Annotated in this window: 52 protein-coding genes, 1 tRNA gene and 1 riboswitch; of the genes, 29 read left to right on the top strand and 24 right to left on the bottom strand. The window is 73.7% G+C overall.

The window, feature by feature from the left end:
• The first annotated feature begins 423 nt into the window (after window positions 1–423).
• The 5 genes from ACFV4N_RS04930 to ACFV4N_RS04950 all read left to right on the top strand — a co-directional run bounded on the left by ACFV4N_RS04930 (window position 424) and on the right by ACFV4N_RS04950 (window position 4425).
• Window positions 424–1308, top strand: a complete 885-nt coding sequence (locus ACFV4N_RS04930; RefSeq protein ID WP_499671175.1) for a TIGR01777 family oxidoreductase — start codon at window positions 424–426, stop codon at window positions 1306–1308.
• A 104-nt stretch (window positions 1309–1412) separates the two neighbouring features.
• Window positions 1413–2024: a phosphatase PAP2 family protein gene (locus ACFV4N_RS04935; protein ID WP_499671176.1), complete on the top strand. Its 612-nt coding sequence runs from the start codon at window positions 1413–1415 to the stop codon at window positions 2022–2024.
• Window positions 2011–2754, top strand: coding sequence for a lipoyl(octanoyl) transferase LipB (lipB, locus tag ACFV4N_RS04940; protein WP_499671177.1), 744 nt, complete (start codon window positions 2011–2013; stop codon window positions 2752–2754). Before ACFV4N_RS04935 ends, lipB begins: the two co-directional genes overlap by 14 nt.
• Before the next feature lie 110 nt (window positions 2755–2864).
• Window positions 2865–3902: a serine hydrolase gene (locus ACFV4N_RS04945; protein WP_499671178.1), complete on the top strand. Its 1038-nt coding sequence runs from the start codon at window positions 2865–2867 to the stop codon at window positions 3900–3902.
• 1 nt (window position 3903) lies between these two features.
• Window positions 3904–4425: an ArsR/SmtB family transcription factor gene (locus tag ACFV4N_RS04950; RefSeq protein WP_499671179.1), complete on the top strand. Its 522-nt coding sequence runs from the start codon at window positions 3904–3906 to the stop codon at window positions 4423–4425.
• A gap of 192 nt (window positions 4426–4617) precedes the next feature.
• On the opposite strand, the gene ACFV4N_RS04955 is transcribed toward ACFV4N_RS04950, so the two are convergent.
• Both ACFV4N_RS04955 and ACFV4N_RS04960 read right to left on the bottom strand, forming a co-directional pair.
• Window positions 4618–5547, bottom strand: coding sequence for an LLM class F420-dependent oxidoreductase (locus ACFV4N_RS04955; RefSeq protein ID WP_499671180.1), 930 nt, complete (start codon window positions 5545–5547; stop codon window positions 4618–4620).
• A gap of 87 nt (window positions 5548–5634) precedes the next feature.
• Window positions 5635–6282 carry a TetR/AcrR family transcriptional regulator gene (locus ACFV4N_RS04960; RefSeq protein ID WP_499671262.1) on the bottom strand — a complete coding sequence of 216 codons (648 nt, stop codon included), beginning with the start codon at window positions 6280–6282 and terminating at the stop codon, window positions 5635–5637.
• 130 nt (window positions 6283–6412) lie between these two features.
• On the opposite strand from ACFV4N_RS04960, the gene ACFV4N_RS04965 reads away from it, so the two are divergent.
• From ACFV4N_RS04965 to lipA, 3 genes are read left to right on the top strand one after another with little or no spacing between them, the layout of a single operon-like run.
• Window positions 6413–6910, top strand: coding sequence for a hypothetical protein (locus ACFV4N_RS04965; RefSeq protein ID WP_499671181.1), 498 nt, complete (start codon window positions 6413–6415; stop codon window positions 6908–6910).
• A gap of 18 nt (window positions 6911–6928) precedes the next feature.
• Window positions 6929–7855 carry an oxidoreductase gene (locus ACFV4N_RS04970; protein ID WP_499671182.1) on the top strand — a complete coding sequence of 309 codons (927 nt, stop codon included), beginning with the start codon at window positions 6929–6931 and terminating at the stop codon, window positions 7853–7855.
• Between the two features lie 15 nt (window positions 7856–7870).
• Window positions 7871–8875, top strand: a complete 1005-nt coding sequence (gene lipA / locus ACFV4N_RS04975) for a lipoyl synthase (RefSeq protein ID WP_499671183.1) — start codon at window positions 7871–7873, stop codon at window positions 8873–8875.
• A gap of 7 nt (window positions 8876–8882) precedes the next feature.
• On the opposite strand, the gene ACFV4N_RS04980 is transcribed toward lipA, so the two are convergent.
• Together ACFV4N_RS04980 and ACFV4N_RS04985 are read right to left on the bottom strand one after the other, a co-directional pair.
• Window positions 8883–9905, bottom strand: a complete 1023-nt coding sequence (locus ACFV4N_RS04980; protein WP_499671263.1) for a saccharopine dehydrogenase family protein — start codon at window positions 9903–9905, stop codon at window positions 8883–8885.
• A gap of 47 nt (window positions 9906–9952) precedes the next feature.
• A complete protein-coding gene (locus tag ACFV4N_RS04985; protein WP_499671184.1) occupies window positions 9953–10243 on the bottom strand; it encodes a hypothetical protein in 291 nt (96 codons plus the stop codon).
• A 174-nt stretch (window positions 10244–10417) separates the two neighbouring features.
• Between ACFV4N_RS04985 and ACFV4N_RS04990 the strand changes: the two genes are divergently transcribed.
• Window positions 10418–10804 (top strand): hypothetical protein, encoded by a 387-nt coding sequence (locus ACFV4N_RS04990; RefSeq protein ID WP_499671185.1) that lies wholly within the window; start codon window positions 10418–10420, stop codon window positions 10802–10804.
• Here the strand turns inward: ACFV4N_RS04990 and ACFV4N_RS04995 are convergent.
• Complete coding sequence (locus ACFV4N_RS04995) at window positions 10761–11615, bottom strand: toll/interleukin-1 receptor domain-containing protein (protein ID WP_499671186.1); 855 nt, start codon at window positions 11613–11615, stop codon at window positions 10761–10763. The two genes, ACFV4N_RS04990 and ACFV4N_RS04995, sit on opposite strands and share 44 nt — an antisense overlap.
• 118 nt (window positions 11616–11733) lie before the next feature.
• Complete coding sequence (locus ACFV4N_RS05000) at window positions 11734–12111, bottom strand: DUF4267 domain-containing protein (RefSeq protein WP_499671187.1); 378 nt, start codon at window positions 12109–12111, stop codon at window positions 11734–11736.
• A 111-nt stretch (window positions 12112–12222) separates the two neighbouring features.
• Here ACFV4N_RS05000 and ACFV4N_RS05005 point away from each other — a divergent pair, with 111 nt between their 5' ends.
• Window positions 12223–12801, top strand: coding sequence for a TetR/AcrR family transcriptional regulator (locus ACFV4N_RS05005; RefSeq protein WP_499671188.1), 579 nt, complete (start codon window positions 12223–12225; stop codon window positions 12799–12801).
• A gap of 380 nt (window positions 12802–13181) precedes the next feature.
• Here ACFV4N_RS05005 and ACFV4N_RS05010 read toward each other — a convergent pair.
• The 3 genes from ACFV4N_RS05010 to ACFV4N_RS05020 all read right to left on the bottom strand — a co-directional run bounded on the left by ACFV4N_RS05010 (window position 13182) and on the right by ACFV4N_RS05020 (window position 14229).
• A tRNA-Val gene (locus tag ACFV4N_RS05010) sits at window positions 13182–13253 on the bottom strand.
• Window positions 13254–13266: 13 nt separating this feature from the next.
• Window positions 13267–13725 carry a peroxiredoxin gene (locus tag ACFV4N_RS05015; RefSeq protein WP_499671189.1) on the bottom strand — a complete coding sequence of 153 codons (459 nt, stop codon included), beginning with the start codon at window positions 13723–13725 and terminating at the stop codon, window positions 13267–13269.
• A gap of 72 nt (window positions 13726–13797) precedes the next feature.
• Window positions 13798–14229: a DUF3052 domain-containing protein gene (locus ACFV4N_RS05020; protein WP_499671190.1), complete on the bottom strand. Its 432-nt coding sequence runs from the start codon at window positions 14227–14229 to the stop codon at window positions 13798–13800.
• 261 nt (window positions 14230–14490) lie between these two features.
• Here ACFV4N_RS05020 and aceE point away from each other — a divergent pair, with 261 nt between their 5' ends.
• The 3 genes from aceE to ACFV4N_RS05035 all read left to right on the top strand — a co-directional run bounded on the left by aceE (window position 14491) and on the right by ACFV4N_RS05035 (window position 20668).
• Window positions 14491–17277, top strand: a complete 2787-nt coding sequence (gene aceE, locus ACFV4N_RS05025) for a pyruvate dehydrogenase (acetyl-transferring), homodimeric type (protein WP_499671191.1) — start codon at window positions 14491–14493, stop codon at window positions 17275–17277.
• 161 nt (window positions 17278–17438) lie between these two features.
• A complete protein-coding gene (locus ACFV4N_RS05030; RefSeq protein WP_499671192.1) occupies window positions 17439–19424 on the top strand; it encodes a substrate-binding domain-containing protein in 1986 nt (661 codons plus the stop codon).
• Window positions 19424–20668, top strand: a complete 1245-nt coding sequence (locus tag ACFV4N_RS05035) for an extracellular solute-binding protein (protein ID WP_499671193.1) — start codon at window positions 19424–19426, stop codon at window positions 20666–20668. Before ACFV4N_RS05030 ends, ACFV4N_RS05035 begins: the two co-directional genes overlap by 1 nt.
• Here ACFV4N_RS05035 and pnuC read toward each other — a convergent pair.
• On the bottom strand, window positions 20665–21294 hold the full coding sequence (gene pnuC, locus ACFV4N_RS05040) for a nicotinamide riboside transporter PnuC (RefSeq protein WP_499671264.1): 630 nt from the start codon (window positions 21292–21294) through the stop codon (window positions 20665–20667). The genes ACFV4N_RS05035 and pnuC overlap by 4 nt on opposite strands.
• A 62-nt stretch (window positions 21295–21356) precedes the next feature.
• A riboswitch (FMN riboswitch) is annotated at window positions 21357–21480 on the bottom strand.
• Window positions 21481–21590: 110 nt separating this feature from the next.
• On the opposite strand from pnuC, the gene ACFV4N_RS05045 reads away from it, so the two are divergent.
• Window positions 21591–22838, top strand: coding sequence for a phytase (locus ACFV4N_RS05045; protein WP_499671194.1), 1248 nt, complete (start codon window positions 21591–21593; stop codon window positions 22836–22838).
• A 467-nt stretch (window positions 22839–23305) separates the two neighbouring features.
• Here the strand turns inward: ACFV4N_RS05045 and ACFV4N_RS05050 are convergent, their stop codons facing one another.
• Window positions 23306–24823, bottom strand: a complete 1518-nt coding sequence (locus ACFV4N_RS05050; protein WP_499671195.1) for an alpha/beta hydrolase — start codon at window positions 24821–24823, stop codon at window positions 23306–23308.
• A gap of 118 nt (window positions 24824–24941) precedes the next feature.
• Here ACFV4N_RS05050 and ACFV4N_RS05055 point away from each other — a divergent pair, with 118 nt between their 5' ends.
• The 6 genes from ACFV4N_RS05055 (at window position 24942) to ACFV4N_RS05080 (ending at window position 31333) form a co-directional block, all read left to right on the top strand.
• Complete coding sequence (locus ACFV4N_RS05055) at window positions 24942–26237, top strand: PucR family transcriptional regulator (protein ID WP_499671196.1); 1296 nt, start codon at window positions 24942–24944, stop codon at window positions 26235–26237.
• 189 nt (window positions 26238–26426) lie between these two features.
• Entirely contained in the window at window positions 26427–27371 is a 945-nt protein-coding gene (locus ACFV4N_RS05060; RefSeq protein ID WP_499671197.1) for an ACP S-malonyltransferase, read from the top strand.
• Window positions 27368–28345 carry a beta-ketoacyl-ACP synthase III gene (locus ACFV4N_RS05065; protein WP_499671198.1) on the top strand — a complete coding sequence of 326 codons (978 nt, stop codon included), beginning with the start codon at window positions 27368–27370 and terminating at the stop codon, window positions 28343–28345. The genes ACFV4N_RS05060 and ACFV4N_RS05065 overlap by 4 nt, the downstream gene beginning before the upstream one ends.
• 61 nt (window positions 28346–28406) lie before the next feature.
• Window positions 28407–28646: an acyl carrier protein gene (locus ACFV4N_RS05070; RefSeq protein WP_499671199.1), complete on the top strand. Its 240-nt coding sequence runs from the start codon at window positions 28407–28409 to the stop codon at window positions 28644–28646.
• Window positions 28643–29878, top strand: coding sequence for a beta-ketoacyl-[acyl-carrier-protein] synthase family protein (locus ACFV4N_RS05075; RefSeq protein ID WP_499671200.1), 1236 nt, complete (start codon window positions 28643–28645; stop codon window positions 29876–29878). The genes ACFV4N_RS05070 and ACFV4N_RS05075 overlap by 4 nt, the downstream gene beginning before the upstream one ends.
• Window positions 29879–29902: 24 nt before the next feature.
• Window positions 29903–31333: an acyl-CoA carboxylase subunit beta gene (locus ACFV4N_RS05080; protein WP_499671201.1), complete on the top strand. Its 1431-nt coding sequence runs from the start codon at window positions 29903–29905 to the stop codon at window positions 31331–31333.
• 301 nt (window positions 31334–31634) lie between these two features.
• On the opposite strand, the gene ACFV4N_RS05085 is transcribed toward ACFV4N_RS05080, so the two are convergent.
• Window positions 31635–32213 carry a hypothetical protein gene (locus tag ACFV4N_RS05085; protein WP_499671202.1) on the bottom strand — a complete coding sequence of 193 codons (579 nt, stop codon included), beginning with the start codon at window positions 32211–32213 and terminating at the stop codon, window positions 31635–31637.
• Window positions 32214–32712: 499 nt separating this feature from the next.
• On the opposite strand from ACFV4N_RS05085, the gene lanKC reads away from it, so the two are divergent.
• The 4 genes from lanKC (at window position 32713) to ACFV4N_RS05105 (ending at window position 38895) form a co-directional block, all read left to right on the top strand.
• On the top strand, window positions 32713–35274 hold the full coding sequence (lanKC, locus tag ACFV4N_RS05090) for a class III lanthionine synthetase LanKC (RefSeq protein WP_499671203.1): 2562 nt from the start codon (window positions 32713–32715) through the stop codon (window positions 35272–35274).
• 39 nt (window positions 35275–35313) lie between these two features.
• Complete coding sequence (locus tag ACFV4N_RS05095; RefSeq protein WP_499671204.1) at window positions 35314–35478, top strand: SapB/AmfS family lanthipeptide; 165 nt, start codon at window positions 35314–35316, stop codon at window positions 35476–35478.
• 127 nt (window positions 35479–35605) lie between these two features.
• Window positions 35606–37198: an ABC transporter ATP-binding protein gene (locus ACFV4N_RS05100; protein ID WP_499671205.1), complete on the top strand. Its 1593-nt coding sequence runs from the start codon at window positions 35606–35608 to the stop codon at window positions 37196–37198.
• The gene (locus ACFV4N_RS05105) at window positions 37198–38895 is read left to right on the top strand and encodes an ABC transporter ATP-binding protein (protein ID WP_499671206.1); all 1698 of its coding nucleotides are present in this window, start codon (window positions 37198–37200) and stop codon (window positions 38893–38895) included. The genes ACFV4N_RS05100 and ACFV4N_RS05105 overlap by 1 nt, the downstream gene beginning before the upstream one ends.
• A gap of 17 nt (window positions 38896–38912) precedes the next feature.
• On the opposite strand, the gene ACFV4N_RS05110 is transcribed toward ACFV4N_RS05105, so the two are convergent.
• Window positions 38913–39416 (bottom strand): DUF3145 domain-containing protein, encoded by a 504-nt coding sequence (locus ACFV4N_RS05110; RefSeq protein WP_499671207.1) that lies wholly within the window; start codon window positions 39414–39416, stop codon window positions 38913–38915.
• A gap of 434 nt (window positions 39417–39850) precedes the next feature.
• On the opposite strand from ACFV4N_RS05110, the gene ACFV4N_RS05115 reads away from it, so the two are divergent.
• Window positions 39851–41095: a hypothetical protein gene (locus ACFV4N_RS05115; protein ID WP_499671208.1), complete on the top strand. Its 1245-nt coding sequence runs from the start codon at window positions 39851–39853 to the stop codon at window positions 41093–41095.
• Between the two features lie 16 nt (window positions 41096–41111).
• Here the strand turns inward: ACFV4N_RS05115 and ACFV4N_RS05120 are convergent, their stop codons facing one another.
• The 4 genes from ACFV4N_RS05120 to ACFV4N_RS05135 all read right to left on the bottom strand — a co-directional run bounded on the left by ACFV4N_RS05120 (window position 41112) and on the right by ACFV4N_RS05135 (window position 44491).
• On the bottom strand, window positions 41112–41483 hold the full coding sequence (locus ACFV4N_RS05120; protein WP_499671209.1) for a hypothetical protein: 372 nt from the start codon (window positions 41481–41483) through the stop codon (window positions 41112–41114).
• Window positions 41484–41601: 118 nt separating this feature from the next.
• The gene (locus tag ACFV4N_RS05125; protein ID WP_499671265.1) at window positions 41602–42963 is read right to left on the bottom strand and encodes a dihydrolipoyl dehydrogenase family protein; all 1362 of its coding nucleotides are present in this window, start codon (window positions 42961–42963) and stop codon (window positions 41602–41604) included.
• A gap of 54 nt (window positions 42964–43017) precedes the next feature.
• On the bottom strand, window positions 43018–43698 hold the full coding sequence (locus ACFV4N_RS05130) for a TetR/AcrR family transcriptional regulator (protein ID WP_499671210.1): 681 nt from the start codon (window positions 43696–43698) through the stop codon (window positions 43018–43020).
• 112 nt (window positions 43699–43810) lie between these two features.
• The gene (locus ACFV4N_RS05135) at window positions 43811–44491 is read right to left on the bottom strand and encodes a hypothetical protein (RefSeq protein WP_499671211.1); all 681 of its coding nucleotides are present in this window, start codon (window positions 44489–44491) and stop codon (window positions 43811–43813) included.
• A gap of 495 nt (window positions 44492–44986) precedes the next feature.
• On the opposite strand from ACFV4N_RS05135, the gene ACFV4N_RS05140 reads away from it, so the two are divergent.
• Window positions 44987–47281, top strand: a complete 2295-nt coding sequence (locus ACFV4N_RS05140; RefSeq protein ID WP_499671212.1) for a HelD family protein — start codon at window positions 44987–44989, stop codon at window positions 47279–47281.
• A gap of 189 nt (window positions 47282–47470) precedes the next feature.
• On the opposite strand, the gene crcB is transcribed toward ACFV4N_RS05140, so the two are convergent.
• The 3 genes from crcB to ACFV4N_RS05155 are packed head-to-tail and all read right to left on the bottom strand — an operon-like array spanning window position 47471 to window position 48589.
• A complete protein-coding gene (gene crcB, locus ACFV4N_RS05145; RefSeq protein ID WP_499671213.1) occupies window positions 47471–47803 on the bottom strand; it encodes a fluoride efflux transporter CrcB in 333 nt (110 codons plus the stop codon).
• Window positions 47800–48162, bottom strand: coding sequence for a fluoride efflux transporter FluC (locus ACFV4N_RS05150; RefSeq protein WP_499671214.1), 363 nt, complete (start codon window positions 48160–48162; stop codon window positions 47800–47802). Before ACFV4N_RS05150 ends, crcB begins: the two co-directional genes overlap by 4 nt.
• Window positions 48152–48589, bottom strand: a complete 438-nt coding sequence (locus tag ACFV4N_RS05155; RefSeq protein WP_499671215.1) for a MarR family winged helix-turn-helix transcriptional regulator — start codon at window positions 48587–48589, stop codon at window positions 48152–48154. Before ACFV4N_RS05155 ends, ACFV4N_RS05150 begins: the two co-directional genes overlap by 11 nt.
• Window positions 48590–48841: 252 nt before the next feature.
• Between ACFV4N_RS05155 and ACFV4N_RS05160 the strand changes: the two genes are divergently transcribed.
• Genes ACFV4N_RS05160 through ACFV4N_RS05170 form a run of 3 tightly spaced genes read left to right on the top strand, consistent with a single transcriptional unit; the run spans window position 48842 to window position 52119 of the window.
• Window positions 48842–49648, top strand: a complete 807-nt coding sequence (locus tag ACFV4N_RS05160) for an SAM-dependent methyltransferase (protein WP_499671216.1) — start codon at window positions 48842–48844, stop codon at window positions 49646–49648.
• A gap of 6 nt (window positions 49649–49654) precedes the next feature.
• The gene (locus ACFV4N_RS05165) at window positions 49655–51700 is read left to right on the top strand and encodes an EAL domain-containing protein (protein ID WP_499671217.1); all 2046 of its coding nucleotides are present in this window, start codon (window positions 49655–49657) and stop codon (window positions 51698–51700) included.
• Window positions 51701–51714: 14 nt separating this feature from the next.
• Window positions 51715–52119 (top strand): VOC family protein, encoded by a 405-nt coding sequence (locus ACFV4N_RS05170; RefSeq protein ID WP_499671218.1) that lies wholly within the window; start codon window positions 51715–51717, stop codon window positions 52117–52119.
• Window positions 52120–52173: 54 nt separating this feature from the next.
• Here the strand turns inward: ACFV4N_RS05170 and ACFV4N_RS05175 are convergent, their stop codons facing one another.
• The 4 genes from ACFV4N_RS05175 to ACFV4N_RS05190 form a co-directional block, all read right to left on the bottom strand.
• Complete coding sequence (locus tag ACFV4N_RS05175; RefSeq protein ID WP_499671219.1) at window positions 52174–53541, bottom strand: NAD(P)(+) transhydrogenase (Re/Si-specific) subunit beta; 1368 nt, start codon at window positions 53539–53541, stop codon at window positions 52174–52176.
• The gene (locus ACFV4N_RS05180) at window positions 53538–53813 is read right to left on the bottom strand and encodes an NAD(P) transhydrogenase subunit alpha part 2 (RefSeq protein ID WP_499671220.1); all 276 of its coding nucleotides are present in this window, start codon (window positions 53811–53813) and stop codon (window positions 53538–53540) included. The genes ACFV4N_RS05175 and ACFV4N_RS05180 overlap by 4 nt, the downstream gene beginning before the upstream one ends.
• Complete coding sequence (locus ACFV4N_RS05185; RefSeq protein ID WP_499671221.1) at window positions 53810–54907, bottom strand: Re/Si-specific NAD(P)(+) transhydrogenase subunit alpha; 1098 nt, start codon at window positions 54905–54907, stop codon at window positions 53810–53812. The genes ACFV4N_RS05180 and ACFV4N_RS05185 overlap by 4 nt, the downstream gene beginning before the upstream one ends.
• A 95-nt stretch (window positions 54908–55002) precedes the next feature.
• Window positions 55003–56154 (bottom strand): nitric oxide synthase oxygenase, encoded by a 1152-nt coding sequence (locus ACFV4N_RS05190; RefSeq protein WP_499671222.1) that lies wholly within the window; start codon window positions 56152–56154, stop codon window positions 55003–55005.
• Window positions 56155–56345 lie beyond the last annotated feature (191 nt).

Below are 56345 nucleotides of genomic sequence, written 5' to 3' on the forward strand. Positions count from 1 at the left end.
GCTTGTCAAGGGGTCCACGCCCTTCGGACCCCTTGACGAGTGTGGTTGCCTCAGGCAGGCCATACGGGGAGACCACGAGCAAACGCCCTTCCCCCCGGCGGCCTGCCCAGCGGCGAGCGACCGCTCTTGATCTTTTCCGCTTTCCGGGGTTCCCGAACGTACGACTCGCGCGCCCCGAACGTACGACTCACCCGACCGGAACGTACGACTCGCGCGTCCTGAACGTACGACTCGCGCGTCCTGAACGTACGACTCGCGATGCCCGAGCGGACGACACGCGGGGTGTGAACGCATAACTCGCCCGACCTGAACGCATGACTCGCCCGGCTTGAGCGCATGACTCGCCGGGGAAGCCGTGGGGCGTGGTGTGGGTGACAGCGGACCCGCTGTGCAACCCGGCGGGTGCTGAGAGACGATCAACCCATGCGCGTCGTGGTCGCGGGTTCCTCGGGTTTGATCGGCACCAGCCTGGTGGCCGCCTTGCGCGGTGCCGAGCACGAGGTCCTGCGGCTGGTCCGCCGACGTCCCGCCGCGCCGGACGAGCGCGGCTGGGACCCACCGGCCGGGCGCATCGACCCGGGCACCCTGGACGGCGTCGACGCGGTGGTCAACCTGTGCGGCGCGGGCGTGGCCGACAAGCGCTGGAACGACGCCCGCAAGCAGGTCCTCCTGGACAGCCGCACCGTGCCCACGGAGGTCCTGGCAGGCGCGGTCGCCGAGCACGGCGTCCCCGTCCTCGTGAACGCCGGCGCCGTCGGCTACTACGGCAACACCGGCGACGAACTGGTCGACGAGACCACCCCCTCCGGCACCGGCTTCCTCGCCGACCTGTGCCGCCGCTGGGAGGCCGCCACCGCACCGGCCGAGGGCGCCGCCCGCGTGGTGAAGCTCCGCACCGGCCTGGTGATCAGCCCGTCGGGCGGCCTGTTCGGCCGCATCAGGCCGCTGTTCTCGCTGTTCCTGGGCGGTCGCCTGGGCGACGGCCGCCAGTACATGCCCTGGATCTCGCTGGACGACGCGATCTCCGCGATCAGGTTCGTCGTGGAGCACGACGTCCGGGGCCCGGTGAACGTCACCGCGCCGAGCCCGGTCACCAACGCCGAGTTCACCCGCACCCTCGGTCACGCGCTGCACCGCCCCACCCCCTGGGTGGTCCCGCCGTTCGCGCTCAAGCTGGTGCTGGGCGAACTGGCCCAGGAGGGTGTCCTGGCCGGTCAACGCGCCGTGCCCCGCGTCCTCGAACGGCACGGCTTCCGGTTCCTGCACCCCGCCCTGGGCGCCGCGGTGGCCACGGCCGTCAGCCGGTGACGGGGGGCGACCGGTGACGGGGGCAACCGGTGACAGCGGCAACCGACGAGGGCGGCAACCGATGAGGGCGGTCGACCAGTGACGAACAAGGCCCCGACCCGACCATGATCACCATCCTGGTCGGCCTCGTGCTGGCCCTCTCCTCCCTGGTCCTGGGCCTGTCGGTGCGCCGGGAGGTCCCGACCCTGGACCGGGACCTCAACCTGGCCGCCGCCGAACTGGGCCCGAACCTCACGCACGCGGCCACCGTGATCAGCTTCGTCCTCAGCCCCGGCCTGGCCACGATCGCGCTCACCAGCCTGGCCCTGCGCGCCCTCCTGGCCCGCGACGCGCTCGTGCTGCGCGCCGCCGTCCTCCTGGCCGTGTCGTGGTCCACGATCCTCGTCCGCTACGGCTACCAGCGCATCCGCCCGATCGAGTACCCGCAGTGGGCGTACCCGAGCGGGCACGTCACCGCGGTCACCGCGGTCGCCTTCACCGGCGTCGTGCTGGTCGGCCACCTCGCCCGGAGGCACCTCGGAGCCGCGATCGCCCTGGCGGTCACGGCGGTGGCGCTCACCGCGGCCAGCCGCGTGGTGCTGCACATGCACTGGTTCACCGACACGGTGGGCGCCGTGCTGGCGGTGTTGGGGGTCGGCCTGGTGACGGCCCGCGCCCTCCGGCTGGTGCCACCGGGACGACCGCTGGGCGTAGTGTCGAGGCGTGAGCAGTCCTGACCTCTCCTGCCGCGCCTCCTCCGACCAGATCGAGGTGCGCGAGCTGGGCACCATCGACTACCTGGCCGCCTGGGACCTGCAACGCGAACTCGCCGAGGCACGCGCCGCCAACACCACCGGCGACACCCTCCTCCTGCTGGAGCACCCGTCGGTCTACACGTGCGGGCGGCGCACCGAGCCCGACGAGCGCCCGAAGGGCGGCGACGTCCCGGTCGTCGACGTCGACCGCGGCGGCAAGATCACCTGGCACGGCCCCGGCCAGCTCGTCGGCTACCCGATCATCGGCCTGGCCGAGCCGCTGGACGTCGTGCAGTACGTGCGCCGGCTGGAGCAGGCCCTGATCCACGTCTGCGACCAGCTCGGCGTGCGCACGGGTCGCGTCGAGGGCCGCAGCGGCGTGTGGCTGCCCGCCGACGACCGCGGCGTGGAGCGCAAGGTCGCGGCCATCGGCATCCGGGTGCAGCGCGGCGTGACCATGCACGGGTTCGAGATCAACTGCAACGCCGACCTGGCCGCGTTCGGCGACATCATCCCGTGCGGCATCCGGGACGCGGGCGTGGCGTCGCTGTCGCACGAGCTGGACCGGGACGTCACGGTGGCCGAGGTGCTGCCGCTGGCCCGGCAGGCCGTGATCGACGCGCTGAACGGCGACCTGCCGCTGACCGACCGCACCCTGGCGCGCCAAGAGCCGGTGGCCGCCGGCGTCACCTTCGCGGTCCGCACGGCCTGATCCCGCCCGGCCCCCACCCCGGACCGACCTCGCGAAAACCGAGAGCTGACACGACGCACTCCTCCCCTCTAGTATTCCGAAATTACGGACTACCAGAGGGGAGATTCGTCGTGCTCCTGACCCGACGGCACCTGCTCTGCGCGTGCGGCCTGGCGGGCGCCTCCGCGCTCCTGCCCGCCGCACCGGCCCACGCCGAGGCGCAGACCCGGACACCGGCCCGACCGGACGACTGGCTGTCCTGGTTCCGGGCCAACCGCCGCCACGTCGCCGTGGCGCTGGACGACGGCCGGGGCGGCCGGGTCGCGCACCGGGCGTTCGAGCCCCAACCGCTGGCCTCGGCCGTGAAGGTGGTGCACCTGGCCGGGTACGCGAAGGCCGTGGCGACCGGCGCGGTGAACCCCGACGACCAGGTCCGCGTCGGCGACTGGGAGCAGTACTACCTCGGCCTCGACGGCGGCGCGCACCAGGCGTCCCTGCGCGCCCTGGGCATCCCGTTCTCCAACGGCGCCACCGCCGACGACCCGCAGCACCGCGTGTCGCTCGACGACCTGGTCACGTCGATGATCCGGTACAGCGACAACGCGGCCACCGACTTCCTGCGCCACCGGCTGGGCGTGGGCGCGCTGCGCTCGGCGGCCGCCCGCCACGGCTGGCCGGGCGCACCGGTGCCCGAGATCCTGGGCGACGTGCTGCGGCTGGTCCTGGGCCGCCCGGTGAGCGTCGAGCAGTACCTGCGGGACCCGCGGCTCCAGTTGGAGGTGATCGGCAGGTTCCCCGACGTGCCCAGCACCTACGAGGGCCAGCGGCCGTGGGCCCGGACCACGTGGGCGGGCACGGCCGCCGGGCTGAACCGGGCGCACCGGTCGCTGGCCGGGGTGGACCTGGCCCGCGGGCACCTGGAGCGGGCGCTGTCCGGCGACCTGCCGCCGGGCGTGGCCGGGATCGGCTTCAAGGGCGGGTCGCTGGCCGGCATCCTCACCGTGGGCATGAGCGTGCGCTGGGAGGACGGGCGGGTCGGCAGCGCGGCGGTGCTGACCCGGGAGGTCGACGAGCAGCAGGCGGCCACGTCCACCGAACTGGTGGTGCTGGTCCGCCAGGCCCTGCTGGAGCCGGGCGCGCTGCGGGAATTCCGGGCGGCCCTCTCCTAGGATGGCAGCGGTGGACCTGGTGCAGCGGCTGGCCGAGCTGGAGCGGCGCGTGGCCGCCCTGGAGGGCGACGAGCGCGCCTCCACCAAGCCGCCCACGCCCCCCGGCGACAACGGCGACGACCACGACGACCACGACCGCGGCAACAGCGGTGCGTTCGGCTACGGCGGCCAGGTGGCGCTGGGCGACGGGAAGGTCTCGTGGCGGATCGACGTGACGCCCGAGCACGCGCTGTCGCTGGCCGACCGCCCCCGGGTCGAGGTGCTGTCCGCGCTGGCCCACCCCGCCCGGGTGGAGATCGTGCGCACGCTGCTCGGGCAGGGCGCGCAACCGGCCGCCGCGCTCCAGGAGGCGGCCCGGCTGGGGTCGACCGGCCAGCTGTACCACCACCTGAAGGCGCTGACCGGGTCCGGCGTGGTGGAGCAGGACAAGCGCGGGAGCTACCGCCTGCGGCCCTCGGCCGCGATCCCCGTGCTCGTCCTGCTCACCGCCGCCGCGGACGTGGCCGGCCAACTGCGCTCCTGACCGCGACCGCACAGCCACCGCCGCACAGCCACCGCCGCACAGCCGCACTCCCGCACAGCCCCACAACCACAGCCGCACCACCGCACAGCCCTACCGCCGCAGCCCTACGACCACAGCCCTAACAACCGCAGCCCTACGACCGCGGCACCGTCACCTCGGCCCTACGACCGCAGCCCTACGACCGCGGCACCGTCACCGCACCTGCGGCGCCACCTCGGCCGCGATGAACTCGACGTGGTCGAGGTCGGCCAGGTCCAGCACCTGGAGGTAGACCCGGGCGACCCCGGTCCGCTCCCGCCAGGCGCCCAGCTTGTCCACGACCTCGGCGGGCGTGCCGGCCAGGCCGTTCTCCCGCAGCTCGTCCACCTCGCGGTCGATCGAGGCCGCCCGCCGGGCGACCTCCGCGTCGTCACGGCCCACGCACACCACCAGCGCGGCCGACCGGACGACCTCCTTCGGGTCCCGCCCGATGGCCTCGCACGCGGCGTCGACGCGCCCGAACTGCTCGGCCGCCTCGGCCGCGTCGACGAACGGCAGGTTGAACTCGTCGGCGTACTTCGCCGCCAGCGCGGGCGTGCGCCTGGGCCCCTTGCCGCCGATGAGCACCGGGATCCGGCCCACGGGCTTGGGCAGCGCGGGCGAGTCGGCGAGCTGGTAGTGCTCGCCCCGGAACGAGTAGGTCTCCCCCACCGGCGTGCGCCACAGGCCGGTGATGACCTCCAGCTGCTCGGCGTACCGGTCGAAGCGCTCGCGGGTCGACGGGAACGGCAGGCCGTAGGCGGTGTGCTCCTCCTCGTACCAGCCCGCGCCCAGGCCGAACTCGACCCGCCCACCGGACATCTGGTCCACCTGGGCCACGCTGATGGCCAGCGGGCCGGGGTGGCGGAAGGTGGCGGCGGTCATCAGCGTGCCCAGCCGGATGGACGAGGTGTCCCGGGCGAGGCCGGCGAGGGTGATCCAGGCGTCGGTCGGGCCGGGCAGGCCGTCGACGGAGCCCATCTTCAGGTAGTGGTCGGAGCGGAAGAACGCGTCGTAGCCCGCGGCCTCGGCGGTTCGCGCCACGGCCAGCAGGTCGTCGTAGGAAGCCCCCTGCTGGGGTTCGGTGAAGATGCGGAGTTCCACGACCCCAAGCTAATCGGCACGGGACCGCACCCGCGATTCGACCACCCCGACCAACACCCACCAGCGCCGACCAACACCCACCACGGGTCAACGCCGGCGCGAGCGCCTGCCCTCCCGCCGGGGCGGCTCCTCCACGCCCACGTCCTCCCGCACCCGCAGCCCCTCCACCACCCGGACGATGGTGCGCTCGACCTCCGCGCTGGCCTTGCGCGGGTCGGACGACCCCGCGATGGTGCTCGCCCCCGCCGACAGCGCACCGAACAGCAGCCGGGTCATGGTCTCCACCGGCAGCTGCTCCAGCTCACCGGACTCGACCAGCACCTCGATCGTGGACCGCAGCAGCCCGTAGCTGAAGTGCTCCTCGGCCTCCCGCCAGCGCTCCCAGCCCATCACCACCGGCGCCTCGTGGATGACGATCCGCTGGTAGGAGGGCTCCAGGCACACCCGCACGTACGCGCGCAGGCCCGCGATGGCGGTGTCCCACGGGTCCCCGGGCGCGCTGACGATCTCGGTGAGCTTGAGCATGAAGTCGTTCTCGACCGCGTCGAAGGCGGCCTCGAACAGCGCCTGCTTGCCGCTGAAGTGGTGGTAGAGCGCGCCCTTGGTCAGGCGTGCCCGCTTGGCCACCTCGTCCAGCGAGGTGCCCGCGTAGCCGCGCTTGGTGAACAGCTCCACGGCGGAGCCCACGAGCGCCTTCCGCGTCGACTCCGAGTACTCCAACCGCCTCGACCGCACTGTCACCACGTTCACAACCGTACGACATACCGACGGTACGTACTCGTGGTATGTTCGCTCCAGTGCCATACCGACGGTATGTGGAAAACCGGGGGTATGACCGCGATCACCACCTGAGAGGAGGCGTGAGATGAGCTGGACCGACTTCTACCGACGCCGTGACGCCCTGGACGCCGTGCTCCGCGACGCCGCGGGCGACCCCTCGGCGCCCCTGCGCTTCGACCGCGAGCTGTTCGCCACCGAGGACGACCTGCTCCTGGCCCTGCACTACCGCTGGATGCGGCAGCTCACCGGCCGCCTCGGCGTCGCGCTCGAGGACGGCTCGGCCGACCGGGTGGACACCGTCACCCGCACGTGGCGCGCGCTGGCCGCCGAGCAGCCCGTGCTGCGCGCCGTGCTCGACGCGCACCTGACCTCCGCCAAGGGCTCCACCGAGGCCGCCCAGGCCGTCGAGCGCGAGCAGCGCGTGCTGGCGCTGACCGCGGGCCTGGCCGAGCTGTCCGAGCCGGCCGACGAGATCGCCCGCGTCGGCGCGGCGTTCGAGCGCCTGATCCGCACCGCGCCCGCACCCTCGTCCCGCACCGCGATCGTCCCCGGGCGCCACCGCCGGCTCGCCAAGAGCGCCTGACACCGGTAGGTGTTACGCATGGCGAAGTGGACGGAAGCGGACATCCCCGACCAGACCGGCCGCACCGCCCTGGTGACCGGCGCGAACTCGGGCCTGGGCCTGCGCACGGCCGAGGTGCTCGGCGCGAAGGGCGCACGCGTCCTGCTGGCCTGCCGGTCCCCGGAACGCGGGCAGCGCGCGCTGGAGCGCGTGCTCGCGGCGGGCGCCAAGGCCGAGCTGGTGCGGCTGGACCTGGCCGACCTGTCCTCGGTGCGCGCGGCGGCCGCCGAGGTGCGCGAGCGCACCGGTGACGCGCTGGACGTGCTGGTCAACAACGCGGGCGTGATGGCGGTGCCGCTGGGCCGCACCGCGGACGGCTTCGAGCGCCAGTTCGGCACCAACCACCTGGGCCACGCCGCGCTGACGTGGCTGCTCGTGCCCGCGCTGCGCACGCGCCCCGGCGCCCGGGTGGTCACCGTCTCCAGCCTCGCCCACCAGGCCGGCGCCATCGACTTCGCCGACCCCGACTACGAGGTCCGCCGCTACTCCGCCTGGCGCGCGTACGCGCAGTCCAAGCTGGCGAACCTGCTGTTCAGCAGGGAGCTGGCCCGCCGCGCCGCCAAGGCGGGCCTGGACGTGACGTCCGTCGCCGCCCACCCCGGCACCACCGCCACGGAGCTGAGCGCGAACACCGCCCGCGCCCGCGGCAACCCGCTGCTGGGCCTGGGCGCGAAGGTCGTCAACGCCCTCTGCCAGTCGACCGAGCAGGGGGCGTTGCCGCAGCTCTACGCGGCGACCGCGCCCGACGTCGAACCCGGCGGCTACTACGGGCCCGACGGGTTCCGCGGCCTGCGCGGGTACCCCGCCCCGGCGCGGTCCACCGCGGCGGCCCGCGACGAGCTGGCGGCGAGCCGGCTGTGGGACCTGACGGCCGAGCTCACGGGCGTGGAACCCGATCCCGCGTGACGTAAAGTCGGTGTCGTGACCGTCGTACCTGAAGGTCGGAAGCTGTTGCGGCTGGAAGTCCGCAACAGCCAAACGCCCATCGAGAAGAAGCCCTCGTGGATCAAGACCAAGGCGAAGATGGGCCCCGAGTACCGGGAGCTCAAGGGCCTGGTCAAGCGCGAGGGCCTGCACACGGTGTGCGAGGAAGCCGGTTGTCCCAACATCTACGAGTGCTGGGAAGACCGCGAGGCCACGTTCCTGATCGGTGGCGAGCAGTGCACGCGGCGCTGCGACTTCTGCCAGATCGACACGGGCAAGCCCGCTGACCTGGACCGCGACGAACCGCGGCGGGTGGCGGAGTCGGTGCAGGCCATGGGCCTGCGGTACTCGACCGTGACGGGCGTCGCGCGCGACGACCTGCCCGACGGCGGCGCGTGGCTGTACGCGGAGACCGTCCGGCAGATCCACGCGCTGAACCCGGGCACCGGCGTCGAGCTGCTGATCCCGGACTTCAACGCGGTGCCGGAGCAGCTCGCCGAGGTCTTCGCCTCGCGCCCCGAGGTGCTGGCGCACAACCTGGAGACCGTGCCCCGGATCTTCAAGCGCATCCGCCCGGCGTTCCGCTACGAGCGGTCGCTGGAGGTCATCACCGCCGCCCGCGAGGCGGGGCTGGTGACCAAGTCCAACCTGATCCTGGGCATGGGCGAGACGCCCGACGAGGTCACCGAGGCGCTGTCGGACCTCCACGACGCGGGCTGCGAGATCATCACCATCACGCAGTACCTGCGGCCCTCGCCCCGCCACCACCCGGTGGAGCGGTGGGTCAAGCCGGAGGAGTTCGTGACGCACAAGGAGACCGCCGAGGCCATCGGCTTCTCCGGCGTCATGGCCGGCCCCCTGGTGCGCTCGTCCTACCGCGCGGGCCGGCTGTACGCGCAGGCCGTGCAGAAGCGCGGCGACGTGCTGCCGGAGGGCCTGCGCCACCTGCTGGAGGCGGGCGGCGCCGCGCAGGAGATCACCTCGCTGCTGTCGAACCGCTAGACCCCGGTCAGCGGACCTCGGTGGGCCCGCTGACCACCACGCCGTCCAGCGCCCGGACGTACTCGCTCCCGAACGCGCTGGACGGCGTGTGCGCGCCCGGCGGCACCGCGGCCAGCCGGTGGATCGCCTTCACCACCGAGTCCGCGGTCAGGTCGTAGGCGTTGGGCGCGGTGAGCGCGGCCCGGAACCGCCGCCCCGCGCCGTCCCACACCTCCCCGAACACCTCGCTGCGGGTGGTGCGGCGCGTCCGCTCGTCCGGCCCGCCGATCCGCCTGGCCAGCTCCTTGCCGACGCGCTGGGCCAGCGGCGTCCGCAACAGCGGCGCGGCCAGCGGCTGGAGCGCGCCGACCAGCTTCGGCACGGTGGTGAACGTGGTGACGTTGGGGATGCCGGTGGACCGGTAGGCGGTGCTCACGTCACCCCACGGGATGGCGCCGACGTCCCGCGCCCGGTCCCGGAAGTGGGCGACCCGCCGCCGGTGGGCCAGCGGCACGGTCCTGATCTCCCCGTCCACCCGGGCCCGCCCGCCGAACGCGGACCCCTCCACGGCGGTCTGCGCGGTGCCCGAACTGGCCCCACCGCCCACGACGAACGCGAGGTCCAGGTGCGTGGCCGTGGGCAGGGCGCGCTTCAGCATGGCCGCGACGCAGTCCGTCGGCACCACGTCGAAGCCGATGCCGGGCAGCAGCACGACCCCGGCCTCCCGGGCCTCCTCGTGCCGCCGGGCCACCGCCTCGAAGACGTCGATCTCCCCGGTGATGTCGAGGTAGTGCGCGCCCACCTCCAGGCAGGCGTCCACCACCGGCCGGGAGGTCGCCGAGAACGGCCCGGCGCAGTGGGCGACGGCGTCGATGCCGTCCAGCCCCCGCACGGCGTCCTCGAGCCCGAAGACCCGGTGCTCCAACCCGAGTTCCGCGGCGAGCGGCCGCACCTTCTCCGCGGAGCGCCCGGCGAGCACCGGCCGTTCCCCGCGCTCGACCGCGAGCCGCGCGACGAGCGCCCCGGTGAACCCGCTGACCCCGTAAACCATCCACGTCACACGCCGGAACCTACCAACGGGTAACCAAGCGCGCGACCTCAGCCGGACGAGCGCCGCCGCACCACCGCCGCGCCCACCACGAGCAGCACCCCCACCACCGCCACCGGCGCGGCCCAGGTCAACCGCTCCACGCGCAGCCGGGCGCAGATCTCGACGAACGCGGCGCCCTCCGCCTCGACCGCGACCCGGTCGAACCCGAGCCCGACCGCGTTGCCGCACGGGACCGCGACACCGGAGGGCGAGTCGGTGGACAGCGGCACCAGCAGGATCAGCAACCCGGCGAGGAAGAAGGCGACCCCCACCACCGCGGCGACCGTCCTGGGCGACATGGCGACAAGCTACGGGCCGGGGTCGCCCGGGGACAGGGGGATGTCACATAGTGGGGAACGGTTAGCAGTCCCTAATACCTCGGCTCACCGGACCGGGGAATCACGCACCGCGCGGCCCGCGCCGGGTCCCGGACCGCGTGGGCGCACCCGCCCGACCACAGGGAAAGAGGGCTCGTGAACAGGTGGCTCGCCTTGTCCGCGCTGGTCCTGGCAGCGCTCGGCGCACTGGCCGTCGTCGCGGCGGGTCGGGTGTGGGTCGGCTACTCGCGCGACTCGCACCTGGCGGTCCTCCAGCTGGCCGAGGCACGGGAGTTGCTGGCCGGCGACGCGGTGAGCGGTGAGGCGCTGACCGAGGCCCGCGGCCGGATCGGGTACGCCGAGGGGTTCGTCGCGGACGCCGAGGAGAAGGGCCGCACCGCCCCCGTCCTCCTCGCCCTGGGGCTGGCGCTCGTCCCCGCGGCCGCCCTCCTCCACCGCAGGGCGACGCGCCCCCGCCGGCGGCCCACCCCGGAGGACTTCAGAGCGTCGGCCACACCGTCGCGTAGAACAGGTAGGCGATGACGACCGCCGCGACGGCCGCCCCGGTCATCTTCAGCGGGGTCGGCCGGTTCATCAGCAGCCCGCTGCCGCCGAAGGCCAGGGACGTGATCCAGCCCGGCGCCAGCGCGAGCAGCCCGGTCTCGCTGATCTCGTCGAACGCGACACCGTAGATCAGGACGACCTGCAGGGCACCCGCGGCGATGCTCATCACGTAGAACCCCCGCACCCGACGGCGGTGCGCCACCAGGTCGACCGCTTCGCTCTCGGCCACGTAGGCGGTCTGCAGCGGGGTGATCCGCGGTTCCCGACCCGCCGCCGTGGCCAGCGACTTCCGGACCTCCTCCAACTCGCTGCCCACCAGCAGGTACGACTCGTCGCGGTCGTGGTCGCGCCACTCGCCGGCGCGCACCAGCAGCCGGGTGTGGAAGCGCACCCACCCCACGTCCACCTCGAGGGCGACCAGGAGCGAGTCGAGCGCGTCCGCGAAGTCGTCCTCCGCCCGGAACAGCACCCAGTTCAACCCGGCGACGGCGGGCGGCACGTCCTCGGCCGGCACGTCGCGGCGCAGGACGGGCACGATCCGCTTGCCCGCCTCGACCGCCAGCTCCAGCTCCGCGCGGCACACCTCCGACGCGGCGGAGTCGGGGCTGACGACGAAGACGAACACGCCCGTCGCGTCGATCGCCGCGGAGATCTCCCTCATCCAGTCCGCGGTCGGCAGGATGTCCTGCCAGTCGACCCACGACTCCCGTCCGCGCAGGGACAGCCGGCCGACCAGCTTCCGCACGAAGCCCTGGTCCTCCCGCGCGTACGAGACGAAGACGTCGGCCACGCGCCCCCCTCAACCCCCGTGGATCGACCCCCTGCTCCGACGGCGCCGGAACCCGGTCTCACCGAATCGCGTGCGGAACACCACTACCACGCGAGCGGCCCGCGGGGGCCGCGTTCGGTCATCCCAGGAGCAGGACCACGCTGATCGCCACCATCACCGCGGCGGTGGCGCCGTGGATGCCGTAAGCGGCCGCCCTGGGTCCCTTGCTGCGCAGCACGATCAGCGCGTCGCCGAAGGGGATGCCACTGGCCGCCAGCACGTACCAGCCCAGCACCTGCGGCCCCGCCGCGGCCATCAGGACGAAGACGACGACCCCCGAGGCCATGTCGCGCACGCCCTTGACGGTCAGCCAGGCATGGAAGGTGCGGTCCCCGGTGGGCGTGTCGGGGATGCCGAAACCCTCCGCACCCTGCGGCGCCCAGAAGACCCTCGCGCCGATGAAGATGATCCCCGCGCCGATCAGCCCGGCGAGCACGGTGGCGATGGTGACGAGCACGGTCGCCCTCCCCCTTTGGTTGTCAGCGCCACCTTTCCTAGCGGCGCTAGCTTCGATAGCGCCAACTTACGTTGCCAACGACAGGATGTCTAGCACTGCTAGAATCGGACCATGTCCCCCATCGGCGAGCGCCGCGAACGCGAACGGGCGCACCGCCACCAGCTGATCATCGCGGCCGCGCGCGAACTCGCGGAGACCGAGGGCTGGGAGGCGGTGACCACGCGCCGGCTGGCCGAACGCGTCGAGTACAGCCAGCCGGTGCTCTACAGCCACTTCAACGGCAAGGACGCCATCGTCGGCGCCGTCGCGCTGGACGGGTTCGCCGAACTCGCCACCCACCTGCGCCGCGCCCGGCAGGCGGCCGAACCCGGGCAGGCCCTGCGCGCCGTCTGCCGCGCCTACCTGGCGTTCGCGATCGAGCGCCCGGCGCTGTACCAGGCCATGTTCACCCTGCCGACCGACCTGAAGTTCGCGAGCGCCGAGACACCGCCCCCGATGCGGGCCTGCTTCGACGAGTTCGTCCACTGCTTCCGCTCTGACAACGAGCGGCGCGAACTGTTCGCCGAGGTCACCTGGAGCGCGTTGCACGGGATGGCCGTCCTGGCGGACAGCGGCCGCATCCCGGCGGCCGGCCAGGAGGAACGGCTGGACTTCCTCGTCACCCGGATCACCGACACCCCGACGCCGTGAGGCCCGGGGCCACCGGGGTCAGGACAGGTCGAGGGCGTCCCGCACAGGCCGACGGGAGGGGTTCGCCGCCGGCGGAGCCGAACTCCTCGCAGCCGACGTGGTGCCGCTCCAGCGGTTGTTCTCCAGGGTGATGGCGTGCCCTTGGTGCTCGATCGGCCATGAGCGCCGATCAACCGGTACACGATTCCCAACCCCCGCCAGAGCAACGGGGCAGCGGAGCGCGAGCGCGAAGCGCCGCAGCGACGCGAAGGGGCGGAGCCCCCGGTCCGGGGGCCAGGGGCGCAAGCCCCGGCGGGGGTCCAGGGGCACGAGCCCCGGCCGGGGTCCGGGGGCGGAGCCCGCCGGGCGGGGCGCGGGGGTTGCACCCCCGCACAACACAGTGGGCGCGGCAGGGTTCGAACCTGCGACCGCTCGGGTGTAAGCCGAGTGCTCTTCCGCTGAGCTACGCGCCCCGGTCGTCGGCGGTCAGGACAGGGCCGCCACGGCCTTCTTCCACGCCTCCTGGTCCCGGGGTTCCCCGGGGCCGTTCACTTCGGCGTACCGCACGAATCCCGCCCGGTCCACCAGGAACGTACCCCGGACGGCCATGCCGGACTGCTCGTTGAACACGCCGTACGCGCGGGCCACCTCGCCGTGCGGCCAGAAGTCCGACAGGAGCGGGAACTGGTAGCCCTGTTCCTTCGCCCACGCCTTCAGGCTGAACGGTGTGTCCACGGACACACCGAGCACCTGCACGCCCTCCTGCTCGTACGCCGCCAGCTCGTCCCGCACCTGGCACAGCTCGCCGGTGCAGATGCCGCTGAACGCGAACGGGTAGAAGACCAGCAGGACGTGCCTGGTCCCCCGGAACGACGACAGGCTCACCGGCTGCTTGTTGTAGTCGCTGAGGGTGAAGTCCGGGGCCTGGGCACCGACCTCGACCATGAACGGCCTCCAGTGAGCACGACTCGGGAACGGGCCCACCGCCACACCGGGGAGCCCGCCGACGAGCCTAGCTCAGCGCTTGGACTTGGCGGACTTCGGCGACACCAGCCTCGTCGCGGACCAGTCGCCGCTGATGTTGATGTTGGAGGTCTGGGCCAGACCCGCCGTGGACACGGCCTCGGCGATGTCGCTCGGCTCCACGTGCCCCGACCTGCCGGTCTTGGGCGTGAGGACCCAGATCGTGCCCTCCTCGGCCAGCGGCGTCGTGGCGTTGATCAGGGCGTCGGCCAGGTCGCCGTCCTCGTCCCGCCACCACAGCAGGACCACGTCCACGACCTCGTCGTCGTCCTCGTCGAGCAGTTCGCTCCCGATCCGCTCCTCGACCGCGGCGCGGAGGTCGTCGTCGACGTCCTCGTCCCAGCCGATCTCCTGGACAACGGCGCCCGGTTCGATCCCGAGCCTGTCGGCGACACCGATCTTGCCGGCGTCTTCCGCGGCGACCACGGCTTCCACTCCTCCAAGTACACAAGAGCGGCAGCCGGGGTACGACTGCCGCGCGATGTCACTACCAGTCGCGGCTAGGGAACACCGTCAGACGTGCCACGCGCAACCGTAAGAGCCAAGACACGCCGCATCGGGTACCCCCGGATGCGGCGGCCCGGGGCCATGAGGCACGCTCTACATACCTCCTATTCGCGCGCGCGAGGGACACGATCCAGAACTACTCACCGGTAGCGGTGTCGGGGACGTGTCCGCAAGGCAACGATGGGAGCCGAGAAGACCCCGGAACGAGGAGATCCCTTGGCCCCGCAGAACACCCCCGAGCGGGTACGCGTCATCCGTGACGGCTTGGCCGCCCACCTCCCCGACATCGACCCGGAGGAGACCGCGGAGTGGCTGGAGTCGTTCGACGCCGTGCTCAAGGGCGGCGGGCAGCAGCGTGCCCGCTACCTGATGCTGCGGCTGCTCGAGCGGGCCAGGGAGAGCCAGGTCGGCGTGCCCTCGCTGACCAGCACGGACTACGTCAACACCATCCCCACCGAGCGCGAGCCGTGGTTCCCCGGTGACGAGGAGGTCGAGCGCCGCTACCGGGCCTGGGTCCGGTGGAACGCGGCGATGCTGGTGCACCGCGCGCAGCGCCCCGGCGTGGGTGTCGGTGGTCACATCTCGACCTACGCGTCCTCCGCGAGCCTCTACGAGGTCGGTTTCAACCACTTCTTCCGCGGCAAGGACCACCCCGGCGGCGGCGACCACGTCTTCATCCAGGGCCACGCCTCCCCCGGCGTGTACGCCCGCGCGTTCCTGGAGGGCCGGCTCTCGACCCACCAGCTCGACGGCTTCCGCCAGGAGCTGTCGCACGCGGGTCCGGGCGGCGGGCTGCCGTCGTACCCGCACCCGCGGTTGATGCCCGACTTCTGGGAGTTCCCGACCGTGTCCATGGGCCTCGGCCCGATGAACGCGATCTACCAGGCGCGGTTCAACCGCTACCTGCACGACCGCGGTTTCAAGGACACGTCCGACCAGCACGTCTGGGCGTTCCTCGGCGACGGCGAGATGGACGAGCCCGAGTCGCGCGGCCTGCTCCAGATCGCCGCGAACGAGCAGCTCGACAACCTCACGTTCGTGGTCAACTGCAACCTGCAGCGCCTGGACGGCCCGGTCCGCGGCAACGGCAAGATCATCCAGGAGCTGGAGGCGTTCTTCCGCGGCGCGGGCTGGAACGTCATCAAGGTCATCTGGGGCCGCGAGTGGGACGCCCTGCTGCACGCCGACCGCGACGGCGCCCTGGTCAACCTGATGAACACCACGCCGGACGGCGACTACCAGACGTACAAGGCCAATGACGGCGCGTACGTCAAGGAGCACTTCTTCGGCCGCGACCCGCGCACCAAGGAGCTGGTCGCGCCGCTGTCCGACGACGAGGTGTGGAACCTCAAGCGCGGCGGTCACGACTACCGCAAGGTCTACGCGGCGTACAAGGCGGCGGTGGAGCACCACGGCCAGCCGACGGTCATCCTCGCCAAGACCATCAAGGGCTACGGCCTGGGCCCGCACTTCGCGGCGCGCAACGCCACGCACCAGATGAAGAAGATGACCCACGAGGACCTCAAGCTGTTCCGGGACAGCCTGCGCATCCCGATCGCCGACAAGGACCTCGACCCGTACCTGCCGCCGTACTACCACCCCGGCGAGGAGTCCCCGGAGATCCAGTACCTGCTGGAGCGCCGCAAGCAGCTCGGCGGGTTCGTGCCGGAGCGGCGCGGCAAGTCCAAGGCGCTGGTGCTGCCGGGCGACAAGGTCTACGACGTGGTGCGCCGGGGCTCGGGCAAGCAGGAGGTCGCCACCACGATGGCGTTCGTCCGGCTGGTCCGCGACCTGGCCAAGGACCCGGAGATCGGCAACCGGATCGTGCCGATCATCCCGGACGAGGCGCGCACGTTCGGCATGGACTCGATGTTCCCCGCGCAGAAGATCTACAACCCGAACGGCCAGCTCTACACCTCCGTGGACGCCCAGCTGATGCTGGCCTACAAGGAGAGCGAGCAGGGCCAGATCCTGCACGAGGGCATCAACGAGGCGGGCTCCACCGCGTCGTTCACGGCCGCCGGCACGTCCTACGCCACGCACGGCGAGCCGATGATCCCGATCTACATCTTCTACTCGATGTTCGGGTTCCAGCGGACCGGCGACGGCCTGTGGGCGGCCGCCGACCAGATGGCGCGCGGCTTCGTGCTGGGCGCCACGGCCGGTCGCACCACGCTGACCGGCGAGGGCCTCCAGCACGCGGACGGCCACTCGCTGCTGCTGGCGCACACCAACCCGGCGGTGGTGGCCTACGACCCGGCGTGGTCGTTCGAGGTGGCGCACATCGTCAAGGACGGCCTGCGGCGGATGTACGGCGAGGACGCCGAGAACGTCTTCTACTACATCACCGTCTACAACGAGCCCTACCAGCAGCCGGCCGAGCCCGAGGGCCTGGACGTGGACGGCCTGCTCAAGGGCCTGTACCGGTACAAGGTCGCCGAGGGCTCGGGCGGGCCGCGGGCCCAGATCCTGTCCTCCGGCGTGGCCGGGCCGTGGGCGGTCAAGGCCCAGGAGGTGCTGGCCGAGGAGTGGGGCGTGCACGCCGACGTGTGGTCGGCGACGTCGTACTCGGAGCTGCGCCGCGAGGCGGTCGAGGTCGACCGGCACAACCTGCTGCACCCGGACGAGGAGCCGCGCGTGCCGTACGTGACGCGGGCGCTGTCCGGCGCGGAGGGCCCCGTGGTGGCGGTGTCGGACTGGATGTCCGCGGTGCCGGACCTGATCCGCCCGTACGTGCCGACCGACATGGTCACGCTGGGCACCGACGGGTTCGGCTTCTCCGACACCCGCCCGGCGGCGCGGCGGCACTTCCTGGTGGACACCGAGTCGATCGTGGTGGCCACCCTGGCGGCGCTGGCCAAGCGCGGCGAGGTCGAGCAGTCGAAGGTGGTCGAGGCGGCGCGGCGCTACCGCATCGACGACGTCTCGGCGGCGGGCCCGTCCACGCAGGACGCCGGCCTGGCCTGACCCTGGCACGACCGCCGAGGGGCGTGGTCCGAACGGGCCACGCCCCTCGGCGTGTCCGCAGTAGTGCGGCCCGACCAGCGCGAACTCCGCCGAACCCGGGCGGCGGGTGTGATCCTCCCCATAGACTCGGGCGCACAGCCCAGCGTCCAACGAGGGGTCGGATGGGGACGCCGCAGCACGCCCTGCACCGCACGGTGCTGGCCGTCGACGTGTCCGGCTTCAGCAGGCGGACCCGCAACCGCCAGGAAGAGGTCCGCCGCGGCCTGTACGACGCGCTGGAGACCGCGTTCGCCGAGTGCGGCCTCGACTGGTCGGCGACCCACCACGAGGACCGCGGCGACGGCGCGCTGGTGCTGATCCCGCCGAGCGTGCCCAAGAGCCGGGTGGTCGGCGCCCTGCTGTACGCGCTGGCGGGCGAGCTGCGCCGCTACAACGCCACCCGCGCCGAGGACGCCCGCATCCGGCTGCGGATCTCGGTGACCGCGGGCGAGGTGCAGCACGACGCGCACGGCGTGGTGGGCGACGAGGTCAACCTGGCGTTCCGGCTGCTGGACTCGGCGCCGCTGCGGGAGGCGCTGGAGCGCGCGCCCGGCGTGTTCGCGCTGATCGTGTCGCGCCGGTTCTTCGAGGACGTCATCCGCGACGACCCGGCCGCCGACCCGGACGCCTACCGCCGCGTCGAGGTGGGGGTCAAGGAGTTCCGCGGCCAGGCGTGGCTCCGCGCGCCCGACGGCGGCCCGCCGCCCGGTCCGCCGCGACCGCGCACCCGCCACCGCCGCAAGCGCGGCAGGCCCGGCCGGCCGGCGGGGGCCCTGGTCCTGGCGCTGCTCGCGGCGACCGCCACCCACGCGTTCGCCGCCGTGCCGGTCGAGGCGCCGCCGTGCCCCACGCCGGTGCAGCTCAACGTGCTCACCTCGGCGGAGAAGGAGCGGGTGGTCACGGGTGTGGCGGTGGAGTTCGAGAAGGAGTCCCGCGAGTTCACCCCGCACGGCTGCAAGGGCGTGAGCGTGCAGGTGACCACGGGCGGCTCGGCGCGCGAGGCGGCCGACGCGCTCAGCCGGGGCTGGCAGGAGGCGGACCACGTCCCGCAGGGCACCGAGCCGCACGTGTGGCTGCCCGACGCCTCCTTCGAGGTCGCCGGCGTGCTGGGCGCCATGGAGGAGGGCGCGCGGCTGAGGCTGGACCACCGCGCGTCGATCGCCCGGTCGACCGTGGTGCTGGGCGCGTCCGCGGAGCTGGCCGAGCGGGTCGAGGAGGACGACCGGGAGTTCCTGTGGCCGTCGGTCGCGCAGGCGCGGCTGGTCGAGCCCGACGCCTCGTCCGGGGCGGGCCTGGCGGCGGTCGCGGCGCTGGCGCGCGCCGAGCTGGGCGGGGCGGCGCTGGACGCGCCCGACGCGCCGCTGCGGCTGCGCGGGGCGGCGCGGCGCACGACGGACGCGCCGCCGTGCCGGGGCGACGTGGTCCTGGTGGCGTCGGAGAAGGTCGTGGCGGACCACGAGGACTGCCGGCTGCTGTACCCGCGCGGCGCGGGCGTGGCGCTGGACCACCCGTTCGTGGTGGTGGAGCGCACGGACCTGCCGCCCAACGAGCGCCGGCGGCGCGTGGTGGAGCGGTTCGAGGAGCACCTGCGGTCCGACGAGGCGCAGGCGGCGATGCGGCGGGCGGGCTTCCGCGCCGCGAACGGCACGCCGGGGCTGGTGGGCGACCCGCGGTCGCGGGTGCCGGGCGAGGAGGTCGAGGTGCCGGACGGGGAGGCGCTGTACCGGGCCTGGGAGGCGGCGTCGCGGCCGGTGACGGTCGCGCTGGCGGTGGACGGGGCGGGCGCGGGGGTGGTGGCCGCGCTGGAGCGCCTGCTGACGCCCCGGGACCGGCTGGTGCGGCTGCCGCCGGCGGGCGGGGTGCTGGAGGACGCGGTGCGCGCGGGGGCGAAGGTGGCGGTGCTGGTGTCGGCGGGGCCGGTCCCGCCGGTCGACCCCGGCACGAGCGGGCCGGTGCGCGTGGTGGCCGTCGGGCTCGCCGAGGGCGCCTGCGCGCCCACCACGGCTCTGTACGCGGCCGCCAAGGCCCACGGCGGCGGCTGTGCGGAGACGAGCCCGCAGGACGCGCTGGAGGCCGTGGCGCGGGGTGTCTGGGGAGGGACGACGTGATGCGCCTGCTCGTGGCCCTGACGCTGCTCCTGGCGGCCTGCGCGGGCTGCTCGGGCGTCCCGGCCGACCGGGCCGACGACGAGGGCCCGATCACGTTCGTGGACGGGCTGGACACCTCGGCCGGCCGGCAGGTCCACCGACTGGTGGAGCGGTGGAACGCCGCGAACCCCCTGGAGCCGGTCAAGTTCGTGGAGATGTCGAACTCCACGGACATCCACCGGGCCCAGCTGATGACGCGGGCCCAGGACCTGGCCGGCGTGCGCGAGGGCTACGAGGACCGCTGCTACGACGTGATGAACCTGGACACCGTGTGGACGCCCGCGTTCGCCGAGTCCGGCCACCTGGTGCCCCTGCCCGCCGACGAGTTCGGCGCGGACCGGATGCTGCCCCAGGCCGTGGACCAGCTCCGGGTCCGGCACGACGAGGGGCGGCTGTGGGCCGTGCCGTGGCGGGTGGACGCCGGGTTCCTGTTCTACCGCCGGGACGTGCTCGAGGCCGAGGGCGAGGACCCGCCGCGCACCTGGGCCGAGCTGCGGCGGCTCGCGGTGGAGGTCGCGCCGAAGCACCACCTGGCCGGGTACGTCGGGCAGTTCGCCGACTACGAGGGCCTGGTGGTCAACGCCGTGGAGGCGATCTGGGCCAACGGCGGCGACCCGCTGCACCCCGATCGGCCGGAGGCCAAGGCCGGGGTGGAGTTCCTGGCGCGCGGTTTCGAGCAGGGGTGGATCCCCCCGGAGGCGACGGACTACCGCGAGGAGGAGAGCCGCAAGGTGTTCCAGGCCGGGAAGGCGCTGTTCATGCGGAACTGGCCCTACGCGCGGCCGCTGCTGGAGGAGCCGGGGTCGGCGGTGGCCGGCAGGTGGGACGTGGTGGCGCTGCCCGGTCCGAGCGCGCTGGGCGGCTGGAACCTCGCGGTGTCGCGGTGCTCGACCCACCAGCGGACCGCGCGCGAGTTCATCCGGTTCCTCGCCCGCGAGCAGACCCAGCGCGAGCTGTTCCGGGACGCCGGGTGGGCGCCGAGCCTGGCCGGGCCGTACCCGACGGGCGGCGCGGCCCTCCCCGGGCAGTCCCTGCTCGGGGAGGTGGTCCGCACCGCCCTGCCGCGACCCACCTCCGCCTACTACGACGAGCTGACCAGCGTCATGCGGGAACGCCTCCGGCTGTCGCTGGCCGAACCGTCCGCCATCGACGGGTTGATGGACGACCTGGCCGAACGGGTGCAGGAGGTGCGCGAAGGGCGTTAGGCGGGTTCCTGGGCCTGGGTCCGCGCCGTGGCCGCGGACCGCTTGGCCTCCCGGTTCCAGTCGATCCAGCCGCGGATCACCAGCACCGCGAAGACCACGTAGACGGCCGCGCTGAAGTACAGGCCGGACTGGAGCTGCAACGGCACGCCGATCGCGTCGACCACCAGCCAGACCAGCCAGAACTCCACCAGGCCCAGGCCCTGGAGGGTGAAGGCGAGCACGGTGCCGATGAAGAACGCGGCGTCCGGCCACGGCGCCCGGCTGGCGTCGAATGCCTGGAGGAGCAGCGCGAACGCGACCGTGCCGCCCGCGAAGGCGCCCAGCACGGCCAGCCGCTCCCGGGTGGTGCCCTTGCGGACCACCACGCCGAAGACGGGGTCGCGCCGGCGGGTCCACGCCCACCAGCCGTAGAGCGTGATCAGGGCGATCACCACCTGCCGCGCGGCCGTGCCGCCCAGGTGGACCGACACGTAGACGACGAACAGCAGCGTCACCGACGTCAGCTGCACCGGCCAGGTCCACAGCGAGCGGCGCTGCGCCAGCCAGACCACGACCAAGGCGAAGACCTGACCGGCGAACTCGAGCCAGGAGACCTTCTGGCCGAGCACCGTGAAGCCCTGCTCCATCAAGACGTGCACCGCGTCCTCCCTCTGCCGACAGGCCGGTCCGGGGCAGGGCACGCCAACGGCACGCGCGCCTCCCCTCCGGACTTTCACCGTCGGCCCCGGGGTTCCACCGGGTCAACCGCCCTGGCGGGCGGGTCGCGGGCTGTCACCGCCGGTTCGGACTTCCACCGAGCCCCGGAGCGCATGTCTGCTCACCGCGTCGAACACCGGCGCGCCCCCCGGTGTTCCCCCGGTGAGCAACGGCACAGAACTCGTGGTTCGACTGCCGTACACCGGGCGCGCCTAGCCTGCGCCGAATGCGAATCCTGCTGGTGGCCGCCCTGGCCCCGTTGCTGCTCGCCGCCGCCCCCGCCGAGGGGGTGGTGGTGCCGGTGGCGCAGACGCGAGCCTTCGCGGACGACGCGTCCGGCGCGCCCGCGAACGCCGACGCCGACGACCCGGCCGTGTGGGTGCACCCCCGTTCCGCTGAGCGGAGCGTGGTGCTCGGGACGCTGAAGAAGGGCGGGCTGGCGGCGTTCGACCTGTCCGGCCGCACCCTCGGCCTGTACCCGGCGCCCGCCGCGCCGTCGCCGGGCGCCGCGCCCGGCCGGTACAACAACGTGGACGTGCTCAGCCGGGTGACCGTCGGCGGGCGGGCGCGCGACCTGGCGTTCGTCAGCGACCGCGGGCGGGACAGGGTCCGGGTCTACGAGGTCGACGGGCGCGGCTCGGCGGCGGGCGCGGGCGTGCTGCGGGACGTGACCGACCCCGCCGCGCGGCCGGTGTTCTCCGGCTCCGAGGCCGAGGTCGACGACCAGCGCACGGCGTACGGGCTGGCCGCCGGGTTCGTCGGGCGCACGCCCGTGGTCGTGGCGAGCCGGCGCAACGAGACCCGGCTGGCGCTGCTGCGCGTCGTGCCGGCCGCCGGCGGCTCGGTGGGCACCTCGGTGGCGGCGACCCTGGACCTGCCCTCGTCGTTCCCGCTGCCCGGCGGCGGGGTGTGGGCGCCGTGCGGCGAGCCCGGCGAGGGCCCGCAGCTGGAGGGCATGGTCGTGGACTCCCGGCACCGGGTGCTGTACGCGGCGCAGGAGGACGTGGGCGTGTGGCGGATCCCGCTGCGGCCGTCCGGGTTCGGCGAGCCGGTGCTGGTGGACCGGGTGCGTTCCTTCGGGGTCCCGCAGACCTACGACCCGGTGACCGAGGAGTGCGCGGTGTCCGGGCCCGACCCCGGCGTCGGCGGCCGGGTGCTGGAGGCGGACGCGGAGGGGCTGACCGTGGCGGACGGCTACCTGGTCGCGTCCAGCCAGGGCGACTCGCGGTTCGCGGTCTACGAGCGGACCGGGCGCAACCGGTACGTGGGGTCGTTCGCGGTGGGCGCGGGCCGGGGCAACGACTCGGTGGAGCACTCGGACGGCGCGCACGTGGTGACCGCCGACCTGGGGCCGCGGTACCCGGAGGGGCTGCTGGTCGTGCACGACGGCGAGCGCAGGCCGGCCGTCGGGGAGGCGGACACGACCGGGTTCGCCTACGTGAGCTGGGCCGACGTGCTGGACGAGCTGGACTGAGCCGGACCTGACCTGGCCGGGTCGGGTCGGGTCGGACTGCCGGAGGCCCTGCCGGCCGGGGCCTCCGGCGCCTGCCGGCTTCGGGGCGCCGGCTTCCGAGGGGTCGGCGGGGCCGGCTCCCGGCCTGGCCCGTCGGTGGTCCCCGGGTCGTACCGCGTCGTCACGCGATACGCCCCGCGACCGGATCGTGTCGCAGTGCCCGTCACCCGGCAACCTGAAGTGCCCGCACGAAAGGGTGACTGGCATGGCGGATCCCGCGTGGACAGTCCAGAGTGGAGGTACCGGTGGGGACCGGGGAGAGGGAAACGCTCGGCGCGGTCTGACCGCGCCGAGCGTTTTCACGTCTCACCGGCTCGACCGCGGCGACGGCGGGCCGGGCAGCACGGCGAACAGCGGCCGGGCGACCTCGTGGAAGTCGCCCGGCCGCTCGCCCTCCCGGGGTCCCGCCCCGGAACCCGGGCCCCGTCTCAGAACCTCAGGCCGATGCCCAGGGCGTCCAAGTAGGACCGGAGCCTCAGCGGCGAGCCGGCGCCGCCCTCGCTCGGTCGCGGCTCACCCGGGCAGGTCGAGCTGCTGGGCGGCAGGACGCCGTCGACGAGGTAGCGGTCCACCGCCCGGTTCACGCACCTGTTCCCGGAGCCGTAGATGCCGTGCCTGCCCTCGTCGAGCACGGTGATCAGGTTGTGGCCCAGCGCGGACGCCATTGCCGGGCCGCCCTCGTACTGCGTCTGCGTGTCGCCCTCGGCCTGGACGATCACGCCGACCGGGTAGCCGTCGCGCTTGAGCTTCACCGGGGGCTCCGGCGGGGTGAACGTGCGATAGGCGCAGGTCGTGGGCGCGGCCCGCGCCACGCCGAAGCCGTACGGGTAGCGGTCGCGGAAGACCCGCATGTCCTCGTAGTAGGTCTCCGGGTCCGTCGGCCAGTCGACCTCGCAGGTCACCGTGTTGAACACGCCCGAGACCAGCTCGTCCTCGGCGGAGCGGGCCATCATCAGCGCCGTCTCGGTCGGCGAGCCGGCGCGGAGCTTGGTCACCGCGTCCGCGAGGTCCGCCCACAGTGGACGGTAGCGGGTGCCCACGCCCATCGCCGCGTCGAACTCGGTGCGGGTGTGGTCGGCGATGGGTCGCTGCGCCAGCGACGCCGCCACGCCCTCGACGTTGGCCATGACCTCCTCGACCTCGACGCCGAGGCGGAAGTGGTCGTCGCGCTGGGCCACCCACTCCGCCCAGGACTCGACGTTGCGCCGCACCGCGACGGCCTGCTGCAGGAACTGCTCGCGCCAGATCCACTCCGGGTGCACCGACGAGTCCAGCACGCTGCGGTCGAGGTGCCGCGGGAACAGGCTCCCGTAGACCGCGCCGAGGTAGGTGCCGTAGGAGTAGCCCAGGTAGTTGATCTTCTCCTCGCCCAGGACCGCGCGCACCACGTCCAGGTCGCGGGCGGTGTTCGCGGTGTTGATGAAGGGCCGGATGCCGCCCGCCGAGCGCCGGCACCCCTCCTCGGCGGCGTGGGCCTCGGCCGCCCACTTCGGGAAGTCCTCGTCCTTCGGCCGGCTCTCGGCGACGACGAGGTCCGGCACGGTGTTGCAGGTCAGCGCGGTGGAGCCGCCGACGCCGCGCGGGTCGAACCCGATCAGGTCGTAGACCTTCGCCACCCCCGACTTGGCCAGGAAAGTGGGCATCCCCAGGCCCGAGCCGCCGGGACCGCCGGGGTTGAGCACCAGCACGCCGCGCCGCCGCGCCTGGTCCTCGGCCTTGCGGCGGCTGATCAGCAGCGAGATCCTCTCCGCGGCCGGCCGGGAGTAGTCCAGCGGCAGCACCAGGTCCGCGCACTCCAGGCCGTCGCGACAGGGTTTCCAGGTGAGCTCCTGGGCGTGGAACTCGGCGAGCGGGTCGATGCGACCCTCCCCCGCCGACGTGCCGACCGCGGTCGCCAGCACCGCGGCGAGCACCAGGCCTACCGACATGAACCTGCGCACGTCCATCCTCCCGACCCGAGTCCCGACTGCTCCGAACGCCACCGAAGGTAGGGCGATCGGAGCACAGCGTCAGGTCGAGTCACTCGTTTGTGTCGTCCTGTGGAGCACGTGCGATCGTGGGGCCATGACCAGGCCATCCGGGACCAGCCCGTCCGCTGACGGCCCGCCCGGGGAGGACGCGGCGGGAGTCGACGCGGCGGGGGGTGACGCGGCGGGTGGCGGCGCGGCGGGGGGCGGCTCGTCCGGTGTCGGCCCGACCGTCCTGTCGCCGGACACGCTGCGCGCGCTGCAACGCGCGTCGGGCGACCTGGCCGCGGCGAGCGTGGCCGAGATGGAGTCGCGCCTGCCCTGGTTCCGGCGGATGCCCGCCGACCAGCGGGCCGGGGTGCAGCTGCTCATCCAGAGCGGCGTCGCCGGTTTCGTGTCCTGGCTGCACGACCCGCAGCAGGCGATCCGGCTGACCGCGGAGGCGTTCCGGTCCGCGCCCAAGGACATCTCCCGCTGGGTGAGCCTGCGGCAGACCGTGGAGCTGGTGCGGATCGCGCTGGAGCTGTTCGAGCGGCAGCTCCCGCGGCTGGCGCGCGGCGACGCCGAGCGCGCCCTGCTCAACGAGGGCGTGCTGCGGTACGGGCGGGAGATCGCGTTCTCCGCGGCCACCTCTTACGCGGCCGCCGCCGAGGCCAGGGGCGCGTGGGACGCCCGGCTGGAGGCGCTGGTCGTGGACGGGATCGTGCGCGGTGACGCCGAGGAGTCGCTGCTGTCCCGCGCCACCGCCCTGGGCTGGGACCCGGCGGCCGAGGCGACCGTGCTGGTGGGCAACCCGCCGTCGGACGACCCGCCCGCCGTGGTCTACGAGGTGCGCAGCCGGGCGGCCCGGATCGGGCGGCAGGTGCTGCTGAGCGTGCAGGGCTCGCGGCTGGTGGTGCTGCTCGGCGGCGAGACCGGGCGGGGCGACGCGCTGGCGCGCATCTCCGAGGCGTTCGGGGCGGGGCCGGTGGTGGCGGGCCCGACCGTGGACAGCCTCGCCGACGCGCACCGCAGCGCGAGCGACGCGCTGTCCGGCCTGCGCGCCGTGGTGGGGTGGCCCGCCGCGCCGCGGCCGGTGCGGTCGCTGGACCTGCTGCCGGAGCGGGCGCTGGCGGGCGACCCGGAGGCCGAGTGGCAGCTGGTGGACCGCATCGCCCGGCCGCTGGAGGAGGCGGGCGGCTCGCTGCTGGCGACCGTGGACGCCTTCCTGGAGGTCGGCGGCGTGCTGGAGGCGTGCGCGCGGGCGCTGTTCGTGCACCCCAACACGGTCCGCTACCGGCTGCGGCGCGCCACCGAGCTGACCGGGCGCAACGCCAACGACCCCCGTGACGCGCTGGTCCTGCGCGTGGCGCTGTCCGTGGGGCGGCTCGCGCGGGCCCGCGGGCTGTGGTGACCCCAGGGGTCCCGGTGTGATCCACGCCTCACGAACGACGTGAGGCGGCATGAGCCGCGATCCACAACACGCAACGTGCGTCAACGCTCATCCGCGAGTCACTTTTGTAGAGACCCTACAACTGCCGCTGCGTGGATTCGTCCGTGACGGCATCCCGGTGGAGCGAGTCGACCGTGTTCAGTTGGGGACGTGATCGCGCTCCTAGCCCCCGGACAGGGGTCCCAGACACCCGGCATGCTCGCCCCCTGGCTCGAACTCGACGGGGCCGCCGAGCAGGTCGCGGCGTGGTCCGAGGCCACCGGCCTGGACCTGGCGCGCCTGGGCACGACCGCCGACGCGGACGAGATCAAGGACACCGCGGTCACCCAGCCGCTGGTGGTCGCCCTGGCCCTGCTCGCGCACGAGGAGCTGCGGCGACGGGTCGAGCTGCCCGCGGACACCGTCGTGGCCGGGCACTCGGTCGGCGAGCTGGCCGCCGCCGCGATCGCGGGCGTGCTCGGCGCCGACGACGCGGTCGCGCTGGCCGCCGTGCGCGGCGCCGAGATGGCCGCCGCCTGCGCGCTCGCCCCCACCGGCATGGTCGCCGTGCTCGGCGGCGAGCCCGACGAGGTGCTGGCCCGGCTGGACGAGCTGGGCCTGGTCGGCGCGAACCGCAACGGCGCCGGCCAGGTCGTGGCCGCCGGCCCGTTGGAGGTCCTCGACGAGCTGGTCGCACAACCACCCGGTCGGGCGAAGGTCCGCAGGCTCCAGGTCGCGGGCGCGTTCCACACCGGGTACATGGCCCCCGCCGAGGAGGCGCTGCGGGCGCGGGCCGAGGGCATCGCGGTCTCCGACCCGGTGCTGCCGCTGCTGTCCAACGCCGACGGCGCGGTGCTCACCGACGGCGCCGAGGTGCTGGGCCGGCTGATCTCCCAGGTGACCCGCCCCGTGCGGTGGGACGCCTGCCAGGCGACCATGGCCGGGCGGGGGGTGTCCGCGGTGGTGGAGCTGCCGCCCGCGGGCGCGCTGACCGGCCTGGCGAAGCGCGAGCTGAAGGGCACCCCCACCTTGGGCCTCAAGACCCCCGAACACCTCGACCAGGTCGCGGAGCTGGTCGCCGCGGCGCAGCCCGTCGGGACGGGGGCCGCGCGATGACCGCGTTCGCCACGCCCGCCGGCGCGACCGGCAGCCGCATCACCGGCCTGGGCAGCTACCAGCCCGACACCGTGGTCAGCAACCACGACCTGGCCCTCCGCATGGAGACCTCGGACGAGTGGATCCGCGACCGGGTCGGCATCGCCAACCGGCGGGTCGCCAAGCCCGACGAGCTGCTGGTCGACATGGCCGTGGAGGCCGGCGCCAAGGCGGTGGCCGACGCGGGGCTGGCCCCGTCCGACGTCGGCGCGGTCATCGTGGCCACCTGCACCATGCCGTCGCCGATCCCGAACGCCGCGGCGCAGGTCGCGGAGCGGATCGGGGTCAGGGCCGCGCCCGCGTTCGACCTGAACGCCGCGTGCGCGGGCTTCTGCTACGCGCTGGCCACCGCCTCCGACATGGTCCGCGCGGGCACCGCCGACCACGTGCTGGTGATCGGCGCGGAGAAGCTGACCGACTGGGTCGACCCGGTGGACCGGTCCACCGCGATCATCTTCGCCGACGGCGCGGGCGCCGCCGTGGTCAGCCGGGCCGACGAGCCCGGCATCGGCCCGGTGGCGTGGGGCAGCGCGGGCGACCTGGTCGACATGATCCAGATCAAGGACCGCGACTCGTTCATCTTCCAGGAGGGCCAGTCGGTCTTCCGGTGGGCCACCACGCAGATCGCGCCGGTCGCGCTGCGGGCGGTCGAGCTGTCCGGCGTCGAGCTGTCCGACGTCGACGTGTTCGTGCCGCACCAGGCGAACCTGCGCATCGTCGAGGCCATCGCCAAGCGGTTGCGGGCGAAGGGTGCGCGTGAGGACCTCGTGGTCGCACGTGACATCGTGGACTCCGGCAACACCTCGTCCGCTTCGATCCCGCTCGCGCTGGACCACATGCGCGCGGCGGGTGAGGTTCGCAGCGGTGACGTGGCGCTGCTCGTCGGCTTCGGGGCGGGCCTGTCCTACGCCGGACAGGTCGTCCGGCTGCCGTGATCATCCAGGACTCCGGTGTGGGAACCACCAGCCGGGCGCAGCGAGAGGGAAGGGATTTTCAGTGAGCAACGAGGACATCCAGAAGGGGCTCGCCGAGATCGTCGAGGAGGTCGCCGGCGTCGAGGCGGCCGACGTGACGGCCGACAAGTCCTTTGTGGACGACCTGGACATCGACTCGCTGTCCATGGTGGAGATCGCCGTGCAGGCCGAGGACAAGTTCGGCGTGAAGATCCCGGACGACGAGCTGGCCAACCTCAAGACCGTGGGCGATGCGGTCAACTACATCGCCACCAACGCATGACGAATAGCAACGACGTCGTCGTCACCGGGCTGGGTGCCACCACCCCGCTCGGTGGCGACGTCGCCACCACCTGGGACGCCCTCCTGTCCGGCCGCAGCGGCGTGCGCACGCTCACGGCCGACTTCGTCGAGAAGTACGACCTGCCGGTGAAGATCGGCGCGCCGCTCGTGGTCGACCCGACCGAGGTGCTGCCGCGCGTCGAGGCGCGCCGGCTGGACCGCTGCGAGCAGGTCGCCGTGGTCGCCGCCCGCCAGGCGTGGGCCGACGCCGGGTTCGGCGAGGACGACGTCGACCCCGAGCGGCTCGGCGTCGTGGTCGGCACCGGCATCGGCGGCGCGATGACGCTGCTCGACCAGGACGACCTGATCGAGAACGGCGGCCTGCGCAAGGTCTCGCCGCTGACCGTGCCCATGCTCATGCCCAACGGCCCGGCCGCGCACGTCGGCCTGGACCTGAAGGCGCGGGCGGGCGTGCACGCGCCGGTGTCGGCGTGCGCGTCGGGCGCCGAGGCGCTGGCCTGGGCGTGGCGGATGCTGAAGGCTGGCGAGGCGGACGTGGTCGTGGCCGGTGGCGCGGAGGCGTGCATCACCACGATCACCATGGCGGGCTTCATCCAGGCCCGCACCATGAGCACCCGCAACGACGACCCCGAGGCCGCGTCGCGCCCGTTCGACGTGGACCGGGACGGCTTCGTGCTCGGCGAGGGCGCCGGGATCCTGGTGCTGGAGCGCGAGGAGTTCGCCAGGGCCCGCGGCGCGCGGATCTACGGCAGGCTCGCGGGCATCGGCACCAGCTCCGACGGCCACCACATCACCGCGGCCGACCCCGAGGGCATCGGCCAGTCGCGGGCCATCGCGGCGGCGCTGCGCACCGCGGGCGTCGACAAGGCGGACGTGGGCCACGTGAACTGCCACGCGACGTCCACCCCGGTGGGCGACGTGATCGAGCCGCAGGCCGTGCGCCGGGCGATCGGCGACCACCCGGTGCTGACCGCGCCGAAGGGCAACCACGGTCACCTGCTGGGCGCCTCGGGCGCGGTGGAGGCCATCACCACGCTCCTGTCGGTCCGCGACGGGGTCGTGCCGCCGACGCTCAACCTGAAGAACCAGGACCCGAGGGTGGAGCTGGAGGTCGTCACCGGGGAGCCGCGCAAGATCGACCTGGTCGCGGCGGTGAACAACTCCTTCGGTTTCGGCGGCCACAACGTCTCGCTCGTCTTCACCCAGGTCTGACCAGCCCGTTCGAGGAGTTCCACGATGACTGCCCTCGCGTCCCCACCGGCGATCCCGGGGGCGGTCGGGGAAACCGACCCGCGCGACCCCGAGGTCCGGCTCGCCCTGTTGCTGGACCCCGGTTCGGTCGCGCCGCTGCGCCCCCGCGACGGCAGCGGCGTGCACGCCGTGCGCGGGCGGATCAACGGCACCCGGGTGGTGGCCTACTGCAGCGACGCCACCCGCATGGGCGGCGCGCTCGGGTCCGAGGGCTGCCGGCACATCGTGGAGGCGATCGACACCGCGGTGCGCGAGCGCACCCCGGTGATCGGGATCTGGCACTCCGGCGGCGCGCGGCTGCCGGAGGGCGTGGAGTCGCTGGACGGCATGGGCCAGATGTTCGCGGCGATGATCCGGGCGTCCGGGCGCGTGCCGCAGGTCTCCGTGGTGGTCGGCCCGGCGGCCGGCGGCGGCGCCTACGGGCCCGCGCTGACCGACGTGGTGATCATGGCGCCGGCCGGCAAGGTCTTCGTGACCGGGCCGGACGTGGTGCGCTCGGTGACCGGCGAGCGGATCGACATGGACGGGCTGGGCGGCGTGGAGGCGCACGGGCGCAAGTCCGGCGTGGTGCACGTGGTGGCGGACGACGAGCCCGACGCGTACCTGCGGGCCCGGCGGATCACCGGCCTGTTCGCCCAGCCCGGCGTGTTCGACCTGCGCTCCGTGCCGGACGGTGACGACCTGCGGGCGTTGCTGCCGGACCGGCCGCAGCGGGCGTACGACGTGAAGCCGCTGGTGCGGGCGATCCTGGACACCGGGTCGTTCGAGGAGCTGCAGGCGAAGTGGGCGCCGAACGTCGTGGTCGGCCTGGGCCGGCTCGGCGGGCGCGCGATCGGCGTGATCGCGAACAACCCGATCCGCAAGGGCGGCTGCCTGGACTCGCTGTCGGCGGAGAAGGCGGCGCGGTTCGTGCGGATGTGCGACGCGTTCGGCGTGCCGCTGCTGGTGCTGGTGGACGTGCCGGGGTACCTGCCGGGCGTGGGCCAGGAGTGGGACGGCGTGGTGCGGCGGGGCGCGAAGCTGCTGCACGCGTTCGGCGAGGCGGTCGTGCCGCGGGTCACCCTGGTCACCCGGAAGTCCTACGGCGGCGCCTACATCGCCATGAACTCCCGTTCCCTCGGCGCCACGGCGGTGTTCGCCTGGCCCACGGCCGAGGTCGCGGTCATGGGGGCGAAGGCGGCGGTCGGCATCCTGCACCGCAAGAAGCTGGCCGCGGTGGAGGACCCGACCGAGCGCGAGGCCCTGCACGCCGATCTCGTCGAGGAGCACGAGCGCATCGCGGGCGGCGTGGACCGGGCGCTGGCCATCGGCGTGGTGGACGAGGTCGTGGAGCCCACCCGAACCCGCCGCAAGCTGGCCGAGGCCCTGGCCGCGGCCCCCGCCGGCCGGGGCGCCCACAACAACATCCCCCTGTAACACCGCCGGCAGCACCGCCCTGCGCGCCACCCGGTGGCGCAGTGGCGCAACACCGCTTCGCGATGGGGTCGCTCATGTCGGGGGGCGGCCCCATCGCGACGTCTCCCCGCGCCTCCAGGCGTCCTGAACACGCAACTCGCGCGCTCCGAACGTACGACTCACCGGTCCTGGACGTACGACTCGCGATGCCTGAGTGGAGGACACGCGGTGTCGGAGTGGAGGACACGCCGGGGGTTGCGCGTGTCCTCCGGTCCGGTGTCGCGTGTCCTCCGGTCCGGCACGGTGAGGTGCGCGGTGGGGGTCAGCAGGCGGTGAACTGGGAGGTTGAGCCCTCGGTGCCCAGGTCCACGCGGAGGGCGCCGTCCTCGGCTTGGAGCGGGTAGACGACCCGCCAGTGGATGCAGTCGGCCTGGAGCTCGGCCGGGGCCTTGGCCACGTCCTGGGTGCTGGTGAAGGTCATGAGGACCCGCAGGCGGTCGGGGTCCACCGACTCGACTCGGTGGACGAGGATCGTGCCGTCGCGCGAGCTCTCGTAGTCGGACAGCCAGCGGGACCTGGGGGTCTCGTTCACGCGGCGCGCGGTGACGGTCGTGGTCCACAGGTCGTAGTCGAGGCTGTTGATCGCGTCGAAGAACTGCTGGAGCACCTCGCGCACGCGCGGGCCGTCCGGGTGCATCGAGGCGTCGATGCTCAGCTGCACGACCCCGCCGCCCGGCTGCTCGTCGCGCGGCACGGAGGCGGACGACCCGGTGCTCGGCACGGCGATCTGGTCGCCCTGCGCCGGCGCGGGCCGCCGGTACACGTCGCGGGCGAGCACGCCGGCGCCGGCGGTGGCGGCGACGACCACCAGCACGAGGGGCAGCAGCAGGCGCGGTTGCACGTCCCGAGCGTGCCACAGGCCCCGCCGCGACCCACAATCACCCGGAAGTCGCAGCACCTTCCCCGAACTTTGCGGTTTGAAGGCGCGCGGCGGACACGCCGAATGCCCCGGATGCGCAAATTTTCAACCCATTCACACCCCATCGGGGCATTACCGTAGTTATTGCGCCCGCCGTCCCCCGATGGGAGCAACCGGACACCGTCCGTACACCAAACCGCAATATAGCGGAGACGGCAGCGAAACCCCTGGTTAACCAGCCGGCCGAACAGAACCTCACGGTTCCGTTTAGCGGCAACCGGGTGACCTTCTCCGCTTTCAGGTGAGATGAAACCTGGCATCCGGGTGAACCGCATGGGCCAATGACCACCTGTCGTGCCTAACTACGCAGGATGGTGTCGCACGGATGGACGCGCCAACTCCCCGATCTGGTGGATTGTTGGCCGCCAGCCGACATGCGGGAATATGCCGGTCGCAAAAAATCGCAGGGAGGCGAATTCCCGTGGATCTCCGCTATGAGGCTTACTGCTTCGCGGACCGCCTCTTCTACGACGTGCAAAGCCAGGACGAAACCGTCCCGGACGATTTCTCCCAGGTGCTGCCGCCGGTGCCCGAGGGCTGGACGCAGGCCGACCGGAACATCTGGCGCCACGTCCACCCCAACGGCGTGGTGCTGCCGAAACAGGGTTGGAAGATCCACGTTTCGGCGACCGTCGTGAACGCGGGCGAGGTGCTGCTCGCCTCCTTCGCGTACCTGGTCGAGCGCCGGATCCCGTTCAAGTACCTGCGCACGCGGTCGATCGTCCTGGCCCGCAACTCCAAGTACGCCCCGCGCGAGGCCAGCGGCAAGCTCATCACGATCTACCCGGCCGACGAAAGCGAGCTGGAGCGCGTCCTCACCGAGCTGTCGGAAATCCTCAAGGGCCAAGCGGGCGCCTACATCCTCAGCGATCTCCGCTACGGCGCCGGCCCGCTGTTCGTCCGCTACGGCGGGTTCGTCGAGCAGTGGTTGGAAAAGGACGGCAAGCGCGTGCTGGCCATCGAGGGCCCGGACGGCGCGCTCGTGCCCGACCAGCGCAAGCCCGTGTTCTGGGTGCCCGACTGGGTGAAGGTGCCCGCTTTCCTGGAGGAGCACCTGGCCGCCCGCCGCGCGGGCGGCGCCGAGGAGTTCCCCTACCGGGTGCTCCGCTCGCTGCACTTCTCCAACGGCGGCGGCGTGTACGAGGCGGTGCGCAAGTCCGACGACCTGAAAGTGGTGCTCAAGGAGGCCCGGCCGCACGCCGGCCTGGACCGGGAGAACACCGACGCGGTCGCCCGGCTCCGCCGCGAGCACGACGTCCTGACCAGGCTCGCAGGCGTCCCCGGCGTGCCGCAGGTGTTCGAGCGCTTCACCGCGTGGGAGCACGAGTTCGTGGCCATGTCCGAGGTGCCCGGCCGCCCGCTGGGCCAGTGGCTCGGCCACAACTACCCGCTCACCCACCACGAGGTCTCGGACGAGGCGGTCACCGCCTACACCGAGCGCGCGCTCGAGCTGGTCGCCGAGGTCGAGCGGATCCTCGACCAGGTGCACGAGCGCGGCGTGGTGTTCTGCGACCTGCACCCGCTCAACGTCCTGGTGGACGACGACGACTCCGTCTCGCTGATCGACTTCGAGCTGGCGTTCGGCGTCGAGGAGGACCGCAAGCCCACGCTCGGCTCGCCGGGCTTCCAGGCGCCGCCGGACCGCAGCGGCTTCGAGATCGACGAGCACGCCCTGGCCGCGCTGCGCCTCTACCTGTTCCTGCCGCTCAACGCGGTGGTCGAGCTGGCGCCGGTGAAGCTGCGGGCGCACGTGGACTTCATCCGGGACCGGTTCGGCCTGTCCGACGAGTACTGCGACCGCATCCTCGCCGGCCTGACCCGCCGCACCGCGGAGCCGACCGACCGCATGTCGACCGCGACGGCCAGGGCGATGGCGTCGATGACGGCGGACGTGGCGTGGCCCGACCTGCCGGTGCTGCTCAAGATGGTCGCCACGGCCGTCCTGGCCAGCGCCACCCCGCACCGCGCCGACCGCCTGTTCCCCGGCGACGTGGAGCAGTTCGAGACCGGCGGCACGACCTTCGGCTACGGCGCGGCCGGCGTGCTGCACGCGCTGGACACCGCCGGCCAGGGCCGGTTCCCCGACCACGAGCGGTGGCTGCTGGACGCGGTGCGCCGCGAGCCGCCCAAGGAGCCCGGTTTCGTCACCGGCGCGCACGGCGTCGCGCACGTGCTGGAGAACTTCGGCCACCACGACCTGGCCGAGGAGGTCGTGCGGAGCTACGCGCCGATGGTCCCCGACACCGAGGACCACGGCTACAGCTCCGGCCTGTCCGGCATCGGCCTCAACCTGCTCCACTTCGCCAAGACCCGCGGCGACGAGGGGTACGCCGCGCAGGCGGTGGAGCTGGGCGAACGCCTGGCCGCCGCGCTGGCGACCGTCGAACCGCCCGGTGACAAGGCCCGCGCGGGCCTGGAGCACGGCTGGTCCGGCCCCGCGCTGCTGTTCCTGCGCCTGTTCGAGCACACCGGCGACCGGCGCTGGCTGGACACCGGCGTCACGGCGCTGGAGCGGGACCTGGCCGAGACGATGATCGCGCTGGACGGCTCGACGCAGGTCCGGGACGGCAACTTCCGCTCCCTGCCCTACGTCGGCATCGGCAGCGCGGGCATCGCCCTGGTGCTCAACGAGTTCCGCCTCGTCGCGCCGGACCTGCCGGTCGTGGCGAAGCTGCCGGAGCTGGTCGGGAGCGCCACCGGCGAGTTCGTCGTCCAGCCCGGCCTGATGCTGGGCCGGTCGGGCCTGCTCGCCACCCTCGCCCACGCGGACGGGCCGCGGCGCGCCATCGACCGGCACGTGGCGTCGCTGGCCTGGCACGCCATCCCCTACCAGGACGGACTGGCCTTCCCCGGCATCCAGCTCCGGCGGTTGTCGATGGACCTGAGCACCGGCGGCGCGGGCGTGCTGCTGGCGCTGGCCACCGTCGCGAACGGCACCCCCGTGCTGCCGTTCCTCACAGCCCCGACCCTCCCGGGTCGGTAGCAGTAACCCTTTCCGAAATCCCCCGAAAGAGGAGTCATCATGGACTTCATCCTCGACCTGCAGGACCTGGAGACCCCCGAGGCCCAGTCGCACGCGATGGCGTCGGGCGGCAGCGGCGGCGGTGGCGGCGGCAGCACCACGGCCTCCAACCTCTCCGTGCTGGGCGTCTGCAGCCACTCCACCCTGAGCCTGCTGGCCTGCTGAACCAGTTCTGCGGCGATGCCGCACGCGGGTGAGCGGCGCAGGCGAAGTGCGCCGCTCACCCGGTCACCGCGGGGGCTCGACGGCATGCCGTCGGGCCCCCGCACACATGATGCGCCGAGGAGCCGAGATGACGCTTCCCCCGGTCGTGCGCCGCGACCCGCGCTGGCTGCTGCTGGCGGTCAACGCGCTGCTCGCGACCACCGCGGGGCTGCTGCTGCCGTCCGCGCTGGCCGCGGCCGTGGACGCGGCGCTGGCCGGTCGGCCGGCGGGCGCCGCCGTGCTGTGGCTGGTCGGGCTGGCCGTGGTGGAGCTGGTCGGCGACGCGGTCGGCGTCGTGCTGGCCGCCTCGATCACCGCGCGCGGCGCGGCGTGGCTGCGGCGTCGGCTGACCGCGCACCTGCTGGCGCTGGGCCACCCGGCGCGGTTCGAGGCCGGTGACGCGGTGAGCAGGCTGACCGGCGACAGCGCCTTGGCGGGCGGGATCGCGGTGCCCGCGGTGAACGTGGGCGTGTCGGTGCTGACCGCGGCGGGCGCGGTGGTGGCGCTGGCGCTGATGGACTGGCGGCTCGCGGCGGTGTTCCTGCTCAGCGTGCCGCTGGCGACCCTGCTGGTGCGCTCCCACCTGCGGCTCACCGCCTCCGACGTGGCGACCTACCAGGAGGTGTCCGGCGAGCTGTCCGCGCGGCTGGTGGACGCCGTCGGCGGCCTGCGCACGATCGCCGCCTCCGGTCGCGCCGACCAGGAGGCCGAGCGGGTGCTGCGGCCGCTGCCCCGGCTGGCGACCGCCGGCGCGGGCATGTGGCGCACCCAGGCCCGGATGATCTGGCGCGCGGGCCTGCTGCTGCCCGCGGTGGAGCTGGCCGTGCTGACCGCCGCCGGGTTCGGCGTGGTCGCGGGCCGGCTGAGCGTCGGCGACGTGCTGGCGGCGCTGGGGTACGCGGCGCTGGGCATGGCGGTGGTCGGCCAGGCCACCGTGCTGACGAGCCTGCAACGCGCCCGCGCTTCCGCGGCGCGCCTCCAGGAGGTCTTCGACGCGCCCGTGCCCGAGGCCCCGTCGCCCGGGTCGGCCGCCACCGGCGAGGTGCGGCTGAGCGGCGTGTGCGTGCCGGACGCGCTCCACGACGTGGACCTGACCGTGCCCGCGGGCGCGTTCGTGGCCGTGGTGGGCCGGTCCGGCGCGGGCAAGTCCGCGCTGGCCGCGGTGATCGGCGGGCTGACCAGGCCGACGTCGGGGCAGGTGCGGCGCGGCGGGTCCGTCGGGTACGCGTTCGAGCGGCCCGCCCTGGTGGGCGCCACGGTCCGGGACGCGGTCCGGTACGGCACGCCGTCCGGTGACGACGAGGTGCGGGCGGCCTGCCTGGCCGCGCAGGTGCACGACGTGGTGGTGCGGCTGCCGCGCGGGTACGACACGCCGATGTCGGCGGCGCCCCTGTCCGGCGGCGAGGCGCAGCGGCTCGGCTTGGCGCGGGCGTTCGTGCGCGACCCGGACGTGCTGGTGCTCGACGACGCGACCGCGAGCCTGGACATGGTGACCGAGTCCACTGTGGAGCGCGCGGTGGAGTCGGCGCTGCCGGGGCGGACGCGGGTGGTGGTGACGCACCGGGCGGCGACCGCGCGGCGGGCGGACGCGGTGGTGTGGCTGGACGGCGGCCGGGTGCGCGCGGTCGCGCCGCACCGCGAGCTGTGGGACGACGAGGAGTACCGGGCGGTGTTCGGCTGATGGCCTACCTGCGGGCGTTGCGGGAACAGCGGCGCGGCGTCGCGGTGCTGCTCGGCTGGTCGGTGCTGGAGGGCGTGCCCGCGCTGCTGTCCGGGCGGCTGGTCGCCCTGGCCGTGGACCGGGGCTTCGCGGCCGGCCGGCCGTGGGTCGGGGTGGGCTGGCTGCTGGCGTTCGCGCTCGTCGCGGTGCTCGGCGGGTTCGGGCTGCGGCAGGTGTTCGCGCGACTGGGCGCGGTGGTCGAACCGCTGCGGGACGCGCTGGTGCGCGAGGTCGTGCGCGGCGTGCTGCGCGGCGGCTCGCACACCCGGCAGCCCGACGCGAGCGCGGTCGCCCGGATCACCCGGCACGTCGAGGTGGTGCGCGATGCGACCGCCGGCGTGCTGGTGCAGGCGCGGGCGCTGCTGGTGACCACGACCGCCGCGCTGGTGGGGCTGGCCGCGACGGTGTCGTCGCTGGCCTGGCTGGTGGTGCTGCCGGTGCTGGCGGCGCTGGTGCTGTTCGGGCTGCTGCTGCCGTCGCTGGCGCGCGGGCAGCGGCGGCTGGTGCTGGCCGACGAGGACGCCGCGGCCGTGGCCGGGACGGTGTTCCTCGGCGTGCGGGACGTGGTGGCCGTCGGCGGGGCCGGGCACGCGCTGGACGACGTGTCGGCGCAGGTCGACCGGCAGGCGTCGGCGACCGTGCGGATGGCGTGGGCGACCTCGCTGCGCGGGGTGGTGATCGCGCTGGGCGGGTTCGCGCCGCTGGCCCTGCTGCTGGTGGCGGCGCCCGCGATGGTGCGGTCCGGCGAGCTGAGCGCGGGCGAGGTGCTGGGCGCGGTGGTGTACCTGAGCACGAGCGTGCAGCCCGCGCTGCGCCGGTTGGCCGACACGGCGAGCACGGTGGTGCTGCGGCTGGTGGTGGCGCTGCGCCGGTTGGCGGAGGCCGCGCCGCCGGTCGACGAGCCCACCGGCGACGCGGTGCCCGCCGGGCACGCGGTGGAGCTGCGCGGGGTGACCTTCGGGTGGGGCGCGGGCGCCGAGCCGGTGGTGCGGTCGCTGGACCTGGTGCTGCCCGAGGGCGCGCACCTGGCCGTGGTCGGGCCGAGCGGCATCGGCAAGTCGACGCTGGCCGGGCTGGTCACCGGGCTGGTGGCGCCGCAGGAGGGCGAGGTGCTGCTCGGCGGCGCGCCGGTGCGGTCGGTGGCGCCGGCGCTGCGGCACCGGAGGATCGCGCTGGTGCCGCAGGAGACCTACCTGTTCACCGGCACCGTGCGGGAGAACCTGGCGCTGCTGGCGCCCGACGCGTCGGACGCCCGGCTGCTGGCGTCCGCGGCGGCGGTGGGCGCGTCGGGCGTGCTGGCTCGGCTGGGCGGCCTGGCCGGCGCGATCGGGCACGCGGGCGGCGGGCTGTCGGCGGGCGAGGCGCAGTTGCTGGCCGCGGCGCGGGTGCACGCCTGCGACGCGGACGTGGTGATCCTGGACGAGGCCACGTCGTCGCTGGACCCGGCGGCGGAGGCCGTGGTGGAGCAGGCGTTCGCGGCGCGCGGCGGCACGCTGGTGGTGATCGCGCACCGGCTGTCCTCGGCGCTGCGCGCGGACCTGGTGCTGGTGATGGACGGCGGCCCGCCGCTGCTGGGCCGCCACGACGAGCTGATGGCGGCCTCCGCGGCCTACCGGGACCTGATGGCCGCCTGGCAACCGGCGCCGACCGTCCACTGAGGACGGCCGGCGGCCGGTCAGCCCACGCGGTGCAGCCAGGTGACGGGAGCGCCGTCCCCGGCGCGCCGGAACGGCTCCAGCGCGTCGTCCCACGCCGCGCCCAGGATCTCGTCCACGCCGTGCGCGAACGACTCCCCGCCGCGGCTGCGCGCCGCCAAGGCCCGGAGCTGGTCCTCGGACACCACGATGTCGCCGTTGGCGCTGGTGCGCGCGTGCCACAGGCCGAGCACGGGCGCGAAGCAGTACCGCACGCCGTCCACGCCCGGACTCGGCTCCTCCGTCACCTCGAACCTGAGCATCGGCCACGCCCTGAGGGCGGACGCGAGTCGGGCCCCGGTACCGGCCTCACCGGTCCAGTTGCACTCGGCGCGCAACTGCCCTGGCGCAGCGGGCTGCGCCGCCCACTTGAGGTCCGCTCGCTCACCGAGGGTGCCCGAGATCGCCCACTCGACGTGCGGACAGACCGCAGACGGCGACGAGTGGACGTAGACCACGCCACTGGTCCTGCCACGGGTGCTCACAGCTGACCTCCGCTACTCGACGAGGGACGTCTTCCCCTACGACCTGCCGAGTCCCGCGGCGATCTTGTGAAATCCCGACTTGGTCATTCTGCCCGCTCAGGCACCGGTCCGCCAGAAGAACCAGCCCGTTCCTCACCCGGGCGGGTCAGATACAGGACTTTCGACCCGAATTCGCGACGCCCCCGTCACACCCGGGGGTTCCCCGGCTCACTTTCCGAGATCATCCGGACACGGTCACGTGATCGACTCGGCGGCCGGTTCCCGGCCGGTGGGGCGCGACCGCGCGGCCACCCGGAAGAGGTGCGCGCGTTCGGAGCAATGATCCACGTCCGATCAGGTGATACCAGTCACGCATCGTCAACACTCCCCCTGGGGAACGCCGCCCCGCACCCGACGGCGCTACCGTGTCTGCCCGTGTGGAACGGTGGAATGTCGTGCGGTTGATCCGGCTCGGGGCGGAACCCTCCAAGGTCGGCGCGGACGTGCGCGCCGCGCTGAGCACGTGGGGCAACGGCGACGCGGTCCTGGGCGGCATCGCGCTGCTCGGCGTGCGCCCGCCGGACTGCCCGCGCGACCTGGACGCCGTGGTCGTGCTGCCGCGCGGCGTGCTCGTCGTGGTCGGCGTCGACCTGCCCGACCCGGCGATGCGGCTGGAGGCGCCGCTGAACGGCCAGTGGCGCATCGACGGCTGGCCGCTGACCCGCCCGGACGGCGCGACGAGCCCCGCCGCCGAGGCGCTGGAGGCGAGCACCGCCGTCGCCCGGCGCATCCAGGACATGCGCGGCGAACCGCTGCCGGTGACCACGGTGGTGGCCGTCGGCCCGTACGTCGGCCAGGTCGTGCAGCCCACCGTCGACCTCAACCGGGGCGTGCGCGTGCTGCACCCCAAGCCGACCACGCTGCTCGCCGCCGCGCGCGAGCTGGCCACCAGCGACCGGCCCTGCTCGGCCGAGCACGCCGCCAAGCTCGTCGCCGTGCTCGCGCCGACCGGCCCGCCGCCGCCCCGGCAGCACCTGCTGGCCGAGGGCTTCTCCGACGCCGCCGCCGACCTGGCGTCGGCCAGCACGATGCTGCTGCCGAAGGTCGCCGCGCCGACGCGCCGCCGGACCCTGCCCTACCTGATCGCGGCGGTGGTGGGCGTGCTACTGGTCGTCGCGCTGATCGTGGCGCTGACCCCGGACGGCTCGTCGGAGGACTCGTCCGCGACCACCTCGACCTCGCCGCCGGCCTCGGTCGTCGTGGACGGCCGCACCTTCGCGCCGCGCGGCGCGGACCGGACCGAGGACTGCGCCGCGCACGCGTTCGGCGACGTGCGGGGGTGGCTGTCGGAGCACATGTGCATGCAGTTGCGGCGCGCCCAGTACGAGACCGCCGTGGACGGCCGCAAGGTGGGCGTCGCGGTCGCCGAGCTGAGCCTGCCCGACGCCAAGCGCGCCGGCGAGCTGCACGCGGTGGCGTCGACGGCGGGCGCGGGCGGGGTGGTGCCGCTGGTCCGGGAGGGCCGGAGCTGGCCGGGCGGACCGGCCTCGTTCGACCGGTCGTCGATCCGCTCGACGACCAAGGGCGGGCAGGTGCTCATCGCGCAGGCGGTGTGGGCGGAGGGCGAGTCCGACGCGGCCGACCCCGCGCTGGGGCAGGTCGCCGAGCAGGCGCTGCGGCTGCCCGCCGCGCAGCAGTAGCCGGGGCGGCGGGCGGTCAGCGGCCGGTGCGCACCATGCCGACCGCGATCAGGCCGAACGCCACGTGCAGCACGATCACCAGGCCCGCGATCGCGCTGAGCGATTCGGTGCCCGGTTGGCCCGCCACCAGTCCCCACGCGAACAGCCACCCGCCCAGCGCCGCGACGACGCCCGGCACCAGCACCGGCACCGGCACGTGGGCCAGGCAGAACAGCGCCGCCGACCGGGCGCGGAGCAGGGTGTGCAGGAACACCGGCAGCACCAGGAAACCCGGCAGGTCCACCGCGAGCGGCGTCCACCGGGGACCGTCGGGCAGGAACGTGGTCGCGATGACGAACGCGCACCACAGCACGGCGGCGGTCGTCAGGAACACGGTCCCTCTGCTCACGGCCGCAGTCTAATGAGACGCAGAGTGGTTTTACCTGTTCAGACGACCGATGGGGTGAGGGCGCTACGGCACTCGGACCACGGCGGACACGGTCCGCCGACCGGTGCCGCACGGTGCGTCAGAGGCCGTACGCCTCCAGCAGCCTCAGCCACACCTCGCTGATCGTCGGGTAGGCGGGCACCGCGTGCCACAGCCGGTCCACCGTGACCTCGCCGACCACCGCGATGGTGGCCGCGTGGAGCAGCTCGGCCACGTCGGGGCCGACGAACGTGACGCCGACCAGGGTGCGCGCGCGCTCGTCGACCACCATGCGCGCCTTGCCGCGGTAGCCGTCGGCGTGCAGGGACGAACCGGCGACCGCGATGTCCAGGTCCACCACGCGGACGTCCAGCCCCGCCTCGCGGGCCTCCGCCGCGGTGCGGCCGACCGACGCCACCTCCGGGTCGGTGAACACGACCTGCGGCACGGCGGTGTGGTCCGCCGTGGACACCGGCGCCGTCCACGGCTCGGGGTCCACCGCACCGGTGACGATGGCCGTGCCGACCGCGCGGGCCTGGTACTTGCCCTGGTGCGTGAGCAGCGCGCGCCCGGTGACGTCGCCCGCCGCGTACAGCCAGTCCACTCCGGACACCCGGCCGGTGTCGTCGACCGGCAGCGGCGCGCCCGCCTCGAAGCCGTACCGCTCCACGCCGAGGTCGGCCGTCGCCGGTCGGCGACCCGTGGCCACCAGCAGGTGGGAACCCTCCACCGACGAGCCGTCCGAGAGCGCGAGCGAGATCCCGGCGTCCGCTGTGGACGCACCGGTGGCCCTGACGCCGGTGACGAGGCGGACGCCGTCCTCGCGCAGGCCCTCGGCCACCAGGTCGCCCGCGAAGTCCTCGGCCTTGGGCAGCGGGCGCTCGCCGGACACGACCAGCGTGACCCGCGAACCCAGCCTCGCCCACGCCTGCGCCATCTCGACGCCGACCACGCCACCGCCCAGCACCACCAGCGAGGCGGGCGCCTCCTGCGCCGAGGTCGCCTCGCGGGAGGTCCAGTACGGCACGTCGGACAGGCCGGGCAGGGACGGGATCCGGGGCACGCTGCCGGTGCACACGACCACGGCGCGCGACGCGGTGAGCACCCGGCCGTCCACGTCGACCTGCCGCTCGCCCGCCAGCCGGCCACGACCGCGCACCACGGTCAGGCCCGCGCCCTCGGCCCACTCCACCTGACCGGAGTCGTCCCAGTCGGAGGTGAAACCGTTGCGCCGCTTCAGCACCGCCGCGACGTCGAGGCGGTCGCCGACGGGCACGCCCGGCAGGCGACGAGCGGCGGCGAGCGCGTGACCCGGGCGCAGCAGGGCCTTGCTCGGCATGCACGCCCAGTACGAGCACTCGCCGCCGACCCGCTCGAACTCCACCAACGCGGTCCGCAGACCGCCCGCGGCGGTCCGGGCGGCGGCGTTCTCTCCCACGGGTCCGCCGCCGATCACGATCACGTCGAAGTCGTCGCTCACCGGTCCAGCCCACACCACCCGGACCGATGCGGCAAGTCACGCGGGGTCGAACACTCCCGACAGCATCTCCAGGATCACGTCGTCCGCGGTGCGCAGCACCACCGGGCGTTCCTCCTCGCCCACCCTCTCGGCCAGCTTGAACATCGCGTCGGCCGTCTGCGCGGCCATCCGGAAGGTCAGGGTGACCGGAGCCCCACCCCGCACCTCGAAGCGGCGGACGAACAGGTCGCGCAACCGTTCGGCCATCAGCTCGTACTGGTCGACGGACGAGTCGAGCCGGTGCCCGTCGAGCAGGTCGCTGAACCGCACCCGGCCGAAACCCGGCAGGTCGGACAGCATCTTCAGGTAGACCGCGACCACCTGCTGGACGGCTTCCCGCCAGTCCTCGGCGAGGCGGTCCTCTGTGAACAGGGTTTCCACCCGACCGAGGTACTCCTCCATGCCGCGCAGCGCCAAGGCGTGCACGACAGAGCGCTTGTCGGAGAAGTATTGGTAGAACGATCCAATTGGCACGCCTGCGAGCTCGACGATCCGGGCGGTGGTGATGTCGTCGTAGTCGTACTCGTTGAGCAGCGTCGCGCAGGCATCGACAATGGCGGTCACCGTGGCGGCACCGCGCTGCTGAACGGGCTGACGCCGCATCACCTTGGCTAAGCGGTTTTCAGCGGGATTTTCATGCACGCACTCATCTTGATGGATACGGACCAGTAAGCCCAAACAGACGATTCCAGAATGTGATGTGAGGTTCGCTCGGTTGTCTGACCGGGATTGTTGGCGCGCAAAACTATTCCCGCCCAAAACGCCCTGACCACCAAAAACCGGTCGGCGGTCACCGGGCGACCCGCTGGACGGGCACCGGATTCACCTCCTCGGCGGGCGGCGGCCGTTCGGCTGCGGGCGGCGGCCGTTCGGCCGACCGGGGGCGGACGATCGGCGTCGAGGCGGGTCGGGGCGGTCGGGTGAGGTAGGGGCCGACCAATCGGGCGAGCGCCAGGCCGGGCGCCAGGAGCGGCACGACCGCCGACAGCGCCGCGGCCGTCGCGCCCGCCCGGAACACGTCCTTGGGGATGACCGCGACCCGGTCCACCACGAACGCCCGCCGCCCGGTGATCGACACCAGCCCCATGACGGCGAGGAAGACCGCGAACACCGCCAGCGCCCACTTGACCGCCACGTACCCGACGTCCTCGGCCGCCGCCATCACCGCGAGCCACCCGCACAGCGCCGACGCCTGCCTGCCGGGGCTCGTCATCGCCCACAGCAGGCCGCCGGCGACCGCCAGGAACCCGGTGCGGCCGACCGCCCACGCGCCGGCGGCGTCCAGCCAGGCGGTCGACAGGCCGGCCCAGCGCGCGGGTAGCACGTCCAGCGGGCCGGGCGCGCCGAACAGCTGACCCACCACCCACGCCAGGGACCACGCGGAGACGAGGACCGCGAACACGAGCTGCCACCTCGACCGGTCCACCACGAGGCGGCAGAGCCTGGCCAGTTCCCGGCGATGTTCCCTCACACCAGCCACCCTGCCGGGGCGGTTCGCCCCCGTTGACCGGTTTCACCCGGCTGCCCGGGAGCGCCGCTCGACTGGTGGCCCGGACCTCGCCCGGTCCTCACGTGGCGTGGCGGGCGAGGGCAGGGAACGCCCGGGACGACGGGGGGTGGGACGACGGAGGGTGGTCCCGGCGCGGGATCGCCTCCGCACCGGTGGCCCCGGCGGGGTGGACCGGTGGGGCGGTCCGGCGGGGCGTTGGCTCGGGCGGCGTCCGGGCGGGGTCTCCCGAACCGGGCGGCCGGGGGCGGGCGGCCAGGAGCGGCGGCGTGCAGCGGCGGGGCTCGGCGGCGAGGGCTCGGCGGCGGGGTCGGCATCCGCGTCCGGGCGTTCGACCGAACGGGTGCGGCGGGCCAACTGTTGACGAAGTCTTGGCGGTACCGCGAGCGGGCGCGTGTAGTAGATTAGACGTTCTGCGCAGCTGAGAAGGGCGCAGGGCGCAAACAACTGTCAGCCGCAATGCCACGCAGGCTGATAATCCACGCTATCCAGAAAAGAGGCACGTTGTCAAGCCCCTCCGATGACCTCCGGCTCGCGGAAACCGAGGCGGAGCAGGAATACGTGTCGATGCTGTACGGCAGGCTGGACGACCTCCGCGAGCAGAGCTCGAAGCGCCTGGCCGGCGCGCTCCGGCAAACCGGGGGCACGCACCAGATGCGCTCCGAGCGGGACACCGCGGTGGCCATGTACTCCGACCAGTTGGCCCAGTACAGCGCCGTGGAGAACGGGCTGTGCTTCGGTCGACTGGACTTCCACACCGACGACCGGTTCTACATCGGCCGGATCGGCTTGTTCGACGAGGACAAGGAGTACGAACCGCTGCTGATGGACTGGCGCGCGCCCGCCGCCCGCCCGTTCTACCTGGCCACCGCAGCCGCCCCGGACGGCGTGCGCAGGCGCCGCCACCTGCGGACCAAGCAGCGCAAGGTCGTCGGCCTCGACGACGAGGTGCTCGACATCAACTCGGTGGACCCCAACCGGTCCTCGGAGGGCCTGACCGGCGAGGCGACCCTGCTGGCCGCGGTCAACGCGAGCCGCACCGGGCAGATGGGCGACATCGTCGCCACCATCCAGGCCGAGCAGGACCGGATCATCCGCACCGAGCTGAACGGCGTGGTCGTCGTGCAGGGCGGTCCGGGCACCGGCAAGACCGCGGTGGCCCTGCACCGCGCCGCCTACCTCCTCTACACGCACCGGCGGCAGCTCGCCAAGCGCGGCGTGCTGGTCGTCGGGCCCAACGCGACGTTCCTGCGGTACATCGGCCAGGTGCTGCCGTCGCTGGGCGAGACGGGCGTGCTGCTGTCGACCGTGGGCGAGCTGTTCCCGGGCCTGACCGCGGTGGGCCGCGAGCCCGCCGAGGTCGCGGCGCTCAAGGGCCGCATCGAGATGGCGGACGTGGTGGCGCGGGCGATCAAGGACCGGCAGGAGGCGCCGAGCCTGGTCGAGGTCCCGTTCGACCAGGACGTGCTGCGGCTGGACCGGCGGGCCGTCAGCGAGGCCCGCGGTCGCGCCCGCCGCACCCGGCGCCCGCACAACGAGGCGCGGCGCACGTTCCAGCGGGAGATCATCTCGACGCTGGCCGCGCAGGCGGTGTCCCGGCTGGGGCGGCACCTGCTGGACCAGGCCGACATCGATGACATCCGGCGCGAGCTGCGCGAGGAGCCGGCCGTGCAGCAGGTCATCGAGCGGCTGTGGCCGACGCTGACCCCGCAGCGGCTGCTGGAGGACCTGTACGCGTCGCCGAAGCTGATCGCCAAGGCCACGCCCAAGTTCTCGGCCGCCGAGCGCGAGCTGCTGCACCGGCCGCGCGGCGCGGAGTGGACGCCGGCCGACGTGCCGCTGCTCGACGAGGCCGCCGAGCTGCTGGGCGAGGACGACACCGAGGCCAAGGCGCGGGCGGAGCGCCGGCGGCGGCAGGCGATCGACTACGCGCAGGGCGTGCTGGACATCCTCGACCTGGAGGACGACGCCGACCCGGACATCCTGATGGCGACCGACCTGGTCGACGCCTACCGGCTGGCCGAGCGGCACGGCACCGAGCGCTACGAGACCGCGGCCGAGCGCGCCGCGGCGGACCGGACGTGGACGTTCGGGCACGTCATCGTGGACGAGGCGCAGGAGCTGTCGGCGATGGCGTGGCGGACGCTGATGCGGCGCTGCCCGTCGAAGTCGATGACCGTGGTGGGCGACATCGCGCAGACCGGCGACATCGCGGGCGCGTCGTCGTGGGACCAGGTGCTCTCGCCGTACGTGATGGACCGGTGGAAGCTCACCGAGCTGACCGTGAACTACCGGACGCCGTCGGAGATCATGGCCGTGGCGGCGGACGTGCTGGCGTCGGTGGACCCGGGGCTGAAGCCGCCGACCTCGGTGCGCGACAGCGGTTTCCCGCCGTGGGCGCTGGGGGTGGACTCGGTGACTGAGGCGCTGCCGGCGCTGGTGGAGAAGGAGGTCGCGGCCGTCGGCGACGGCAAGGTGGCGGTGATCGTGCCCGCGGCGGAGGTCGCCGGGCTGCGGTCGGTGGTGCCGGGCGCGTCCGACGACCTGGACGCGCAGGTGGTCGTGCTGGGGGTGGTCGACGCGAAGGGCCTGGAGTTCGACTCGGTGCTGGTGGTGGAGCCGGCGGACATCCTGGCCGAGTCGCCGCGCGGGGCGAGCGACCTGTACGTGGCGCTGACCCGGGCCACGCAGCGGCTCGGCGTGGTGCACACGGGCGAGCTGCCGGAGGTGCTGGGGGGGCTCGCCACCGCGTGACCGGGATCGAGCGGTGGACCGGCCGCACGGTGGGCGGCGAGTTCCTGGGGGCGGCGCACCGGCACCTGCGCGAGGAGGAGGTGCGCCGCGACAGCCGCGCCGGTCGCCCGCGCGGTGGCGGACCGGTTCCCGGGGTCCCCGGGCGGGCCGAACGCCTCCGGCGCCACCCGGGGTCGCCGGACGTCGACGTCACCGGCCGATCCGGTACCCCAGCCCCGCCGCCGCCACCCCCGCGACCACGCTGACCGCCACGTTCGCCACCGCCCGCCCCACCCGGCCCTCCTCCACCAGCGCCACGGTCTCCCAGCTGAACGTGCTGAACGTCGTCAACCCGCCGCAGAAGCCGGTGCCGACCAGGGCCACCACCGCGGGCGACGCCCCGGCCACCGCGCCCAGCACGAACGACCCCACCACGTTCACCAGCAGGGTCGCCCAGGGGAACGACCGCCGCACCAGCCGGCCGGTCAGGTGGCGCAGCACCGCGCCGACCGCCGCGCCCGCGAACACCAACCCCAGCGTCACGACGCGACCCGCCGCGTCACGCCCGCCGCCGCCGCGGTCGCCGACAGTCCCAGCAGGACGGACGCCACCAGGTACGCCACCGCCCGCCAGTCCCCCAGCTCCACCGCGCCCAGCGCGCAGGCCGAGAACGTCGTGAAGCCGCCCAGCACCCCGACGCCGAGGAACGGCCGGGCCAGCGGGTGCAGGCGCGGCGCCAGGACCACCAGCACCCCGATCAGCGCGCAGCCCACCACGTTGACCAGGAGGGTCCCCGCCCACCCCGGCACGAGCAGCCCCACGCCCCACCTGGCCGAGCCACCCAGGCCACCGCCCAGGGCCACGGCGGCGAGCACGCGGGACTCACGGGACTCAGTTGTCACGCAGGTGGTCCACCAGCCGGTCCAGGGCGGCCAGGGCGCGCACCACGTCGGCGCGCTCGCCCGGTTCGAGCTTGTCCAGCGCGGAACCGATGCGCTTCTCGTGCGCGGCCTGCCACACGGCCAGCTGCTCGTGGCCCTTGGACGTGACCGACAGGCGCGCGACGCGGCGGTCCGAGGGGTCGCCGCCCCGCTCGACGAGGCCGCTCTCGATCAACTGGCCGACCAGGCCGCTGACGGTGTTGGGCGCGAGGCGCAGTTCCGCCGCGAGGTCGCCCACGCGCATCGGCGGCCGCTCGGCGAGCGTCTGGAGCAGCTCGACCCGGGCCATCGGCAGGGCGTCCCACGGCCAGTCGGTGCGGATGCTGGTGCGCAGCGCCCGGCGGAGCCTGGTGACCACGTCGGTGAGCGTGCGGGCCTCGTCTGACATGGGCGGAAGGGTACTGGCCGGCGGGCCTCCGACGGGCGGTCGCGGCGCTCCGGCACCTCGGTGCCCGACATGTGGGACGCCTTGCGCGCCGGCGCGTCCCCAGCACACCGGGTGTGAGTTGCGACACCTCGGGGTCGACACTGACGAGTGGTTTGTACGCCGATCGGGGACAAGCGGTCTCACCCCCTGCCGACCCGGGGGGCCAGGTCAGTAATCTCGCCCCGCGGGGGCGAGGCGGACGGGTGAGGTGTGGTGGCGGAACGGCAGAGCTGGGTCCCCGACGACGTCGACACGGGGCTGCCGAGCGCGGCTCGGCTCTACGACTACCTGTTGGGCGGCGGCCACAACTTCGCCGCGGACCGGGCGCTGGCGGAGAAGTTCATCCAGGTCCAGCCCAACGCCCGCACGATCGCCCGCCTCAACCGGTCCTTCCTCAGGCGCGCGGTGCTGCACCTGGTCGACGCCGGCGTGCGCCAGTTCCTGGACCTCGGGTCCGGCATCCCCACCGTCGGCAACGTGCACGAGATCGCCGGCAAGGCCGCGCCCGGGTCGCGCGTGGTGTACGTGGACTTCGAGGACGTGGCGGTCGCGCACAGCCGGATGATCCTGGAGCGCGACGACTCGGCCGCGATCCTCCAGGAGGACATGACCGACCCCGACGCGGTGCTGTCCGCCGCCCGCGGCACCGGCCTGCTGGACTTCGCCGAGCCGATCGGGGTGCTGGCCGTCGGCGTGTTCCACTTCGTGCCGCCGGAGCGGGACCCGGCCGCCGTGGTCGCCGCCTACCGCGACGCGGTGGTGCCCGGCAGCCACCTGGCGCTCTCCCAGTTCACCCCGGACCTCCAGCCCGAGGAGATGGCCGGGGTCGTCGAGGTGATGAAGAAGAGCGCGAACCCGATGTACCCGCGCACGCACGCCGAGATCACCGCGCTGTTCGAGGGCTTCGACCTGGTCGAGCCCGGGGTGGTGCCGCTGCCGCTGTGGCGCCCCGAGGAGGGCGCCGCCGAGGAGGACGCCGAGCGGGCCGGGATCTTCGCCGGGGTCGGCCGCAAGAGGTGAGCGCCCGTGTCGCCACCCGCTAGGTCATGGCGCCGGGAACTGGCCCGCGCGTGGATGCGCGCGGTCTACCCCACCGCGTACGTGCCCCTGTCGCCGGCCGAGATCGAGCGGTACCTGCTCGACCTGGTGGACGTGGTCGCGGACGCCGTGCGGGCCGAGCCGTTCACGGCCGAACCGGTCGCCGTCGTCGGCCGCCGGCTGGTCGAGGCGCGCTTCACCGGGCCGGACACGCTGCGGCGGACCGTGGAGGTGCTCGGGCGGGCCCTGCTGGTCGACCAGGGACCGGCCGGCGCGCCGGGTCTCGTCGAGGTGCCGGACCTGGCCGACGTGCCGGACCTCGCCGAGCGGGCGGTCGCGGTCCTGGGCGCGATCAGCTCCAGCTTCGCCACCGCGATGCGGCTGGACGCGTTCGACCAGCAGGAGGAGGTCAAGCAGGCGCTGCTGGCCGCCAAGCGCCGGGCGGAGCGCGGGCTGCGGGTCAGCGAGGCGCGGTTCCGGGAGGTGTTCGACTCCGCCGGGTTCGGCGTGGTGATCGCCGACCCGGGCGGCACGTGCGTGGAGGTCAACGAGGCGCTGGCCGAGATGGTCGACCGGGACCGGGCCTGGTTCGCCGGGCGGCGGCTGGCCGAGCTGTTCGACCCCGACGACGCGGAGCCGCTGGCCGCCGCGTACCGGGCCGTGGGCGAGGGCCGGGTGGAGCGGTTCCGGGAGCGGCGGCGGCTGCTGCGCGCGGACGGTGAACCGGTGTGGGCGCACCTGGCGGTGTCGCTGCTGCGCGACGACGACGGCGCGCCCGCCTACCACGTGACCATGGTCGAGGACGTCAGCGAGCTGCACCTGCTCCGGAAGAACCTGGACTTCCAGCTGCTGCACGACTCGCTCACCGGCCTGGCGAACCGGCAGCTGTTCATCAGCAGGCTGGAGGCGCTGCACTCGCGCGGCGAGGTCACCCTCTACCACCTGGACCTGGACGGCTTCTCGGTGGTCAACAACGGCCTGGGCCACGAGGTGGGCGACCGGCTGCTCAAGGAGGTGGCCCGCCGGTTGGAGGTGGCGGTCGCCGACGAGGAGGCCCTGGTCGCGCGGATGGGCGGCGACGAGTTCGCCGTCGCGGTCGTCGACTCGCCGGCCGTGCCCACCCTGGTCGAGCGGATCAACGAGGCGCTGGAGCGGCCCATGGCCGGCGGCGTGGCGCTGTCGTGCGGCATCGGCGTGGTGGACCGGCCCGCCGCCGGCTGGGACGTGGGCGAGCTGCTGCGCGCCGCGAACGCCACGCTGCGCCGGGCCAAGGCGGCGGGCAGGCGGCAGTGGCTGCCCTACGACCCGCGCGAGGACCAGCCGTCGCGGGCGCGGTCGGCGCGGGCGGCGCGGATGCCGGGCGCGCTGGCCGACGGCGAGCTGGAGGTCGAGTACCAGCCGGTGGTGGAGGTCGCGACCGGCAGGCGGCTGGGGCACGTGGCGCGGCTGCGGTGGGACGAGCTGGGCCACGACGAGTGCCTGGAGCTGGCCGAGTCGAACGGGCTGTCGCCGGCGCTCGGGCAGTGGGCGCTGCGCGAGGCGGCGGGCGAGGTGGCCGGCGTGCTGTTCTTCGAGCTGTCGGCCACGCAGTCGCGCGACGAGGACCTGGTGCGCGCGGTGAAGCGGACCCTGGACGAGACCGGCCTGCCCGCGTCGCGGCTGCGGCTCTTCCTGGACACCAGGTCGGTGTTCACCGAGACGGGTCAGGACAACGCGCGGGTGCTGCGCGACAGCGGCATCACCACCGGCCTGAGCCGCTTCAACGGCGGGCAGGCCGAGCTGTCGCTGCTGGCCGAGGTGCCGGTGGACGCGCTGGTGCTCGACCCGTCGGTGGTGTGCCGGCTGGCGGACGGGCCGGAAGGCTTCCTGCACGACGCGATCACCGGCATGGTGGGCCTGGTGCGGCGGTTCGGCACGGCCGTGCTCGTGCCGGACGTGCGCGACCCGGAGCGGGCCGCGTGGTGGGCGCGGGTCGGGGTGGACGCCGCGTTCGGCGACCACTTCGGACCCGCCGTGCCCGGCTACGAGCTCTAGTACCGTCGGGTTCCGTGGCGAACCTGGAGCAGATCTCCCTCGGGGTCGAGGACTGCGAACGCGCGGGCGCGTTCTGGGCGGCCGCCCTCGGCTACGTCCGCCGCCCGCCGCGCTTCGACGGCGACGACTGGATCGTGGTCGAGCCGCCGCCCGGCGCGCGGGGCGCGGCGATCGCGATGGACCGCAGCGAGAGCCGGGTCGAGGAGCTGCCTCGCGTGCACCTCGACCTGGAGGCGGGTGAGTCCGACCTGGACGACGAGGTGGACCGGCTGGTGGCGCTGGGCGCGCGGCGGGTGGACTGGCCGCACTACCCGGCGGAGCCCGACCCGGGGCAGCTGCCCTACGTCGTGCTCGCCGACACCGAGGGCAACCGGTTCTGCGTGAGCGGACGGCGGCGGGCGGGGTCCTTCTTCGGGTGACCGGGCTCGCGCGCGAACGCCTCGCGGGGGTCCCCGCCGGGACCCCCGCACCGGCTACACCTGCTTCACCGCGGCCAGCAGCTTGGTCAGCGAGTCCTTCGCGTCGCCGAACAGCAGCGTGGTCTTCGGGTTGTAGAGCAGGGTGTTGTCCACCCCCGCGAAGCCCGGCCGCATCGACCGCTTCATGAACACCACGGCCTTGGCCCGGTCCACGTCGAAGATGGGCATGCCGTAGATCGGGCTGCTCGGCTCGTCCCGCGCGCCCGGGTTGACCACGTCGTTCGCGCCCACCACGAGCACCACGTCGACGCTGCCGATGCCGGGGTTGACGTCGTCCAGCTCCTTCAGGTCCTCGTAGGGCACGTCGGCCTCGGCGAGCAGGACGTTCATGTGCCCCGGCATCCGGCCCGCGACGGGGTGGATGCCGTACTTGACGTCGATGCCGCGCTGCTCCAGCACCTGGGCCAGCTCCCGCGCGGCGTGCTGGGCCTGCGCCACGGCCAGGCCGTAGCCGGGGACGACCAGCACCGAGTGGGCGTAGCCGAGCAGGATCGCGACGTCCTCGACGGTGCCGGCTCGGACGGTGCGCTGCTCCCCGGTCCCCGCCGCCGCGGCGGTGGTCTTGAAGGCGCCGAACAGGATGTTGGTCAGCGGGCGGCCCATGGCCTGCGCCATCAGCCGGGTCAGGATCGTGCCGGACGCGCCGACGAGCGTGCCGGAGACGATCAGCAGCGTGTTGGCCAGCACGTAGCCCGACGCGGCCACGGCCAGGCCGGTGAACGCGTTGAGCAACGAGATCGCGATGGGCACGTCCGCGCCGCCGACCGGCAGCACGAACAGCACGCCCAGCGCGAGCCCGGCCAGCGCCAGCAGCACCAGCAGCGCGCCGCTGCCGGTGAGCACGACGCCCAGCGCCAGCAGCGCGCTCGCCCCGGCCGCCGCGATGCCGAGCACCCGGCCGGCGGGCAGCAGCACGGGCCGGGTGGTCATGATCTCCTGGAGCTTGAGGAAGGTGACCACGCTGCCGGAGAAGCTGACCGCGCCGATCAGCACGGTGAGCGCGGTGGCGACCTGGAACAGCACCGAGCCCTCGGCGACCTCCAGGAACTCGGTCAGCGCCACCAGCGCCGCCGCCGCGCCGCCGACGCCGTTGAACAGCGCCACCATCTGCGGGATGGCGGTCATCTTCACCGACCGCGCCGCCGGGATGCCGACCGCGACGCCGGCGGCGACCGCGACCAGGATGAGCGGTCCGTTGTGGACCGCGCCGTGGACGTAGGCGGTGACCACGGCCAGCGCCATGCCCGCCGCGCCGAGCAGGTTGCCCGCGCGGGCGTACTTCGGCGTGCTCAGGCCCTTGAGCGCCAGCACGAAGCACAGGGCGGCGACCAGGTAGGCGAGCTGGACCCAGGTGGGGCTCACCGCTTGTGCCCCTTGAACATCTCCAGCATCCGGTCGGTGACCACGAACCCGCCCACCACGTTGACGGTCGCCAGGAACACCGCCGCCAGGCCGAGGGCGATCTCCGAGGCGTGCTCGGCGCGGCCGGTGATGAGGATCGCGCCGACCAGGATCACGCCGTGGATGGCGTTCGCGCCGGACATCAGCGGGGTGTGCAGGATGGTGGACACCTTCGACACGACCTCGAAGCCCACGAACACGGCGAGCACGAAGATCGTCAGCAGGTCGATCACGGCAGCTCCCTCCTCAGCTCGCCCCGGTGGGTCAGGCAGCAGCCGGCCAGGACCTCGTCGTCGAGGTCCGGCTCGACCCGGCCGTCCGCGGTCATCATCAGCAGGAGGTTGGCGACGTTGCGGGCGTAGAGGCGGCTGGCGTGCACCGGCATGGTGCTGGGCATGTTCCGGGCGCCGACGACGAGCACCTCGCCGATCCAGGTGTCCTCGCCCGGCCGCGACGCGGTGACGTTGCCGCCGGACTCGGCCGCCAGGTCGACCACCACCGAGCCGGGCGCCATGGCCTTGAGCATGTCGTCGTTGACCAGCACCGGCGCGGTCCGGCCGGGCACGGCGGCGGTGGTGATGACGACGTCGGAGGCCGCGACGCGCTCGGCGATCAGCTCGCGCTGGCGCTCCAGGAACTCCTCGGACTGGGCCTGCGCGTAGACGCCGCCCTGGGTCTCCAGGCCCAGTTCGAGGAACTTCGCGCCGAGGCTGCGGACCTCCTCCTTGGCCGCGGCGCGCACGTCGTAGGCCTCGACCACCGCGCCGAGGCGGCGCGCGGTGGCGATGGCCTGGAGGCCGGCCACGCCCGCGCCGAGGATCAGGACCTTGGCGGGCGGGACCGTGCCCGCGGCGGTGGTGAACATCGGCAGGAACTTCGGCAGGCGCCGGGTGGCCTCGATGACGGCGCGGTAGCCCGCGACCAGGGCCTGAGACGACAGGGCGTCGGCCGACTGGGCCCTGGTCACGCGGGGCAGCAGGTCGAGGCTGAAGGAGGTGACCTTGTTGGCCTTGAGGACTTCGACCAGCTCCCGCTCGCCGCCGGGCTGGAGGAAGCTGATCGTGATGTCGCCCTCCCGCAGGCGCGCGGCCTGCTCGGGGGTCGGCGGTTGGACGGAGACCAGGACCTCGCACCGCCCGGCGGGGTGGTCTGGGACGACGTTCGCACCGGCTGCGCGGTAGGCGGCGTCCGAGGCGTGGGCGTGGGCGCCCGCTCCGGCTTGCACGTCCACCGTGAGACCGGCACCGATCAGCGTGGTCACCGTTTCCGGCAGACCGGCTACGCGGCGCTCGGCGGGCCGCGACTCCGCGGGTACACCCACTCTCACGGCGGCCACCGTAGACCCGCCGAGGTGATCTACGCCACAGGTCACCCCTCATTTCAACCGTATGTACGTCTTGCTGCGCCGAACGCGCCGGGGGCTCAGTGGATGACGGGGCAGACGCCCTCCGTGTCGCCCGGGAAGAAGTTCGGGACCAGCTCGCGCTTGTCGTAGTAGCGGTGGAACACGCTGGTGATGCCGCTCGACATGGGCGGCACGATCCACGTCCAGTCGGCCGGGCAGGACCGGCCCGCGGCCTCCTCCTTCTTCAGGTGCGTGAGGAACCGGTCGGACTCGGTGTGGTGGTCGGTGATGGTGACGCCGGCCCGCGCGAACGAGTGCAGCACCGCGCGGTTCAGCTCGACCAGGACCCGGTCCTTCCACAGCGTCTGGACGCTGGAGGTGTCCAGCCCCATGCGCCGGCCCAGGTACGGCAGCAGGTCGTAGCGGTCGGTGTCGGCGAAGTTCCGCGCGCCGATCTCGGTGCCCATGTACCAGCCGTTGAACGGCGCGGCCAGGTAGTCGACGCCGCCGATCCGCAGGCGCATGTTGCTGATCGCGGGCACGGCGTGCCAGCGCAGCCCCAGCTGGGCCAGCCACGGCAGCTCGGGGTGCTCGATGGGCACCTCCAGCACGGCCTCGCGCGGCAGCTCGACCAGGCACGGCTCGGCGTCCTCCCGCTCCACGACCAGCGGCAGCACGTCGAACGGGCCCCGCCGCGCCGGCGGTCGCCACCCCAGCTCCAGCGCCTTCTCCGTCAGCTCCAGGTTGCGCCGGTCGCCCAGCACGCCGCCGTCCGCGCCGAGGTAGCCCGCGTACCTGATGAGCTGCTCGTTGCGGATGCGCGGGGCCGGCCTGCCCGGCTCGTCGGGGGCGAACACGCTGATCACGGGGCGCACCTTGCCGCCGTTGCCGGCGAGCTTGAGGTGCTCGACGCACTCGTCGGCGACCTCCTTGGGGTCGCGCAGGTCGCGCAGGTCGCGGACCTTGAGGCTGCGCCAGTACAGGCGGCCGATGCAGCGGGCGCTGTTGCGCCACGCGACGCGCGCGCCGAACACCAGCTCGTCCGCCGTGTGGCGGTACGTGCCGGTGGCGGCGACCTCGGCGTGCACCTCGGCGAGGCGGTGCTCGACGGGACCGAGTTCCGGGTGCTCGCCGTGGTGGAGGCGGATGAAGTCCTCCGCCTCGGCGAGGTCGACGGCGGGGGTGCGCAGGGGGATGGCTTCAGCCGGGCACGAGGGGACGGGGGCCATGGCGCGACACCGTAGTTGCCCCTGCACGGACCGTGCACCGCAGCGCGCGGGCGCCGGGTGCCGCGGCCCCTCGCACTTGGTGGCACACGGTGCGTGCTTGATCGCGCGGAAGAGTGACGCATCCTGCGAAAACGAGCGATATTTGATTGTTATCCGGGCGAATCTCAGCGGTTACTTGTGATTTACATCAC

It is taken from the genome of Actinosynnema sp. NPDC059797, from assembly GCF_042732085.1.
GTDB lineage: Bacteria > Actinomycetota > Actinomycetes > Mycobacteriales > Pseudonocardiaceae > Actinosynnema.

Bases quoted from the DNA above. Each gene is read 5' to 3' on its own strand.
- ACFV4N_RS04930 (WP_499671175.1), top strand. From the start codon at position 424: ATGCGCGTCGTGGTCGCGGGTTCCTCGGGTTTGATCGGCACCAGCCTG.
- ACFV4N_RS04935 (WP_499671176.1), top strand. From the start codon at position 1,413: ATGATCACCATCCTGGTCGGCCTCGTGCTGGCCCTCTCCTCCCTGGTC.
- ACFV4N_RS04950 (WP_499671179.1), top strand. From the start codon at position 3,904: ATGGCAGCGGTGGACCTGGTGCAGCGGCTGGCCGAGCTGGAGCGGCGC.
- ACFV4N_RS04965 (WP_499671181.1), top strand. From the start codon at position 6,413: ATGAGCTGGACCGACTTCTACCGACGCCGTGACGCCCTGGACGCCGTG.
- ACFV4N_RS04970 (WP_499671182.1), top strand. From the start codon at position 6,929: ATGGCGAAGTGGACGGAAGCGGACATCCCCGACCAGACCGGCCGCACC.
- ACFV4N_RS04980 (WP_499671263.1), bottom strand. From the start codon at position 9,905: ATGGTTTACGGGGTCAGCGGGTTCACCGGGGCGCTCGTCGCGCGGCTC.
- ACFV4N_RS04985 (WP_499671184.1), bottom strand. From the start codon at position 10,243: ATGTCGCCCAGGACGGTCGCCGCGGTGGTGGGGGTCGCCTTCTTCCTC.
- ACFV4N_RS05005 (WP_499671188.1), top strand. From the start codon at position 12,223: ATGTCCCCCATCGGCGAGCGCCGCGAACGCGAACGGGCGCACCGCCAC.
- ACFV4N_RS05015 (WP_499671189.1), bottom strand. From the start codon at position 13,725: ATGGTCGAGGTCGGTGCCCAGGCCCCGGACTTCACCCTCAGCGACTAC.
- aceE (WP_499671191.1), top strand. From the start codon at position 14,491: ATGGGAGCCGAGAAGACCCCGGAACGAGGAGATCCCTTGGCCCCGCAG.
- ACFV4N_RS05030 (WP_499671192.1), top strand. From the start codon at position 17,439: ATGGGGACGCCGCAGCACGCCCTGCACCGCACGGTGCTGGCCGTCGAC.
- ACFV4N_RS05035 (WP_499671193.1), top strand. From the start codon at position 19,424: ATGCGCCTGCTCGTGGCCCTGACGCTGCTCCTGGCGGCCTGCGCGGGC.
- pnuC (WP_499671264.1), bottom strand. From the start codon at position 21,294: ATGGAGCAGGGCTTCACGGTGCTCGGCCAGAAGGTCTCCTGGCTCGAG.
- ACFV4N_RS05045 (WP_499671194.1), top strand. From the start codon at position 21,591: ATGCGAATCCTGCTGGTGGCCGCCCTGGCCCCGTTGCTGCTCGCCGCC.
- ACFV4N_RS05050 (WP_499671195.1), bottom strand. From the start codon at position 24,823: ATGGACGTGCGCAGGTTCATGTCGGTAGGCCTGGTGCTCGCCGCGGTG.
- ACFV4N_RS05055 (WP_499671196.1), top strand. From the start codon at position 24,942: ATGACCAGGCCATCCGGGACCAGCCCGTCCGCTGACGGCCCGCCCGGG.
- ACFV4N_RS05065 (WP_499671198.1), top strand. From the start codon at position 27,368: ATGACCGCGTTCGCCACGCCCGCCGGCGCGACCGGCAGCCGCATCACC.
- ACFV4N_RS05075 (WP_499671200.1), top strand. From the start codon at position 28,643: ATGACGAATAGCAACGACGTCGTCGTCACCGGGCTGGGTGCCACCACC.
- ACFV4N_RS05080 (WP_499671201.1), top strand. From the start codon at position 29,903: ATGACTGCCCTCGCGTCCCCACCGGCGATCCCGGGGGCGGTCGGGGAA.
- ACFV4N_RS05095 (WP_499671204.1), top strand. From the start codon at position 35,314: ATGGACTTCATCCTCGACCTGCAGGACCTGGAGACCCCCGAGGCCCAG.
- ACFV4N_RS05100 (WP_499671205.1), top strand. From the start codon at position 35,606: ATGACGCTTCCCCCGGTCGTGCGCCGCGACCCGCGCTGGCTGCTGCTG.
- ACFV4N_RS05105 (WP_499671206.1), top strand. From the start codon at position 37,198: ATGGCCTACCTGCGGGCGTTGCGGGAACAGCGGCGCGGCGTCGCGGTG.
- ACFV4N_RS05140 (WP_499671212.1), top strand. From the start codon at position 44,987: ATGCCACGCAGGCTGATAATCCACGCTATCCAGAAAAGAGGCACGTTG.
- ACFV4N_RS05155 (WP_499671215.1), bottom strand. From the start codon at position 48,589: ATGTCAGACGAGGCCCGCACGCTCACCGACGTGGTCACCAGGCTCCGC.
- ACFV4N_RS05190 (WP_499671222.1), bottom strand. From the start codon at position 56,154: ATGGCCCCCGTCCCCTCGTGCCCGGCTGAAGCCATCCCCCTGCGCACC.